46 protein-coding genes are annotated in these 53,966 nt (G+C 53.2%); 22 read left to right on the top strand and 24 right to left on the bottom strand.

Translation table 11 applies throughout. From position 1 onward, the window contains the following. Positions 1-826: 826 nt before the first annotated feature. From VMF88_10155 to VMF88_10130, 6 genes are all read left to right on the top strand, one after another. Positions 827-1,588: a DUF1080 domain-containing protein gene (locus VMF88_10155; protein HTY11421.1), complete on the top strand. Its 762-nt coding sequence runs from the start codon at positions 827-829 to the stop codon at positions 1,586-1,588. Positions 1,589-1,617: 29 nt separating this feature from the next. Continuing rightward, positions 1,618-2,466, top strand: a complete 849-nt coding sequence (locus VMF88_10150; GenBank protein ID HTY11420.1) for a TIM barrel protein — start codon at positions 1,618-1,620, stop codon at positions 2,464-2,466. Positions 2,467-2,491: 25 nt separating this feature from the next. Continuing rightward, entirely contained in the window at positions 2,492-3,808 is a 1,317-nt protein-coding gene (locus VMF88_10145) for a Gfo/Idh/MocA family oxidoreductase (GenBank protein ID HTY11419.1), read from the top strand. A 186-nt stretch (positions 3,809-3,994) separates the two neighbouring features. Then, the gene (locus VMF88_10140) at positions 3,995-4,258 is read left to right on the top strand and encodes a GIY-YIG nuclease family protein (GenBank protein HTY11418.1); all 264 of its coding nucleotides are present in this window, start codon (positions 3,995-3,997) and stop codon (positions 4,256-4,258) included. A 227-nt stretch (positions 4,259-4,485) separates the two neighbouring features. Further along, positions 4,486-5,385, top strand: coding sequence for an alpha/beta hydrolase fold domain-containing protein (locus VMF88_10135; GenBank protein ID HTY11417.1), 900 nt, complete (start codon positions 4,486-4,488; stop codon positions 5,383-5,385). A gap of 75 nt (positions 5,386-5,460) precedes the next feature. After that, on the top strand, positions 5,461-6,519 hold the full coding sequence (locus VMF88_10130) for a Gfo/Idh/MocA family oxidoreductase (protein HTY11416.1): 1,059 nt from the start codon (positions 5,461-5,463) through the stop codon (positions 6,517-6,519). Positions 6,520-6,768: 249 nt separating this feature from the next. Here the strand turns inward: VMF88_10130 and amrS are convergent, their stop codons facing one another. The 9 genes from amrS to nikR form a co-directional block, all read right to left on the bottom strand. After that, a complete protein-coding gene (amrS, locus tag VMF88_10125) occupies positions 6,769-7,947 on the bottom strand; it encodes an AmmeMemoRadiSam system radical SAM enzyme (GenBank protein ID HTY11415.1) in 1,179 nt (392 codons plus the stop codon). Positions 7,948-8,017: 70 nt separating this feature from the next. Next, positions 8,018-10,156, bottom strand: coding sequence for a hypothetical protein (locus VMF88_10120; protein HTY11414.1), 2,139 nt, complete (start codon positions 10,154-10,156; stop codon positions 8,018-8,020). Between the two features lie 69 nt (positions 10,157-10,225). Next, positions 10,226-11,725, bottom strand: a complete 1,500-nt coding sequence (gene amrB, locus VMF88_10115; GenBank protein ID HTY11413.1) for an AmmeMemoRadiSam system protein B — start codon at positions 11,723-11,725, stop codon at positions 10,226-10,228. Positions 11,726-11,918: 193 nt separating this feature from the next. Then, the gene (locus VMF88_10110) at positions 11,919-12,671 is read right to left on the bottom strand and encodes an ABC transporter ATP-binding protein (GenBank protein ID HTY11412.1); all 753 of its coding nucleotides are present in this window, start codon (positions 12,669-12,671) and stop codon (positions 11,919-11,921) included. Next, entirely contained in the window at positions 12,668-13,279 is a 612-nt protein-coding gene (locus tag VMF88_10105) for a CbiQ family ECF transporter T component (protein ID HTY11411.1), read from the bottom strand. The genes VMF88_10110 and VMF88_10105 overlap by 4 nt, the downstream gene beginning before the upstream one ends. After that, complete coding sequence (locus tag VMF88_10100; GenBank protein ID HTY11410.1) at positions 13,276-14,244, bottom strand: energy-coupling factor ABC transporter permease; 969 nt, start codon at positions 14,242-14,244, stop codon at positions 13,276-13,278. Before VMF88_10100 ends, VMF88_10105 begins: the two co-directional genes overlap by 4 nt. A 19-nt stretch (positions 14,245-14,263) precedes the next feature. Further along, positions 14,264-14,677: a cupin domain-containing protein gene (locus VMF88_10095; protein ID HTY11409.1), complete on the bottom strand. Its 414-nt coding sequence runs from the start codon at positions 14,675-14,677 to the stop codon at positions 14,264-14,266. A 23-nt stretch (positions 14,678-14,700) separates the two neighbouring features. After that, complete coding sequence (locus tag VMF88_10090; GenBank protein ID HTY11408.1) at positions 14,701-16,530, bottom strand: TonB-dependent receptor; 1,830 nt, start codon at positions 16,528-16,530, stop codon at positions 14,701-14,703. A gap of 19 nt (positions 16,531-16,549) precedes the next feature. Further along, positions 16,550-16,972 (bottom strand): nickel-responsive transcriptional regulator NikR, encoded by a 423-nt coding sequence (nikR, locus tag VMF88_10085; GenBank protein HTY11407.1) that lies wholly within the window; start codon positions 16,970-16,972, stop codon positions 16,550-16,552. 400 nt (positions 16,973-17,372) lie between these two features. Between nikR and VMF88_10080 the strand changes: the two genes are divergently transcribed. The 10 genes from VMF88_10080 (at position 17,373) to VMF88_10035 (ending at position 29,896) form a co-directional block, all read left to right on the top strand. After that, on the top strand, positions 17,373-18,608 hold the full coding sequence (locus VMF88_10080) for a PAS domain-containing sensor histidine kinase (GenBank protein HTY11406.1): 1,236 nt from the start codon (positions 17,373-17,375) through the stop codon (positions 18,606-18,608). A gap of 6 nt (positions 18,609-18,614) precedes the next feature. After that, a complete protein-coding gene (locus VMF88_10075; GenBank protein HTY11405.1) occupies positions 18,615-19,259 on the top strand; it encodes a response regulator transcription factor in 645 nt (214 codons plus the stop codon). A 162-nt stretch (positions 19,260-19,421) separates the two neighbouring features. Next, complete coding sequence (locus VMF88_10070) at positions 19,422-19,658, top strand: hypothetical protein (GenBank protein HTY11404.1); 237 nt, start codon at positions 19,422-19,424, stop codon at positions 19,656-19,658. 102 nt (positions 19,659-19,760) lie between these two features. Further along, a complete protein-coding gene (locus VMF88_10065; GenBank protein HTY11403.1) occupies positions 19,761-20,201 on the top strand; it encodes a hypothetical protein in 441 nt (146 codons plus the stop codon). A 75-nt stretch (positions 20,202-20,276) separates the two neighbouring features. Beyond that, complete coding sequence (locus VMF88_10060) at positions 20,277-22,025, top strand: methyl-accepting chemotaxis protein (GenBank protein ID HTY11402.1); 1,749 nt, start codon at positions 20,277-20,279, stop codon at positions 22,023-22,025. Between the two features lie 45 nt (positions 22,026-22,070). Further along, positions 22,071-22,541, top strand: a complete 471-nt coding sequence (locus VMF88_10055) for a chemotaxis protein CheW (GenBank protein ID HTY11401.1) — start codon at positions 22,071-22,073, stop codon at positions 22,539-22,541. Between the two features lie 204 nt (positions 22,542-22,745). After that, a complete protein-coding gene (locus tag VMF88_10050; protein HTY11400.1) occupies positions 22,746-25,670 on the top strand; it encodes a PAS domain S-box protein in 2,925 nt (974 codons plus the stop codon). Next, on the top strand, positions 25,645-26,037 hold the full coding sequence (locus VMF88_10045) for a response regulator (protein ID HTY11399.1): 393 nt from the start codon (positions 25,645-25,647) through the stop codon (positions 26,035-26,037). Before VMF88_10050 ends, VMF88_10045 begins: the two co-directional genes overlap by 26 nt. Positions 26,038-26,530: 493 nt before the next feature. After that, complete coding sequence (locus VMF88_10040; protein HTY11398.1) at positions 26,531-27,511, top strand: T9SS type A sorting domain-containing protein; 981 nt, start codon at positions 26,531-26,533, stop codon at positions 27,509-27,511. 279 nt (positions 27,512-27,790) lie between these two features. After that, entirely contained in the window at positions 27,791-29,896 is a 2,106-nt protein-coding gene (locus tag VMF88_10035; GenBank protein ID HTY11397.1) for a T9SS type A sorting domain-containing protein, read from the top strand. A 126-nt stretch (positions 29,897-30,022) separates the two neighbouring features. Here VMF88_10035 and sulP read toward each other — a convergent pair whose 3' ends face one another. Continuing rightward, positions 30,023-31,726 (bottom strand): sulfate permease, encoded by a 1,704-nt coding sequence (gene sulP, locus VMF88_10030; GenBank protein ID HTY11396.1) that lies wholly within the window; start codon positions 31,724-31,726, stop codon positions 30,023-30,025. A gap of 197 nt (positions 31,727-31,923) precedes the next feature. Here sulP and mgrA point away from each other — a divergent pair, with 197 nt between their 5' ends. Both mgrA and VMF88_10020 read left to right on the top strand, forming a co-directional pair. After that, a complete protein-coding gene (mgrA, locus tag VMF88_10025; protein ID HTY11395.1) occupies positions 31,924-32,925 on the top strand; it encodes an L-glyceraldehyde 3-phosphate reductase in 1,002 nt (333 codons plus the stop codon). 13 nt (positions 32,926-32,938) lie between these two features. Then, on the top strand, positions 32,939-34,012 hold the full coding sequence (locus tag VMF88_10020; protein ID HTY11394.1) for a hybrid sensor histidine kinase/response regulator: 1,074 nt from the start codon (positions 32,939-32,941) through the stop codon (positions 34,010-34,012). Positions 34,013-34,032: 20 nt separating this feature from the next. Here the strand turns inward: VMF88_10020 and VMF88_10015 are convergent, their stop codons facing one another. The 7 genes from VMF88_10015 to VMF88_09985 all read right to left on the bottom strand — a co-directional run bounded on the left by VMF88_10015 (position 34,033) and on the right by VMF88_09985 (position 42,987). Continuing rightward, complete coding sequence (locus tag VMF88_10015; GenBank protein HTY11393.1) at positions 34,033-34,398, bottom strand: response regulator; 366 nt, start codon at positions 34,396-34,398, stop codon at positions 34,033-34,035. After that, complete coding sequence (locus VMF88_10010) at positions 34,391-37,978, bottom strand: PAS domain S-box protein (GenBank protein HTY11392.1); 3,588 nt, start codon at positions 37,976-37,978, stop codon at positions 34,391-34,393. The genes VMF88_10015 and VMF88_10010 overlap by 8 nt, the downstream gene beginning before the upstream one ends. Before the next feature lie 36 nt (positions 37,979-38,014). Continuing rightward, the gene (locus VMF88_10005) at positions 38,015-39,709 is read right to left on the bottom strand and encodes a GspE/PulE family protein (protein HTY11391.1); all 1,695 of its coding nucleotides are present in this window, start codon (positions 39,707-39,709) and stop codon (positions 38,015-38,017) included. A gap of 9 nt (positions 39,710-39,718) precedes the next feature. Beyond that, on the bottom strand, positions 39,719-40,036 hold the full coding sequence (locus VMF88_10000) for a zinc ribbon domain-containing protein (protein HTY11390.1): 318 nt from the start codon (positions 40,034-40,036) through the stop codon (positions 39,719-39,721). Between the two features lie 3 nt (positions 40,037-40,039). After that, on the bottom strand, positions 40,040-40,444 hold the full coding sequence (locus VMF88_09995; GenBank protein ID HTY11389.1) for a response regulator: 405 nt from the start codon (positions 40,442-40,444) through the stop codon (positions 40,040-40,042). Between the two features lie 491 nt (positions 40,445-40,935). Further along, the gene (gene uxuA, locus VMF88_09990) at positions 40,936-42,123 is read right to left on the bottom strand and encodes a mannonate dehydratase (protein ID HTY11388.1); all 1,188 of its coding nucleotides are present in this window, start codon (positions 42,121-42,123) and stop codon (positions 40,936-40,938) included. 39 nt (positions 42,124-42,162) lie between these two features. Continuing rightward, positions 42,163-42,987, bottom strand: a complete 825-nt coding sequence (locus VMF88_09985) for an SDR family oxidoreductase (protein ID HTY11387.1) — start codon at positions 42,985-42,987, stop codon at positions 42,163-42,165. Positions 42,988-43,377: 390 nt separating this feature from the next. On the opposite strand from VMF88_09985, the gene VMF88_09980 reads away from it, so the two are divergent. Genes VMF88_09980 through VMF88_09970 form a run of 3 tightly spaced genes read left to right on the top strand, consistent with a single transcriptional unit; the run spans position 43,378 to position 46,671 of the window. Next, positions 43,378-45,042: an ASKHA domain-containing protein gene (locus VMF88_09980; GenBank protein ID HTY11386.1), complete on the top strand. Its 1,665-nt coding sequence runs from the start codon at positions 43,378-43,380 to the stop codon at positions 45,040-45,042. 3 nt (positions 45,043-45,045) lie between these two features. After that, entirely contained in the window at positions 45,046-46,308 is a 1,263-nt protein-coding gene (locus tag VMF88_09975; GenBank protein ID HTY11385.1) for a hypothetical protein, read from the top strand. Between the two features lie 36 nt (positions 46,309-46,344). Next, the gene (locus VMF88_09970) at positions 46,345-46,671 is read left to right on the top strand and encodes a hypothetical protein (GenBank protein ID HTY11384.1); all 327 of its coding nucleotides are present in this window, start codon (positions 46,345-46,347) and stop codon (positions 46,669-46,671) included. Positions 46,672-46,688: 17 nt separating this feature from the next. Here VMF88_09970 and VMF88_09965 read toward each other — a convergent pair whose 3' ends face one another. Genes VMF88_09965 through VMF88_09935 form a run of 7 tightly spaced genes read right to left on the bottom strand, consistent with a single transcriptional unit; the run spans position 46,689 to position 53,527 of the window. Further along, positions 46,689-47,999: an amidohydrolase family protein gene (locus VMF88_09965; protein HTY11383.1), complete on the bottom strand. Its 1,311-nt coding sequence runs from the start codon at positions 47,997-47,999 to the stop codon at positions 46,689-46,691. Next, the gene (locus VMF88_09960; protein ID HTY11382.1) at positions 47,974-48,909 is read right to left on the bottom strand and encodes a dihydropteroate synthase; all 936 of its coding nucleotides are present in this window, start codon (positions 48,907-48,909) and stop codon (positions 47,974-47,976) included. The genes VMF88_09965 and VMF88_09960 overlap by 26 nt, the downstream gene beginning before the upstream one ends. Before the next feature lie 22 nt (positions 48,910-48,931). Beyond that, the gene (locus VMF88_09955; GenBank protein ID HTY11381.1) at positions 48,932-50,485 is read right to left on the bottom strand and encodes a methylenetetrahydrofolate reductase C-terminal domain-containing protein; all 1,554 of its coding nucleotides are present in this window, start codon (positions 50,483-50,485) and stop codon (positions 48,932-48,934) included. Positions 50,486-50,528: 43 nt separating this feature from the next. Further along, a complete protein-coding gene (locus VMF88_09950) occupies positions 50,529-51,452 on the bottom strand; it encodes a homocysteine S-methyltransferase family protein (protein HTY11380.1) in 924 nt (307 codons plus the stop codon). Positions 51,453-51,510: 58 nt separating this feature from the next. Then, entirely contained in the window at positions 51,511-51,765 is a 255-nt protein-coding gene (locus VMF88_09945) for a virulence factor (GenBank protein ID HTY11379.1), read from the bottom strand. A gap of 35 nt (positions 51,766-51,800) precedes the next feature. Beyond that, positions 51,801-52,457 carry a corrinoid protein gene (locus VMF88_09940; protein HTY11378.1) on the bottom strand — a complete coding sequence of 219 codons (657 nt, stop codon included), beginning with the start codon at positions 52,455-52,457 and terminating at the stop codon, positions 51,801-51,803. 23 nt (positions 52,458-52,480) lie between these two features. Beyond that, positions 52,481-53,527 (bottom strand): uroporphyrinogen decarboxylase family protein, encoded by a 1,047-nt coding sequence (locus VMF88_09935; protein HTY11377.1) that lies wholly within the window; start codon positions 53,525-53,527, stop codon positions 52,481-52,483. A gap of 214 nt (positions 53,528-53,741) precedes the next feature. On the opposite strand from VMF88_09935, the gene VMF88_09930 reads away from it, so the two are divergent. Then, on the top strand, positions 53,742-53,966 hold a 225-nt coding region (locus VMF88_09930; GenBank protein HTY11376.1), incomplete at its 3' end, for a galactose-1-epimerase.

Raw genomic sequence — 53,966 nt, 5'->3', positions numbered from 1 at the left:
AATCTCACCTTCGGCACCAGAACGCAGGAACATCTGACGGAGTCGCAGGCGAGCTGGAGCTGGCGTGAGGTCGCAACCTCGGTCTTCGTCGTTGCCGTCATCCTCGGAGGATACCTGTATTTTACGGGATAAGAACGATGCCTCGGCGAGTGCAAAGGAAGAATGGTGTCTCGTCCTAAAAAAACTTTACAGATCTTAAATTAAGGGCAAAGGGGCTGCGGCTGTAACATGCAGCCCTTTTTTTGTTTTCCATCATCTGTGACGAGAGTATTTTCAGAAGCGCGCGTTTCCGCGGTTTCGGGGAGCACGTGGGCCGATCATTCTCAAGGATTTGAAGCTTCAGGACTCTTATCTAAAAGTCAGAGACTTAAAAAGAGCAACAGAATCAAGCAACGAACGCTTGGATCGTTTTTTGCCTCATTAAATTTTCGAGGTAAAAACCGGTCGGAGTCATCATCGTCGAGCGGCTTCTTTCAACGTGTTGCAGCCATTTCCGTCTCACCCGCCTTTTCATCAATGCTGCCGTTTGGCAACCTGCTCTCTCTCCAAATTATTCAACTGCGGTCAACCTAATCCGGCTCACGGCCTTCTTCCTTTTTTGATAACTTCCATTGACCCATACTAGATTTTTTTGAGACAAGTCAGTCCCCGGTGAATTGCAGATAAGAGGGAGAACGATCAGTTGCTCTAGTCGTCGCTGAATTGTATATTCACAGGAAGATGAGAATCGGAAAAGCAATTTGCGATTCGCCGGGTCTGTCCGTTGGCAGGCTGCCGGTCTCAATTCGTCCCACTAATCCGCCTACCCGTCCGAGGAGATACACTTATGCGCGTCATCAGGTCGTTCGTTAATGCGTCTGCCCCTTTCCTTTTTCTCACATTCCTCTCTTTCGGTCAACAAGCAACGCACGAGGTCAATGCCGCGAACACGCTCACCGAAAAGGAATTGAAAGAAGGCTGGAAGCTTTTGTTTGACGGAAAAAGCACCAGTGGCTGGCGCGGTGCATACCGCGATTCGTATCCTGAGAAGGGGTGGGAGGTGCGCGACGGCATGCTCATCGTCGAGGCTTCAGAAGGCCGCGAGGCGGCGAACGGCGGAGATATTGTGACCGTCGATGAATACAGCAGTTTTGATTTGAAGGTGGATTTCAAACTCACCGAAGGCGCCAACAGCGGAATCAAGTATTTTGTCACCGAAAAACAGAAAAAGAACCCTGGTTCAGCTATCGGCCTCGAATATCAGCTGCTCGATGATGCCAGGCATCCGGACGCAAAACTCGGCATTAACGGTAATCGGACACTCGCGTCGTTATACGACCTCTTTCCGGCCAGCAATAAGCATCCGAAGCCCATAGGTGACTGGAACACCGCCCGAATTCTCGTCAAGGGAATGCATGTGGAGCATTGGCTCAACGGGGTAAAGGTCCTCGAATACGAGCGCGGCGGAAAGGAATTCATGGCTCATAAAGCAGAAAGCAAATTCAAGGATATGCCGGATTTCGGCATCGCCGAGAAGGGACACATCCTGCTTCAGGATCACGGGAATCAGGTCTTCTTCCGCAACGTGAAGATCCGGGTTCTCCAATAAACAAGTGCTACATAATCTGAGGTTCTGACATGGCAAAAAAATCACGACGCGATTTCTTAGCGCTCGCCGGCGTCGGCGCACTGGCCGGATTCCTTTATGATGGAGCAATGCCCCGTGAGAAAATCACCAGAGAAAGCCATTCCTCTCCGGTCGCATTCACCCTCGGGATTGCTTCGTACTCCTTCCGCGCATTTCCGCTCGACCAGGCTATCGCAATGACAAAAAGGCTCGGGATCAAAAAGCTCGCCCTTAAGGATGTGCACATGCCTTTGACGAGCAGCGAAGACGAGATTCGACGAACAGTCGATATGATGAAAGCGGAAGGTATCGAGCTCTCATCGTGCGGAGTGGTCTACATGACCAACGAGGGGGAAGTCAATAATGCCTTCCGGTATGCAAAGGCTGCGGGGCTCTCGGTGATGGTGGGATGCCCGAGTGAATCCTTGCTGAAACTCGTCGAGCGCATGGTGAAGCAGACTGGCATCGCCCTCGCTATCCATAACCACGGTCCGACGGACAACCGGTATCCAAGTCCGGAGAGCGCATACCGCCTTATCGAGGGAATGGACAACAGAATGGGCCTCTGCATCGATGTCGGGCATACGCGGCGATTGGGACTGGATCCGGCCCATGAAGTTGAGAGATTCGCCGATCGTCTCCTCGATGTCCATATGAAAGATGTCAGTTCCGCAGATGCAGGCGGGAAAGAAGTAGAAATTGGCCGGGGGGTGATTGACATTCCAGAATTATTGTCCACCCTTGCCAGAGTCAAGTATTCGAACACGATTCACTTTGAGTATGAGAAAGATGAAAAAGACCCTCTTCCGGGTCTTGCGGAGTCCGTCGGCTATGTGCGTGGGATCATTGCAACGATGTAATCAAGGTTCACAAAGGAGAAAATAAATGAGAACGCGGCGCGAGTTTCTTCGGGACACTGCCATTGTCGCAGTCGGATTGGCGTCCGGCCTGAATGCGAAAAGTTATTCAAGGATCATTGGCGCAAATGATCGGGTGAATTTTGCCATCACCGGTTTACACGGCCGTGGGTACGCGCATCTTGAGTCGGTCGCAGCGAGCCGCAATGCAGCCATCAGCCACATCTGCGATGTCGATAGCAGGGAGCTCGACAAATTCTCTCTTGTTGTACAGAAGAAAATCGGCCATGTCCCGGACCAGGTCAAAGATTTCAGAAAGCTCCTTGACTCCAACGATGTCGATGCAGTCTCAATTGCGACGCCGGACCACTGGCATACACCAATGGCGATCATGGCCCTGCAGGCGGGGAAACACGTGTACGTCGAAAAGCCGTGCAGTCACAATCCGCGCGAAGGAGAGTTGCTGGTCCAGGCGCAGAAGAAGTATGGGCGGCTTGTGCAGATGGGAACTCAACAACGTTCATCGCCGCACACTATCGAAATCATTAACCGCATCAAGAATGGTCTTATCGGACGGCCATATTTTGGAAAGGCATGGTACGCGAACACGCGAACCTCCATCGGTGTCGGAAAACTCGTTCCCATACCGGATGAGTTGGACTGGCAGCTATGGCAGGGCCCGGCGCCCCGAAGGCCCTACAAAGACAACATCCATCCGTACAACTGGCATTGGTTCTGGAATTGGGGGACGGGTGAAGCGCTCAACAATGGTACGCACGAAGTCGACGTTTGCCGATGGGCGCTTGGCGTTGACTTTCCGAAGACGGTGACATCATCGGGAGGGCGGTATCACTTCAACGATGACTGGGAATTCTACGACACGCTGGTCACCAGCTTTGAATATGACGGAAAGATGATTTCGTGGGAAAGTCTCAGTTGTCAGGGGAAACGGTCCTACGGCAGGGATCGCGGAGCAGCCATCGAAGGAACGGAAGGTACGGCGATCATTGACAGGGAGGGATACGAAGTCTTCGGCCTGGATGACAAGAAGATCGACGAATTCAAGGTCGGGAACAAGAGCACGACCCAGGATCTCACGAGCGCGGACGCTATGACCGATGCTCATTTTCAGAATTTCATCAACGGTATTCGAACCGGCGAGAAATTGCATTCGCCCATTGAAGAGGCGTACATCAGCGTCACGACATTGCTCCTCTCGAACATCGCCTGGAAACTGAACCGGGCGCTAACCCTGGACGCGCAGACGGGGCATATTCTCAACGACACCAAAGCGATGGAAATGTGGGGACGCGAGTATGAAAAAGGATGGGAGCCGCGCATTTGAGAAGAGCAAATGGAACAGACCCTTCGAAAACTCCCCAAGTAATGTCATTCTGAGGAGCGCACCGACGAAGAATCCATGACACTGCAGTCTGGTGACCCGCAGAGGTGTTTATGATCGTTCATCCTACCATTACGGGCGCGCAGTGTCATTGATCCCTCGTCCCGGCAAAGTACGTCGGGGCTCATCATGACCATGAAAAGGGCGCTTGAAGGAAAACAATATGGGGGGAATGCGATAAGAAAATATTTTTTCTATTCGCTCGCCAGTCAAAATCGGGGAACGTTATGCGCGGGCGTGACGAATAATCTTCGAAAGAGAATCATTCAGCATAAAGATAAGAATATTCCCGGATTCACCAATCAATACCGGATATCGAGACTTGTGCACTTCGAAGAAGACGGCGATGCGTGCGATCCGATAGCGCGGAAAAGCAAATTAAGAGCTGGGTAAGGGAAATGAAAATCGCGTTGATCGAATCGGTCAATCCGGAATGGAACGAGATTCGGCTGCAGGTTGCTTCGATGCGGCCGTGCTCATCACAGGAGTTCCGAGTCATGGATTCTTCTCCCGCCACAAACCGGCGGGATCAGAATGACAATAGTGCCGCTGTGCTTCTTCAGAAGGGCATACTAAAGAGCTTTTGAAATAGCTTCCAGCACAACTAACACCCAATCCCCATGAAAAATTTGTTCGTTATCATTTTTCTGAGTTTTTCATTTTTAACGCATGCTGTCAGCAAAGAAGGGCGGAGCGTGACCGGCCAAGTTGAAGACACCGACCAAGTGGTCCACCGGCAGGAGGTATACAAGTCAGTCGACACCATCAAACTCACGATCGATATTTTCTATACGCATCGATCGTTTGAACGTGAGAATAATACTGCTATTGTCTTCTTTCATGGCGGCGGTTGGGCCTTTGGCGCCCCGAGCGAATTCTTTACAACGTGCGAACGATACGCGAGAATGGGGATCGTGACGTTCTCCGTAGACTACCGCCTGTCGATTGACCACGGTCAAACGCCGAATAAATTGATCAGTCCGATCGAATGTGTCATGGATGCCAGATCGGCCATGAGGTGGGTTCGGGAAAATGCAGGTAAATTCCATATTGGCAAAAATAAAATAGTTGCCGCCGGTCAGTCTGCGGGAGGCCACCTGGCATTATGCACAGCGATGATCGATGAGTACAATGAAAAATCAGATAACGTCAGCATCAGCTGCCGCCCGGATGCAATCCTGCTGTTTTCAGCATGCGTCAATACAGTAGAAGGCTGGTGCGATCGTTTGCTGGCTGACCGTCGGAATAAAATATGGAGCATTTCTCCAACCCATAACATAAAAGGAGGAATGCCTCCGATGATAGAGTTTCATGGCGAGTATGATGATCAGGTCCCTATCTGGACGGTCCAATTTTTTGACAGCGCAATGACCAAGGAAGGGAATTATTTTGAACAGCATACTTACAAGGGCATGAGGCACTATCTCGGAGAGGGAAACCAAAAATATGCACGCTACTTTGATGATGGGATCCTGAAGCTTGCAGATGATTTTCTCCGGAAATTTAATCTTCTGGATTGATGCGCCCTCGACTTTTTATTCAGCGATGCGAATGGACCTTGTAGCGATGGACCATCGCCTGTTCAAGGATCGTACGTGACAAAGGAACGAACAGTCAAATTCGGAATCGTCGGCTGTGGAATGATCAGTGAATTGCAGGCCGATGCCCTGACAAAAGTGCCCGGAGCGGAGATCACTGCCTTCTGCGACCGCACGCTCGCCGCGGCGGAAAGGCGGGTTTCTCAGTTTGGGGGGACAGCATACTCGGATCTCGACGAATTCCTGAAGAATCCCGAAATCGATGCAGTTTCAGTCTGCACCGCTTCCGGGGTTCATATGGAAGCGGCGATTGCCGCCGCCAAGGCGAAGAAACATCTCATCATCGAGAAACCCCTCGAGATCACCACAGACCGGGTCGACCGGATCATTGCCGCCTGCCGGGAGCATGGAGTCAAACTCGGCGCGATTTTCCCCCGAAGATTTTCGGAATCAAGCCTGGCGCTGAAGAACGCGATCGGCGCAGGGCGCTTCGGAACCATCGTCCTGGCAGACGTTTACATCAAATGGTATCGCACGCAGGAATATTATGCGTCGAGCGGGTGGCGAGGTACGTACCGTTACGATGGCGGGGGCGCTTTGATGAATCAGGGAATTCACGGCATCGACCTTCTTCAATGGCTTATGGGGGGAGTAGAGAAAGTGACGGCGTTTTCGGCTACAAGGGCTCACACCGGTATTGAAGTTGAAGATGTGGCTGTCGCCTCGCTTGTTTTTAAATCGGGCGCCTTGGGTGTTGTTGAAGGCACCACCGGATCCTGGCCGGGAACAACGCTGCGCATCGAAATCTCCGGCACCGACGGATTTGTGGTGATGGAAGACGAAAGCTTTCCGTCGTGGCAATTCCGCCATGATTTGCCCGATGACGAAGACATTCGTCATCGTTTTGCAAAACGTAGCGATGCGGCAGACGGCGGCGCTTCATCCCCGCGTGCGATCAAGAGCGAAGGACACCGACGCCAGTTTGTGGATTTTGTTTCCGCCATCCGCGAGAACCGTCCGCCGAGTATCGACGGCGCCGAAGGCCGGGCCGCAGTCGCGATCATATCAGCGATCTATCGATCTGCAAAAGAACAACAGGCCGTTCTTGTTGAGTAGTTTCCTTCCTCACCTCCAACGCCGGAAAAACTGACGGTGTAGAAAAGGACCAGGGATGGTTCGGAAGCTCACCGAAGACCGCCGGTGTTTTTGAAAGTGTAACTGCTTGTCGTTGGTCCGTCGTTTTTGCAGCCGCTGCAGGAGATGTCTTCGATTGATGGCCCTCGGACTTTGTCATGCCGGGCACGGACCGCAACCAAATAATCGCTGATGCGACTCTGCGCTAGCAACGAAGACATGCAGAAGAATTTATCCACTTGCTCTCCCCCACACCCCGGGGATCCCTTCTCCGCAGAATTTGCATTTCCCGTTCACGATGTCGTTTGAATGGATCACGAACCCTCTCCGCTCGACGATGATCTTCCCGCAGTTGTGACAGTATGTATTCTCCGCGGCGTGACCCGGAACGTTTCCGATATAGACGTAGTGCATTCCGGCCGCAAGCGCGTCGTTTCGCGCCTGCTCGAGCACTGAGACCGGCGTGGTGGGGAGCTGGGTGAGTTTGTAAAGCGGCGTGAAGCGGCTGAAATGGAGCGGAGTATCAGCGAAACCGTTGGCGACAAGCCAGCTGCTCATCTTTCGTATCGTGGGAAGGTCGTCGGTCCATTGCGGAACAACGAGGTTCGTGATCTCCAGCCATACTTTCTCCTCCTTCAACACTTTGAGCGCCTTCAGCACCGGTTTCAGAGTAGCCTGGTTCAGCCGCCAGTAAACGTCCTCGTCGAATCCTTTCAGGTCGATGTTCGCTGCGTCGATCCGCTTGCAGAGCAGGCGGAGCGGCTCCTCGTTGATATACCCGCTCGACTTCCAGACGTTCCTGATACCCTTCTGCCGGGCGAGAAGCGCTGTGTCGTACCCGTACTCATAGAAGGTGTTCGGCTCTGCGTATGTATAAGCGATCGATTCGCATCCGTTCCTGATGCACTCGTCAACGACCGCGGAGGGCATCAGGTCCACGTTGTCCGTCTCTTTCGGACTGAATTGTGATATCTGCCAGTTCTGGCAGTTCAGGCAGCGGAGATTGCAGCCGGCCGCGGCAATGGAGTATGCGTGCGTTGAAGGTAGGAAGTGAAAGAAAGGTTTCTTTTCGATCGGGTCGATGTGAACAGCGCATGGGTTCCCGTAGGCGATGGAATACATCGTGCCGGAATAGTTGACCCGGTTCCTGCATTTACCGGCGTCTCCATCCGCCAGTACACATCCATGCGGGCACTTGTGACAGAGAAGCCCCCCAGGAGTCTTTTCATAAAACATCGCCTCCTTGCTCCACTTCCATGGGCCCTCAACCGGAATCGACGATGCGATCCCGGAACCCAGCGCGCCGACGTAACCGTTCAATCTCTCAAACCCCAGCGCACATCCTCCGGCGGCGAGGAGCCCGCATTTGAGAAATTCCCGTTTGGTCATCATATGCAACGATCGATTCATATCTCTCACCTCTTCTTTCGAATTCACGGAATGCCGCCCTGACGGCTCCCGGGAAAATCTCTGAAAATTCTTAGCTTACAACGCCAGCCCCTAATTTTTGTATTCGAAGGATTGTCGCCAATGAACTCAGCAAGCTCACCGCGGCAACAACCGAACAGACTCTCGTGACGCCGACGAGAGGAACCAAAAAAGAGCTGACCGCAAGGGCTCCCAGCGCGGACCCGACGAGGTCAATACTGTAAAGATGCGATGCGATCGCGGCAGGAGAACTCTTCAGAAGCCGGGAGCCTACCGCGAATTCGGCGCCAACGCAAAATCCAAAGCAAAGGACGAAAACTCCGATCACCGCATGAACGGCATACGGGTCATCCGCAGCGTCCATCAGGGCTGTCAGTATTAGAGGCAATGAAATTGCCAGTGCGGCGATCCACACCTGGAGCAGGGCGAACCGGCGTAGGTCGGTTCCTCGCCCCATCTTCCCGGCTGCGAGCGCTCCCAGCGCCAACCCGCCCAGAAAGAGCGTGATGATCAACCCAGCAAGAAAATAAACGTATCCATACAGGATCTGGAACGCGATGAGCACGACAATTTCGACCGAGGCGGCGGCGAATCCGCCGGAAAAAATACCGAACGAGACCGTATTCATCCGCAGGGCAAAGAAGCCAAAGATGAGAATGGAGGCGATCATCGGCCACCAGAAATTCTCGCGAAATTGGCTCACCCAATACCCAAGCTCGCGGTAATAGGCGACCGGCGTGAAATCCTCGTTCATCGAAGCATGTTTGTCGATGGCGTCGAGGATCGTTGCGCTTCGTTGCCGCTGGAGTTCATCGTCCAGATAATCGCCGTTCACATAGGTGGTCGGAATTCCCCTCGAGCGGACCAACTGCGTGATCCGATAATCCAAGGAGTCGTCCGACGCCAGGAAGAAATCGCGCGAGCCGGGGATGATGAGGATGTTCTTGAACTCAGCAGCCAGGGTGCTGTAGAGCACGGAACGAATTTGCCTCGCTTCAGGGCTGAGGTAGTCTTCGGATGAGATGAGGCTCAGCGACAACACCGAGCCCTTGTTCATAGCCCGTCTCAGCTCACGGAAGAAACCGAGCGTATAGAATCGGTTCAACTGAGCCGTCGTAGGGTCGGGCTCCTGGATCAGGACCACGTCGTATTTCCCGCGCGCATGCTTCACATAAAGCCGGCCATCTTCAGGTATCACGTGCACTCTCGGGTCGTTCATCAGCATTCCGAATCTCTCTCCTGCGCGTACGATCCAGGGATTGATCTCCGCATCGTCCACCTGCTCGACGGGATATTTCAGGATCTCGGCGACCATTCCCGACATCCCTCCGGAGACCAACAGCACCCTCCTCGGGTGCGGATGCTGAAGCATCGCGTAATGGACCGCTTCCTCATTCGCGATCACCTCATTCGTCGAATACAAATGGATGTTGTTCTCGAAGAAATTCAGCTGATCTCCCTGGCGAGTCACGACAAGATTGCCGTACGGCGTATCCTTCTGAAGCAGGAGAACCTGACCGGGGAATTGAATTCGTCTGGTGAAATCGTCCAGGTTCAGCGCAGAGAGGAGGAGGGAGATGAGTACAATTCCAGCGGCCGCAAAAAAACGAGTGCTGCGTGTTCGGACGATCAGGAGCGTTGCGGCAACGGCATTGATCGCCGCAAGAAAAAACAGGCTCTGGAACGTTGAACAAATGAAGATAAGGATTCCGTTGAACAGCAGGCCCCCCGCGACACTGCCGGCGGACTCGAGAATATAGATCCTCCTGACGGCGTCGTCCCCCATCCTTTTCGATGCGGCCCCCACGAGGAGGGTAAAAAGAAATCCGGACACAAGACAATAGGGGAGTAGGGTCACAAACGCCGAAGCGGCGACTCCGTTCAGGCCCACGGCGCTTCCCGGAAGGAAGACAACATTTCTCAGAAGCCGGATCGCAAGGAGTGTCAGCGGCGGAAGGAGTCCGAGCAGGATGAGCAGCGTTGGGATCCGCGTTTCGCTCATCCCGGTTTTTCCTGCGTGCTTCCCCAAAGATGAGCCGATGCCGGTGATGACCATCCAGCTGGCAAGAAGCATCCCCATTACCAGCTCGTTTCCGTAAAAAGCAGAGAGAAATTCCCGGAGGAGAATGATCTGGGTTGCGATAGTGGTGGAACCGAGCGCCGCCGCCGCTCCCGCCAAGGGGGCATCCATAGCCGAAAACCGCCGGGCGAAATCAGTTACATGCAAGCCAACCCTGGCCATAGTTTTCCCGCCTCTCACTCAGTTCACGGGCACGTCCTGCTCGCTGAAGACGATCGCCTGATAGACATAGAGCTCGGCGTCCTTCCATCCGTCCCATCCTAGGCCGGCCTTGTCCTGCGAGCAATGCCCGAGGAATTCTTCCTTCGACCATCCGGTCTCCGCGGCGACTTGCGGCAGGAACGTTCCGGAGCGCATCCCCTTTTTGATGTAGATGCCGTCACGTCCCAATTGGAATTCGTCGATCGAGCTGATCCGCCGCATCGGCGTCAGCGCCGAGATCTCGATCTCCAGCCCTCCGACTTCGGAGAGCTGCACGGGAGGGAATCGATAATCCTGTGTCGCGGATGCGACCGCCATCTGTTCGACGGTCTGGTAAAGAGGGAGGGAACTGTCGAACCGTCCCACGCATCCCCTGAGCTCCCCCTTTTTGCGCAGCGTGACGAACGTCCCTCCTTCCGCTTTAACGGATGCGGAGAGCCGCGATGAATCGATCTCGGGAAGGGTTCCGTCTTTGAGATACGTCAAAATCGTGTTGCGCGCAATCGCAAGGAGTGTTCTCTTGTCTGCGTCGTTGAATCTCTCCCCCTCATCATGCGGCCTCAGTGTGACGGCGATCGCGTTGTAACCGACCACCCGGCTCTTGTCGCCGGCCTCGGAGTCCCCCGAGTTCTTGTAGGCGATGCGCGCGTATCTGACATCTCCCATCTTTTCCGTCATGTCCAAAAGAGTGACGATGCACGACCATCCGCACATTGTGGTGAGCAGGTTCGGGATCCCCTTAGCCTCGTATTCTTCGGTCACCCGCATCAGGTAGGATGGGGAATTAGAGACAACCGCCTCGGCCGAGATGCTGTCCACTCTCACCGCATCTTCATAGGACGGGTAGTGGGAGAAATCGCTGCTGATGATGAAAAGATTTCTGGCGTTAAAGAAGGGGCGGAGTGCCCCGGCGATCTTCTTCAGCGTTTCAGGACGCCGCGCCGCAACCACGATCGGCACGATCCTGAAATCTTTCTTCAGCCAGTACTGAAGGAAGGGAATCTGGACCTCAACGCTGTGCTCGCGGTTGTGCGCCTCGATGTCGGTGGTGAAGACCGGGTTGTCGTGCGCAAGCCGGATCCCGAGTTCCTTATTCACCTTCACCGTCCCGAGAGGCGTAATAAAATCCCCCGCGGTATACACCGAGGCCCGCTCGATGTCCAGATAATGACTCGGTCCGAGCACGAAGACATTGTCGTACTGTTTCGAAGGGTCAACCAGCGAATAGCCGCAAGCAGCGACTCCGCCGCTAAAGACGTATCCCGCATGCGGAACGATGATCGCCGTGACATCCCCATTCGCCTTCGATGATGCCGCGGTGCTGAACAGCCGGGCGAGCATCGTTTGAAGTTCGTCCCGTTGGGCGGGATAGAACTGTCCCGCGACTGCGGGGAGCCTGTCACCGGGATTGGATTGGGACGAGCAATCGGTGCAGAGAAACGAAAGGAAGATGAGAAGAAGCGATCCCGTCTTTGTCATGGTTCGTTCTCCTGAAGTGGTGCATCGTGCAGTTTCGGCAGAAACGTAACGAAAATTGAGCCGAATTGCAACGCCACAGAATAGTAAAAAGCCAATAGGCAAAGGGAAAAATACAGATCAACCGAGATCTTTGGTTGGATTCTGGATGGAAATCTGCGGAAGAAGTCTCTGTGATATTGCAGCAGCGGCGGAGTTAATGCGGATGCTTATGCTTTAAGATGTGCGGTTTTTCCAGGCCGTGCGAGAACATCAGCTGTTCGTCGGAGAGTATGTTGTCCGTGTTCCCGTCGGCAACGATAGATCCTTCATCCATAACGATAGTTCTGTCGCACATCTCGGCGACAAATTCAAGGTCGTGGGTTGCAATGATCTTCGTCGCTTCGATCGAACTGACCAGCGCGGCGAATTGCCGCTTCCCACGTGGATCCAGCCCCCGGGTCGGCTCGTCGAGTGCAAGGACCTTCGGTTGGCAGGCAAGCACGCCTGCAAGACAAACCCGCTGCTTCTCTCCGCTGCTCAAATGATGCGGTGATCGCCCTTCATATCCGATCAATCCGACCTTTTGCAATGCATCCGCGACGATCCCCTTGACCTTGTCGCGATCCATATTGAACTGAACCGGTCCGAACGCAACGTCTTCATAGACCGTTGGGCAGAACAACTGATCATCCGGATCCTGAAACAGCAATCCTACAGCCCGCCTGATCTGCAAGATATTCGCATCGTTTACGGCCAATCCCTCGATGAACACACTCGGAATCCCTCCGAAAACATTGGGCAGGATGCCGTTGAGATGCATGAGGAGTGTTGATTTTCCCGCACCGTTGGGTCCGATCAATCCGACGGTTTCCCCTTCATGGATCTGAAAAGAAATGTCTCCCAATGCCGGCCGGTTCTCCGCATAATCAAAATGAAGATTCCGAACTTCGACGGATGTTTTCATCATTTCCATCCTCTCGCCGACATCGCGCCGAAGACTTTTTCCGCCCGTTCTGTGGAGCGGACAAAGAGCTGGCCGATCGTGAGTGAAAGAGAATACCATGTGAACTTTTTGCTCTTCGCGAACGTGCGGCTTAACCGGGCACGGTTCAACCGATCAGTCTCATCGATAAGGACAAAGATGTAGCGATACATGAGCGCCAGTATCGTGACGATGATCCCGGGGAGATGAAGACGGCGGAGAATTCCCAGGATCTCATTGAACGGAATCGTGTTCGACAGAATGATCATGGTCAGGAGGCTCACCGTGCTCCTGATGACGATCGACATGAACTTCAATCCACCGTCTGCCTGGAAAAGCATGAGCGATGCGATGACCGCGACAAACGGCTCGAACATGACGATCCTTCGGAGAACAAACAGAGCCGGAATGCGCGTGAACGGCACGATGAGTACGACGAAGAGCCCGGCGGCTGCGGGGATGTAGAGCATCCGGGCAGGGGGGATGATGCTGACAAGCACGATGCAAAGTGCGATGATGAGTTTGAGGAGCCCCGGCAAGCGATGGACAGGGCTTTCGATCCGGCTGTAGCGGTCAAGATATTCGTGTTTCATCTGCTTTGCGGCTTCTCCTGGGATGATCTCGGAGAAACCATCCTGGCAAGAATGAATGACAACACAAAGACACACGTCGCCCCGACGACTGCGGCGATCGGCAAGGCAATGCCCAATGATCCGACTCCGGGGATGCTATAGCCATGGGCGGGAGAAGGGACGACTGGTTTCGCAAACGCCTTCGCTTCAAAGCCAAACTGCGAAGCGATCCTTTCCAACCCGTCCGGCCACTTTGATGCAAACGGAGTGACGAACAATGCCAGTCCCAAAATTGTAACGACACCGTAGAGCAAAGTTCCGGAGAGCGATTGGGCGCGCACATCGAAAGAAGATCTTCCGTTCTCCGGCAGCAGGTCGGGTCTTGCTTTATAGATCGCCGCAAGAACAAGCGTAGTGATCAGGGCTTCCCCGATGCCGATCAGTATGTGAATTCCAGCCATCGCGGGAAGGCCGTACGACCATTGGACCGTCCCCGACCATGCCAATTCCCCGGTACAACATACCGCGGCAAGAACAGTTGACGACCATGCCGCAAGACCGGCGGCAATGAACTTTCCGTAGCGTGAGGGAATCAGCCAAAGGAGCGCCCGATAGGTCCAGTAGCCGCCGAACACTGCGACAATTCCCATGTTGAAAATATTCGCCCCAAGAGCAAAGACGCCGCCGTCGGCAAAGAGAAGACACTGCACGATGAGCACGACGGACATTATTACGATGCCGGCGCTTGGGCCGAGAAGGACGGACACCAGAACGGCGCCGATGAGGTGACCCGAAGTTCCGCCGATGACGGGAAAATTCAACATCTGCGCCACGAAGATAAATGCAGCGGAGAGTCCCATCAGAGGCACATTGCGCGGAGAAATATTTCTCCTGAGTTCCCGCAGTGAATTTGAGATCCCCGCCGCAGAGAAGAGCGAAGTTGCAATAATGGTCTTTGTGTCCAAAAACCCATCGGGAATGTGCATGATCTCGCCTAACTCCTCTTCAGTTCTTTGCTTTGGCAACTAGATAGACATACCGCAACGTGTCGTTTCCCGTGTTGAACACATCATGCTCCGTTGCCGGGGGACAATAGGCGACGGAATATGGCTTTAATTGCATCGTCCGGCTGTTGATGATCCTCATCTCTCCCGAGCCCGCAAGAACGATGAGGGCTTCTTCGTATCCGCGCGTGCTGTGCCTGCCGACGGACTTTCCCGGTGCGAGGACCATGTAGCCCGAGTGCATTGTGACGGTGCCCGGCGGGCCGGTGAGAATATCCATCGAATCGGTTGCGGAGAGATCCAGTTGGACAACCCGGGGTTCGGGTTTCCTGTTTGCTGATTGCGCTGAGATCGAAGGGGCGATCGTAACCATCGCGGACAGGAAAAGAAATGATAAAAGACGACGCGGGCTCATTGTTCGGCATCCTTCCTTGTGGTCTATTTGAGTGAGCAGTTTATTCCTGCAAAAAGCGTCCTGCCGGGCATCGGGTAGTCATAGATGGTCTGGTAACTGATATTGAACAGGTTCTCTCCGGATATGTAGAGGCTCACAAAATCAGCGGCCTGGTATGCGACGCGCGCGTCAAGACGCGAATAGTCGGGAAGCCGTTCTTGCGACCCATCCGCACCATAGAGAACTGCAACACGCTGCATTGATAGCTTCAGCGTGGCGCGGTTATAGATATAATTGATTCCGACGAATGCTTTGTGCTTTGGAGTCGTATACGTCTGCTCGCCGGGGTCGATATAACTGTAGCTCGCGTCAATTCTCAACGAATTGAGCGGCCTGTAATGCCCTGCAAATTCGACCCCTTTGTGGCTGAAGCTTCCGGAATTCATGAATTGTATGCTGGGGTACACTCCCTCGACAAGGATAAGATTTGTCCCCTTTGCTATGAATCCCGTAAGATCGAACGTAAACTGGTTGGCCACATTCTGGATAAGACCAATCTCGTAATTCCACATACTTTCGGGCTTAAGATCGGCGTTCTCAACGGGGAGAAACATATAGAGTTCACCGATGCTCGGGTTCCGGTAGCCCTTGGCAACCGACGCCTTCAGCGTCGTCTGGCTGCTCGCGGCCCAAGAAATGCCTGCCGATGGGACAACCTGATTGCCGAAGGCTGAATTGAGGACGAGGCGCGCTCCCGCATCGGCCATGAATTGGTCGAAGAAGAAGTGTTCAACCATCGCATAGACTCCCGTCTCATCAATGTAATGCCTCCCGTAGTCGGTGGTTGTATCCACCGCGCTCCCGCCGTAATGCTGCAGATCGGCCCCAACCGTAAAGACATCGTTTTCCGATGTCCGGAAGTTCTGATAAATGACTCCGCCCAGGTTCCTGTCGTCGGAATGAAAGCCGCCGGCGATCGAGTGATGGCCGTAATTGTAGAACATCTTCAGCGAACCATCCACATCGGCGAATTTGTCGTCGATGGAAATGCTGCTCGTGCTTCGCAAAACGTCATACCACGTATCGACTAGGGGAGCTGACGCCGGTCCCGGGTCGTAGGTTTTGTACTTGTTGATGCTGCTCGTAAGATGAAGGTCGAGGTTCTCGTTAAGATCGTATTCCGTGTTCAGATAGCCGTCGTTCGTGTTGAAGCTCGAGTAGGGACGATGTCCGTCTGTTTGATCGTGGTCGCCCGAGACAAGGATGTTGAATTTGTCGTCTTTGTAGCCGGTTCCAAGATCGTATTCCTGAGTATTGTACGATCCATTGGCCGCCCCGCCGGAGAAATCCAATCCCTCTTTCTCAGCCTTTTTCGTGATGACATTAATAACACCCCCCATCGCGTTGGTTCCGTAGAGCATGCTTGCGGGGCCGCGGATGATCTCTACCCGTTCTGCGTCTTGGCTGAGATAGGTGTCGGGGAGGGGATGGCCGTAGAGCCCCATGAACTGAGGGACGCCGTCGATCATCACGAGGACCTTTGTGTCGGGACTTCCCCCTAACCCCCGAATGCTGATCGTGCCTGCTGGATTATCTATTCCATAACCGATAACCCCTCGTTGTGAAACGAACAGATCCGGAACTTGTTCACTCACCGCATCCAGGAGCGAGAGTTGTCCGCTCCCTTGCAGCTCACTCGAACTCACGACGGTGACGGATGCCGGAACATATTTCCTGCTTAGCCCTTCCCGGGTTCCGGTGACAACCACAGGCTCTTCATAGTAGACTTTCGTGGAATCTGTCTTCAGCGCCTGGGAAAATGCCGGTGACAGACAGATCAAAAACAGGGGTAAATAATATCTTCGACGGATCATTGTTTCTTCCAATGGAGTGTTAGAATTCTTTGCCGGTGAGTGTAAGGCTGAGGCTTCCGTGTTTTACCCCTTTGAAGCTGAGGATCTTGTCCGACAGCTCGCTGATCTTAACGGCGTTGTCTTTCAATATGATCACTTCAAGGCAGTTATCATGGTCGATGTGGACATGCGAGGTCGAGACGATAGTTTTGAAGTGCTCGTGCTGGAAGTCCGTAAGCTTTCCCTCCAGCTCTCTGACGTGGTGGTCATACACAAATGAAAGAACGCCGAAAGCCCGGGAATTCGGGGCGTGGACGCGCTCCTGCACGATCTTCTCCCGCACAAAATCCCGGAGAGCCTCGGAGCGGTTCGTATATCCTTTCTTGTCGATCATCGTATCGAGCTTGGCGAGCAGCTCGCTTTCCATGGAGACGCCGAACCGGATCAGTTCTGTTCCTTTCATGTAGCACCTTTTTTATAAATGTAACACTATCCTTCGCGATAATCAAGGAAGGAATCGTTCCGGCGATCCACAGTGCCATGCGAAGGTATACTGTGGAGAAGCGACAGATCTGCGGAGCGACAAGAGCCGAAACCAACCACTCGAGTACTCCTTGTCGCCGTCATCCTGTCATCGACTCCATTTCTTGCCGTCGGGGAGAGGAGCGTTGCATTTTACAGTTTAATTATTCCTCTCTTTTGTTGGCTTATGCAATGAACCCGTTCCTCCGTTTCGATCTTCGGCTAATAAGGTTGACGTTGGTTGCATTTGTATATGATTAGGCTTAGTTTTGCAGCAATGCTGTCGCTGGGGGTGTTTCAGAGAACGGCTTGCGGGGGAACTGCGGAATTCCGCCACAATCATGAGAAATCAAAAACAGGGTCGACGTTCGATACGTGGCGTGTCGGCAGTCGCTGACAAGTCGAAATCTGAAAATCAATCCAAAATGATGAACGTGCCTAGACAAGCCAAGCGGAGTGAGAGAAGAAAGGGTACCAGTGATCTCACCTTGGCCACAGCGAAGATCAAAAAGCGAGTTGGCGTGCAGAATAATCTTTGGAATGATCTTTCATTTACGAGGAATTTCCTTGCTGCAATCAAGGTGGGAGTAGCCCTTCTGGCCAACCGGACTATAATCGGGACGAACGATCATTTCTGTAAGATGACCGGATACAAGGAAAGAGAATTGATCGGCAAACCGGCGCGTTTGCTCTACCCGGAGGAAGAACAGTACCTCACAAAAGGAAGAATATTATACGATTTTGTAGACGCAACAAAAAAAGGGACAGAAGGGATGATGAGAAGGAAGGACGGTTCCCTTATGGATGTTCGCGTGTATGTCTGTCCATTCGACCGGAAGAGGGCATCAAGGGGATTCGTTGTAACCATTGTGGATATTTCGGCGCGAAAAAAAGCGGAACGAACGTTGGAATCCTCAATGGAGCAACTTCATGCACTTACCGCAAGACTTGAAGACATCCGCGAAGATGAACGACGATCGCTTTCTCGAGAACTTCACGACCAGCTTGGACAGATCCTTTCGGCGATCTCCCTGGATTTAGAGGCAGCCAAGAAACTCGACGCCGCCAAAGAGAAGTTGATCACACGCAAACTCGATTCTGCGCTCGAATTAACTGACAATGCCATTGGTATCGTCAAAAATGTTTCGGCCAGGTTGCGCCCTAGCTTGCTCGACCACCTTGGACTCCTCGCCGCAATTGAATGGCTGACAAACGAGTTCGAACGGATAACGGAGGTTCCTTGTGAGCGCGACCTTCCCGCCGAGGAACTTGAGATCGATGAGAGTCGGGCAACCGCTCTTTTTAGGATTCTGCAGGAAGCACTCACCAATGTCGCTCGCCATGCACGCGCAAAAAAAGTGAAAGTGAGCCTCAAGGATTCTACCAATGAGATTGTTCTTTCGGTCGTCGATAACGGCATTGGTATCTCTGACCGTGACCTTCATAACCCGAAATCGATCGGCCTGTTGGGCATTCAGGAGCGCTTGCGACCATTAAAAGGAATCAGTACTTTCCGCCGTGGGCCCCATGGCGGGACGGAAGTGTTGATTCGGGTTCCCAAAAGTATTAAGGAATAGAAAATCTTGGCGATTCGAATACTCATAGTAGATGACCATCCTATCGTCCGGGAGGGATTGATCGGACTTCTGAAGGGGGCGCCGGACTGTAAAGTCATCGCTGAGGCTTCTGAAGCAGATGAAGCGCTTGCGAAAGCGCGGAAGGAAAAACCAGATATGATCTTGCTGGACATCGCTTTGCCCGGCAAGAGTGGATTCGAACTTCTGAAGCAACTCCATATAGAAATGCCCAAGATAAAAGTTGTTGTCCTGAGCATGTACTCCGAGACGCAATATGCCATCCGGTGCCTCAAGGCAGGGGCCAAAGCTTATCTCACAAAGCGAAGCGCGCCAAAAGAGTTGTTGAATGCCATTACAAAAGTAATCGCCGGGGGCAAGTATATCAGCGCGGCCTTGTCAGAGCTTTTAGCAAGGGAAATCGGCTTTGATGCAACATCTGAGCCGCACGAACGCTTGTCCGATCGCGAGTTTCAGGTGCTCTGTTTCTTGGGTCAGGGAATGACAGTAACCCAGATTTCCAAAGCCCTCTCCATTAGTGCTTCCACAGTCAACAAATACAGATCCCAAATTCTGTATAAAATGAATCTGCACACAACTGCTCAGCTTATCCGCTACGCTCTCGATAACAATCTTACTTACCCTTCCGAGTAGTATTCCCTCCTGGTCTCCGAGAAACCTCCATTACTGGCTCACTCTCTACGTAGTATCGCTTAGAACTTTTAACGGTAGCACTATTCTGATTTGTGCAATATCCAAACCCATTGGGAGTGACGATATTTAGCACAAACGGAATCAAGCACGCGAGAGAATGCTATGACGGTATACATCTTCTTCGCATCGGGACAGGTTGACGTTTCTGTTATCGATCGCTGTTGTACTCCGGGGCCGATAGATCTGATCGGCTACTCAAGAAACGCGAAGGATGCCGTGTTACAGGTGATTGAAAATAAACCGCAGGTGGTCGTGATTGATTCCCGAAATGCAACGGATGCTGCAATCAGAGTAATGCGAGAGCTCTGGAACCTTGATCTCGTTGTCATCATCATTTAAGACCTAATGTCATGATCGGGCATTCAACAGTTTTGTCCAGCGTATCCGGCAGTGCTTCAATTACAGATCGGGCCTGTCATTCGCCAATGATACGGAGAACACATGTACTCAATTGAAAGAACACTATGGGGTTTCAAGCTAACCTTTGACCAGACCATCTCAAACGAGGGGATGCAGAAATGGCTCAAAGAGTCTCAACAGGCTCTTGTAGGGGTGAAAGGAAATTTTGGGATATTGGTCGACATGCGGACATTAAGGCCTCTAACGACCGCTGCGCAAAATACGATGATCGATGGACAGCAGTTGTACAGGAAAGCAGGTATGGTCCGTTCGGTTCTGATTCTGAATGGCATGGGGCTGACGCTTCAGTTCAGACGCCTTGCAATTGTCAGCGGCGTTTATCAGTGGGAAAGATACATCGACGGGTCATCAATAACGAATTGGGAACAGGTTGGGATAGACTGGCTAACGAAGGAAATTGACCCCGATATGAGCAGCGGATGGTTAAAATCGCCTTTGCGTCAAGATCGTCGTTTGGAATAACCTAAGTTCATTGATTGACAGGGGGAAGATGTTTCTACGGTATTGGTTTTCACAATATATAGAAGGAGTAATGCTATGAAATGGTTCTCTGATCTAAAATTGAAGACAAAGCTTCTCTCATCATTTCTTTGTGTAGCGTTTGGCTTACCAATCATTGGGATGGTCGGGATTATTGAGATGCACAATTTGAGTACCGCGAACACATTAATGTATGAGAACGTGACGATTCCAACGGCAGAATTAGGAGATATCCAGTCAAACATCCAGGCGACAGCTGCGCAATTTTATTCCCTTCTTCTCTCGACAAATGGTGATGATGATCGCAGATCTGCGGAAAGGATTAACCAGTTGATCGCAAAGGTCGACACCGACTTAGTGAGTTTTGATAAAACCATCATCTCCCAGTCAATTAGGGATGCGTTCAAAGAATTTGTCGAAACTCGCGGCGAATATACCTCCAAGGTGAAAGAAGCCCTCGACCTCGCTACCTCGAATAGAAAAAGAGAAGCCTATTCTTTCGCAAAAACTGAATTGGCGCCCATAAGGCTAAAGATGGCGGGATCGTTGGACAGGCTTGTAGAATTAAAGAAGGCGGCAGCAAAGGAGACCGCCAATGAGAACGCACAACTAGCAAGTCAAGCGACGTGGATTACCTTAGGTATCGTGGCTTTTGGAACGGCGTTGGCCATCGCGTTAGGATTGTACATTGCTCGGATCATCGGTAATCCAGTGAAGAAGCTAGCGGAGCAAGCTGATACTATCGCGAACGGCGACTTAACAGTAGAAGTAAAGCAGCATTCGAAAGACGAGGTGGGACAGTTAGCGGCATCCTTTAAAGTGATGGTGGAAAACCTGCGGCAAACGATCGGCCAGGTTGGTGAAGCATCGTCGGCCGTGGCGAGCGCAAGCAGTGAGATTAGCAGCAGTACGGAAGAGATGGCAGCCGGTGCACAGGAGCAAACAAGCCAGGCGGGCGAAGTGGCGAGCGCTGTGGAGGAGATGACCAAAACGATTGTCGAGAATTCCAAGAACGCTTCAATAACTGCCGAAACTGCCAAAGAGGCAAAACAAGCCGCAGGATTAGGGGGAAGCGTTGTCGAAGAAACAATTGTTGGCATGAAGCGAATCGCCGATGTCGTTAATAAGTCTGCAGAGACGGTAAGAGCGCTGGGAAAATCAAGCGACCAGATTGGAGAGATCATCGGCGTTATCGATGACATTGCCGACCAAACAAACCTTCTCGCGCTCAACGCGGCAATTGAAGCGGCCCGAGCTGGAGAACAGGGACGCGGATTTGCAGTTGTTGCAGATGAGGTCAGAAAGCTCGCCGAGCGGACCACGAAAGCGACAAAGGAAATTGCCGGAATGATTAAGCAGATCCAATCGGATACGAAGGGGGCAGTGAGTTCGATGGAAGAGGGAACTCAGAAGGTTGCCGAGGGAATCGCGTTAGCTGATAAAGCAGGCGCATCGTTGCGCGAAATTGTTGAAATTTCCCAGAAGGTGACAGACATGATTGCACAGATCGCCGCAGCAAGCGAAGAGCAATCAAGCGCTAGTGAGCAGATATCCAAGAATGTCGAAGCAATCAGCAGTGTGACAAACGAAACAGCAAGCGGAACACAACAAATTGCACGGGCGGCAGAGGATCTCAATAGGCTGACGGAGAACCTGCAACGAGTAGTTGAAAAGTTCAAGCTCAGTGCCGGCGAGGGTTCAAACAAAGTGAGTTTAAAGCATTCAACGCATCTTCGCCAGACGGAAGGGAAATCAAAGGTCGCCGTTCAAGAAAACGGTACCTTAGTATCTCATAAAGAGGGGTAATTTTTTCGATGGACCTGAACCCAATCGTGACAGGAAGGCAATGTTATGACTGAGAAAACAACAGATCTTAAGGGATCTTCATTGGGAAAACCCGAGGAGCTTCTCCAACTGGTGAGCTTTAAAATCGGGGAAGAGGAATTCGGGGTTGACATCCTCAAAGTGCAGGAAATCAACCGAATGATGGTTGTTACGCGCGTCCCGGATGCGCCTGAATTCGTTGTAGGTGTGGTCAACCTCCGGGGTAAAGTCATCCCTGTCGTTGACTTACGAAAAAGGTTCGGGATGGAGAAGAAAGAACCCGACAAACATACACGCATTATCGTAATGGAGCTTGAAGAGAAATTGGTCGGGTTCATTGTTGATGCAGTCAGCGAAGTTCTGAGAATTCCCAGGAGTGTGACAGAACCGCCGCCGAGCATCACGACAGACATTAATGTTGACTATATCACGGCAATTGGCAAGTTGAACGACCGCCTGATCACCCTGCTCGATATCGAGAGGATCCTCTCAAACTAGTCGGTGAAGCTACAGAGCATTCGCTCCCACAGCATCGCGTGCATTTCATCCTGCTAATGGGTGAGGTGTCTCTGCGATTCATAAGCGCGCACAAAGCCAAGAAGGACGGTGATCTGTCAAGTCGTGGGGGCCTTCTTGACTTGCGCCTGAAGAGGAGGTTGATCGATTGAAGGATGCAGCTGATAATTTTCGTGGGAGATAGAAATGTCTATACAGACTTTTGTTCGACAGTATCTCATGCCCCCGCATTTTGAGGATGAGGAAAAAAATCTCGTTGCTGGAATATTTATTACAACAGCGATTGCTACGTTTGCCAGCTTGTGTTTCTGGTTGATGTATCACATGCCCGCCGGGCAACCCTCTCTCTTGCCACCAATCATTCTTCTTGCAATCATTGCGCTGCTGTCAATTGCCTTTTTCCGGAAAGGATTCCTGAGCTTATCAGTGATCATGCTGCTATGGGCTCTGCTCGGTTTTTTGGACTACATGGCGGTGAAAAACGATGGAGTCCACGATACAGTTGTTTTTGCTCTTCCCGCAGTTCTTGTCGTCGCAGCACTCATGCTGAAAAGAAGGCATTTCGTCCTTTTTGGCTTCGTTTCTCTTTCTTCTATTATCGCGGTTGGATATTTGGAGATCATCGGGGTAATCAAGAATGGTTACAGCCAAAGCACTAACCCTCTCGATATCATCGATTTGGCCCTCATCTTTACTATCACGGCCGTTGCGCTCCGTTGGCTTTCAGAAAACTTTATTAGAACTCTTGCACGGGAAAGAAATGCAGAGCGAGAGATCAAAAAACACGCTAGTCAGCTCATTGAATCCGAGCAACGTTATCGCACACTCTTTGAAGGAGCTGATGATGCTATCTTCATTGCGAGCACCGACGTGTTTATCGATTGCAATAAGACCGCTCTCAGTATTTTCGGATGTGAAGATCGGTCAGAAATTATTGGTCATAGTTCGTGGGAGCTTTCCCCTCCTCGGCAGCCCGACGGGAGAGACTCAAAAGAAAAGGCCGTTGAATTGATCCGTGCCGCGATTGAAGGATCTCCTCAACATTTCTACTGGAAGAATTGCCGGAAAAATGGCACAGCTTTCGACGCCGAGATCTCACTGAGCCGGTTTGAAATGGGGGGCCAGATCTTGGTTCAAACAATAGTAAGGGATATCACTGAGCGAAAACTGGCCGAAGATGCACTTCGGATCAGCGAAGAAAGATACAGGATGCTCTATGAAGACAACCCGTGCATGTACTTGACCGTGGATTCCCATGGCACCTTGATCTCCGTCAATCGCCACGGAGCGAATAAACTTGGCTACAGCACGGACGAATTAGTAGGACAATCAGGCTTAAACGTTATCCACCCGGATGACAGAGAAGTGGTCAGGCAGCACATCTCGAGCAGTATGCAGAATCCGCTGCAGGTCGTCCACTCGGAATATCGAAAGGTTTGTAAAGATGGCGCTATCATGTGTGTACGAGAGTCTGCACGGGCAGTTACAAACGTTACGGGAAAGCAGGAGATCTTGATCGTTTGTGAGGATATTACAGAGTTGAAGCGGATGGAGATGATCATCAAGAGAAGTGAAGAGCTATACCGGACAATTTTTGAGAACACCGGAACGGCCATGATTGTGATCGAGGAGGACATGCTCATTAGTCTCGCGAATACGGAAGCTGTACATCTATCAGGATACACACGGGAAGAGATTGTGGGGAAGAAATACTCGACCGAGTTCGTTGTAAAAGAGGATCAGGAGCAACTGGTTCTTCAGCATCGTTTAAGGATCAGGAACCAGGATGCAGCGCTCCGGCAGCGGGAATTCCACATAACCACAAAATCAGGAGATATCCGCAATGTATTTCTTACTGCTAGCATCATCCCCGGTACAAAAAAGACGGTTGTTTCGTTGCAGGATATCACGGAACAAAAACGTGCCGAAGAGGCTTTGCGCCAGGCGCAAAAGCTGGAAAGCATCGGAACGCTCGCAGGAGGCATCGCCCACGATTTCAACAATGTTCTTTTGGGAATTATAGGATATACTGAGATGTCACTTCGATTTGCGGAAAGGAATTCCAGGCTTGAAAAGAACTTGCTGAAAATCCTCAAAGCCACAGACAGAGCAACGCATCTCATCGAACAGATTCTCACATTTAGCAGGAAAACCAACCCCCAGACGTCAATCATTTCTCTTCGGCCGATCATTAAGGAGGTTCTGGATCTGCTCAAAGCTTCGATCCCCAGCTCGGTTGTGATAGATTTCGATTTGGAGAAAACTTCGAAATCTGTTCTTGCGGACCCTACGGACATACACGAGGTGCTGCTCAATCTTGCAACCAATGCGGTTCATGCAATGAATCGGAAGGGGACGTTGACGATCCGGCTTTATGAAAAAGATCTCGACCAGATCATTTACGGGCTATCGGGAAATATCGGACCTGGTGAATACCTGGTTATAGAGGTTGCTGACACTGGCCGTGGTATGGACGCGACGACGCTTTCAAAAGCCTTTGAACCATTTTTTACAACAAAACCTTTGGGTGAAGGTACCGGGTTGGGGCTTAGCGTTGTTCTTGGAGTAGTCCAGTCAGTAGGGGGAAACATCCAAGTAGAAAGCGAAGTCGGACACGGCACCACCTTCAAGTTGTTCTTTCCCGTAACCAGACAGTCTTCTTCCGTGGCTACAAACGATGATGCTGTACTCCAATTCCCTGGCACTGAGCGCATCCTTTTTGTTGATGATGAACAAATGCTTACAGAAATGGTTGAAGAACTGCTTACTCCTCTGGGGTACAGAGTAGTCGGAATTTCAGACAGCGCCTTTGCCTTGGAATTCCTGAAGGAAAACATAATGAACATCGATGTCCTTATAACCGATCAGACAATGCCAAACCTGTCCGGAATTGAATTGGCGGAAGAGGCCCTGAAAATAAGAAGAGATCTCCCCGTTATCCTCTGCACAGGATTCAGCGATGAAGCAAATCCAAAGATGGTTGGGGATGTCGGCGTCAGGCAATTCCTTACAAAACCCTTTAGGACTTATGAATTAAGTAAGGCAATACGAGAGGTGATTGACCATAGAAACCAGGAGCTATTAGATGCCAAAAATACTGGTAATCGATGATGATGAATTCGTGAACGGAATGATTGTGCAGCTTCTTTCAGAAGCTGGCTATGAGGCCGAGGGCGCCCGTGATGGAAATTCCGGATTGAAGATTCTCGAATCAAAGCAATTTGACCTGATTGTCACCGACATTGTCATGCCCGAAAAAGAAGGAATCGAAACGATAATTGCAATACGGAATATCAACAAAACTCTCCCGATTATTGCTATTTCGGGCGGCGGAAAAATAGATCCGCAACAATACCTGAGGATGGCACAACATTTCGGCGCCGACCAGACATTTCAAAAACCTTTTGACAGAGGACATTTTTTAGCAGCTATTCAAAAATGCCTTTCAAGAATACAAGATACGCAAGTCAAACCATAATCTGAGTCGTGGATAGCGCGGTGCTGCACTTTGGCTATTTGTGACCACGAGGCAAAAGTCCCTGTATTTAAAGGGGATTTTTGTTGCTCCGGCGAACAATCCCCCCAAAAAAATCCGCTCCACAGAACATAGTGAAATTTTTTTATCGAGGAACATAGAAGCAGGGAATAAACTGATTCCAAAGTATGGCAGAAGACACCGCCATCATCACTTTTCTAAAGTGCCCTGCTCTAACTGGATAAATTACACCTCCATGACGCAACTGACACTGTATATCCCTCAGAGGCGATGCTTGGAGAATTTTAATCAAATAATTAGAAAATAAATATCGGGGACTTAAGTGTTACGTTTCATTCTGATCTGATTTGCAATTAAGCGAATGAAGCAGTAGATTTTCGCTGGCAACACACACCGAACAGACTTTTCGAAGGGGGCTTCCATGGTTCTGTTCCCCCATTCCCCGCGCCAATCGTTCTATTATTAGGAGGGGCATATGAAACGAACAATCTCCCTTTTCTTCGTCGCATTCATCGCTTCCCGTTTTGAACTCTATTCGCAGCAGCTTACCTGGCAGGAGCATGCCATTGACCTGTGGAATAAAACCGGACAAGGCATGCAGGATTTCAGGGTGGAAATCGGTCCGACGACCGTGACAACCGCCGATACCCAGATGCAGGTAAGCTTACCGGCCCCCGCTGATGTGTTTTCTCCTCCAAATGCAGTTTGGTTCTCAAACATGTGGCAGGCCCTGCAATCGGACACGATCACCCTGCCGGGAGGACCTACACAAATAAGTTTCCCGTGGCTATTTAGCTCCTACCACCTGGACTTTTATGTTCGAGCCGATTCGGTGCTGCATATCGAGGATGACGTCTATGACGTTGTTCAACAGAAGGTCATCGATACTGCATTCCAGGCTTTTATCAATACAAATTCCTTCATCTATGATACGATGAGCAATCAATGGATCCCGGGATTCATCGTGAGAGGTTTGCGTACTTTCTCTTTCATGGCGGACAAAGGGGAGAAAATTATCACCCGGACGAGAGTCAATACCGGCGCTTTGGTTGACACGTCAGTCTTAAGCTTCTCATTAGTTGACGTTTTTGTCAGTTATACCGACAGTGCCGCATTCAGGAAACTATACCCAGACTTGCCGGCTGAGATTCAGAACTTCACGACGTCGGTTCCCGAACCGACCGGAACTCCCCGAAGTTTTGCTCTTCAGCAGAATTATCCGAACCCTTTCAATCCGGCGACGGTGATCAGTTATCAGTTGGCAGTGAGCAGTCGCGTAACGCTGAAGGTCTACGATATTCTCGGCAAAGAGGTTGCAACGTTGGTCGACGAACAGAAACAGCCCGGTTCGTACCGGGTGATGTTTGATGGTTCGAGGCTGGCGAGCGGAATCTACTTCTACAGATTACAAACCGGCTCGTTTACCGCAACGAAGAAATTGATGCTGGTCAAATGATCCGGCGTGCTGTTGCCTCTTGACCGTTTAACGCGGATGTTCGGAAAAAAATCCCTTCGGGGGTGCCGGCGGTGTTATAGTCTCACATTCGAGGCCCTTGGGATAAATGTTTTCTCTCTTTGTCAATCTCCGATTGGGAACGGAGTGAACTGAGTTTGGTAGTAGGAGGGGAAATTCACAGACAGTAACATTCCCGGAGTGCGCTCTCAGTTGGTTTTATAATGAATAGTCATTAATTTATTCATATCTAAAAATCATATTTATGCTTTGGAGGCTAAAGTGAAAAAATTGGCTCTTCTTTTCACTGTGCTGTTGAATGCTATACTGCGTATCGATTCCGTCGCTCAACAAATGCCTCTCGTCTACGATGTTGAGAACACCGGCGCAAATGACCCTCTCCCGTTTTTGCCATCGTTCAGTGAGCTTCCAACAGTGCAACCGTTGCCCGATCCGTTTGAGTGGGCCGACGGCAGAGGGCGCATTTCCCACTACTCCGACTGGGAATACCGGCGCGCTGAGATTGGCGCACAGATCCAAAACTATGAGATCGGCGTAAAGCCGATCCGTCCGGACACGATCACCGCCAGGTATTCCGACGGCGTACTCACGGTGAACGTTACCGTGAACGGCAAGACGCTTGTGCTCACTTCGGCGGTTGTCCTTCCGTCCGGAAGCGGGCCATTCCCCGCAGTGATCGGAATGAACAGCCCGAGCGGCAGTATCCCGTCTGATGTTTTCAGCAGCCGCAACATCGCGCAGATCACCTTCAGTCACGACCAGGTAACGACGTACGGCAACCCGCAGATTTCGAACCCCTACTACCAGCTTTACCCTTCTCTTAATCCGTCGAACACTGGACAATACAGCGCATGGGCGTGGGGAGTGAGCCGGATTATCGACGGCCTTGAACTGGTGCAGAATGTCCTTCCGATCGACCTCAAGCACATAGCCGTTACCGGCTGCTCCTATGCCGGCAAACTGGCTCTCTTCGCCGGCGCGTTGGATGAACGGGTTGCGCTGACCATCGCACAGGAATCCGGCGGCGGCGGCGCTACGTCGTGGCGGTACTCGCATACGCTTCCGGCCACGACCGTGGAAGATATCGATAACACGGACTATAACTGGTTCAGAGATTCGCTCAAACTTTTTGCCGCCAACAATGTTTACCGTCTCCCGGAGGACCATCACGAGCTGATCGCTCTCTGCGCCCCACGCGCGCTGTACGTTTCGGGGAACCCTGATTATACGTGGCTATCTAATCCGTCGTGCGACGTCTGCAGCAGAGGGGGACAGCAGGTCTACAATGCGCTAGGTATTCCGGACAGGTTTGGCTTCTCCATTATCGGCGGACATTCCCACTGCGCCGTTCCGGATACCCAGATCACGGAAATTGGTGCTTTCGTCGATAAATTCCTCCTTGGGATCGACACCGTCAACACGACCATATCGGACAGCCCGTACAGCATCGACCTCACCTCGTGGATCCCATGGACCATTCCGCCCCTTTCGGCCGGCAATTCATATTTTGGAAAAACCACGTTGGTCTCTCCGCCGAATCTTCAAAAGGGGATGGACACCGCGATCACCTTTACGTGGAACAAGTCCGGCGACGCTCAAGAATACTATATCCAGCTGTCCACCGACCTCACGTTCACAAAAAATGCCATCAACGATTCAACGACCGATACGGCAAGAACGCTCAACGGCTTATTAAAAAGCGAACGCTACTATTGGCGCGTGCAAATAAAGAGCGCCGCCGGTACCGGTCTCTGGAGCGATGTCTGGCAGATCACCACGGCGGGTCCTCTGCCGGCTAAACCGGAGTTATTGACCGCGGCGCAGGATTCGGTTCAATCGACGTATCTCGGATTTAAGTTCAGCTGGGGAAAGGCCGCCTACGCCGATCAATATTTGATCCAGATATCCAACGATTCGACCTTCATCCACATTAACGTGTCGGCGTCGACGCCGGATACGCTCGCGGCATACTTCGGTTTCTTGGAAGGGGAGCAGTACTACTGGCGGATCCAGGCGAGCAATGTTCTGGGCTCCGGACCCTGGAGCGATGTCTCCGTGTTCCCGCAATCCCCGGCAGGGGTTAAAGCGGAGCAAGGAATTCCGGCAACGTACTCATTGAGTCAGAACTATCCCAACCCATTCAACCCGGCGACGACCATAAAATTTGCTTTGACGAAGCCGGCGCTGACGACGCTGGTTCTCTACGATATTCTCGGCAGAGAAATCCAGACTTTATTAGACAGAGAGTTGGAGGCGGGATATCACGAGATCAATCTCAATGCAGGCCCCCTCCCGAGCGGAGTTTATTTTTATAGGATTGAATCGGGAAGCTTCGTTCAAACCCGGAAAATGGTCTTGATGAAGTAAGCCAAAGGGCTGTTCAGCGGTTCAGATAGGGCCGGGACGGGGTTTGCAAGGTCTTAGGAGTTGATGTAAGCCCTCTGCGGAGCAGTTTTTCCTTTTACGGGGAGATGATGTCTTTTTTAGGCAAAGCTATTCCTCTCGCTTTACCTCGGCGACGAATTTTTCCGGCCTCCCTTTTGCCTGCAACCCGAGCAGGCCTCTTGCCCGATCGAGCGCGTCGTCGACATTGCCGAAGACATTTTCCTCCCCGATTTCATCGAGCAGGCCGTACTGAGTAAAGGCGTATAGCGGCTGGGCATGGACGCCCGAAAAGATCAGGTGGGTTTTTTCCTTCCTGCTTTCGGTCATCACCTCCCGGAGCAAATTCAATCCGCTGGCGTCGATAGCAGGAACATTTCTCATCCTGATAATTCGTATCTTCGGCGGCCGTTCAACCATCCTCATCGCTTCCTTAAATTTTGTGACCGCTCCGAAGAAGAATGGCCCGTTTATTTCGTACACCTCTACTCCTTCCGGTATAACACGCGCCGAAATGCTGTTAGGATCCTGCACCTCTTCCTGGTCCCTCAATTCCCGCGTGACGACGCCGACGTTCGTCACCGTAGCCATTCTTCTCATGAAGAGGAGCACAGAGAGGATCATCCCGATTTCAATGGCGATCGTCAGGTCGAAGACTACGGTCAGGAAGAAGGTCGTCAGCAATACGACAACATCGCTTCGCGGACTTTTAAGGAGCTGTTTGAAGACGTGGTACTCGCTCATGTTGTAAGCGACCATGATGAGGATGGCGGCCAGGGTCGGCATCGGAATGAGCTTGGCCCACTTCCCAAGCACGATCATGATCGCAAACAGGGTCACGGCATGGACGATGCCGGCGATCGGCGTCCGCCCGCCGTTCTTGATATTCGTTGCCGTCCGTGCGATAGCCCCGGTCACCGGTATCCCTCCGAAGATCGGAGAGACGATATTTGCGACCCCCTGGGCAACCAATTCCATATTCGATTTATGCCTTCCCCCTATCATACCGTCGGCAACCACCGCCGAGAGGAGCGCCTCGATAGAGGCGAGAATGGCGATCACCGTCGCAGGCATGATGAGGTTTCGTATCTCTGCAAGAGTAAAGGTCGGGACTGACGGGGAAGGAAATGAGGATGGGATGCTGCCAAATCTGGTCTCGATCGTTGCAACCGGCAAATGATAGTACTGGACGACGATTGTCGTGACGATGATGGCGACGATCGAGCCGGGGATCTTTTTCGTCAGCTTCGGCCATAACCCCATGATGAGGAGTGAAAGAAGCCCGACGAGAAACGTCGGCACATTCAAAGATCCGGCCGCGCTAAAAAATGCAGACCATTTTTGTATGAAGTCGGCCGGGACAGTGCCGATGGAGAGGCCGAAGAAATCTTTTATCTGACTCGAGAAGATAATGACGGCGATCCCGCTCGTAAACCCGACGATGACAGGATAGGGGATGAACTTGATGAGGGATCCGAATTGAGCGAACCCCATAACGACAAGGATGACTCCGGCCATAATCGTTGCGATCGCCAGTCCGTTCTCGCCGTATTGTTGAACGATGCCGTACACGATGACGATGAATGCACCCGTCGGTCCGCCTATCTGAACTCTGCTCCCTCCCAGGAAGGAAACGATAAATCCCCCGATGACGGCCGTGATAAGCCCTTTTTCCGGCGAAACTCCCGAGGCAATAGCGAACGCGAGGGCCAGAGGCAAGGCAACGATCCCGACAAGCGCCCCGGCAATAAGATCGCTGACGACCTGGTCTCTGCTGATCCGGGGCAGCATCACAAAAAGTTTTGGCTTAAACATGCTTTCGGGTTGTTTTACTGAACAATGGTATGATGATAAAATTTACGGAAATTATTGGTAAGACGGAACCCGCCATATTTAAACTTACGCAAAAATTTTGTATGTTGGTCCGGAGAAGAAAAAGCCCCTGCTGTTGGTGGCACGTTGTTTCTTCTCTGCACGATCTCGTCGATAATTTCTCTGAAGGAGCAGAATCTATGTCTTCGTATCAGCCTGCCGTCAAAAGATATGACGCGATGAAGTATAACCGATGCGGCCGTTCCGGCGTTCAGCTCCCGGTCGTTTCTCTCGGCATGTGGCATAATTTCGGCGGAGTGGATACGCTGGAAAATGCGCGCGCCATCATGAGAGCAGCTTTCGATGCCGGCATCACCCACTTCGACCTTGCCAATAATTATGGACCGCCCCCCGGTTCCGCCGAAGAGAATGTCGGGAAGATCTTGAAGGAAGATTTTTCTTCCCTCCGCGATGAGCTTATTATTTCGTCGAAGGCGGGGTACGATATGTGGCCCGGACCATACGGCGATTGGGGCTCGCGGAAATATCTTGTCGCCAGCGTGGACCAGAGTCTCCGGCGGATGAACCTTGACTACGTCGATATTTTTTACCATCACCGCCCCGACCCGAACACGCCGCTGGAAGAGACCATGGGTGCACTCGACTTCATCGTACGGAGCGGGCGGGCATTGTATGCCGGCATTTCCTCGTACCCCGCGGACCTGACCCGGCAGGCATCAAAAATTCTCCGCTCTCTCGGCACGCCGTGTCTCATCCATCAGCCCAAATACAGCATGTTCGAACGCTGGGTGGAGCAGGGATTGCTCGGCGCCCTTCGGGAAGAGGGAATCGGATGCATCGCTTTCTCTCCCCTGGCTCAAGGATTACTGACAGACAAATATCTTCGCGGCATTCCCCCCGACTCGCGCGCGTCGAAACCTCACGGGTTTCTCCGTCCCGAACAACTTACTCCCGAAAAGCTGGACAAGGTCCGCCGCTTGAACGAACTTGCCGTCCGGCGCGGTCAGACGCTGGCGCAAATGTCCCTCGCATGGGTGCTCCGAAATCCCGAGGTGACCTCCGTCCTGATCGGCGCGAGCAAAGTTTCACAGATTGAAGACGCCGTCGGCATCGCGACCCAGCCGCCGCTGGATAGTGACGAGCTGCGTACGATCGAACAGATCCTGAAACCCAACACATAAAATCCGATTCCTCTTGTCCGACAAACAGAAAATATTGGTCGCCGACGACGAACCGGGAATCACCGAAACCCTGGCGTCCGTCCTTGAGAAGAACGGTTTCGAGGTTGCGAAAGCGTTTGACGGAGAAGAGTGCCTTCAGAAAGCCCGGATCTCGAATTTTGACCTCGTCCTCCTCGACGTGCACATGCCGAAGCTTGACGGCTATGAGGTGATCAAACAGCTGAAGCACATGCCACAGTTTCGCTATACGCCGGTCGTGTTCCTCTCCGGCTTCAGCACGGCCCCCGATAATATCGAGTCCGGCTATAAATTCGGCGGCACGGAGTATTGGAAAAAGCCGATGCCGACCGAAGAGTTCGAGGTCCGTGTGCGGGCCATTTTGAGGATCGCGGAGGCGGAGAAACGGCTGAGGGAGATGCAGGAAGGCTTTACGTCGATGATCGTGCATGATTTGCGCGGGCCGCTCGGGGGCATCGTCGGCTTTGCCGAGATGCTCTCGGAGGACCGGTCGTCTTTTTCCCCGGAGATCGGCGAGCTCGTCGACGAGATCGCTAAAGCCGCGAAGATCATGCTCAATTTAGTGATGGACTTTTTGGAGATCACGCAGCTCGACACGGGTGAAGTGAAAATGTACCGGGCCGAAGAGAACCTCCTCGACGTCGTCGAACGGAGCGTCTCCGGACTCTCGAAAGTTCAGAAGGAAAAATCGGTCCGCGTAACGGTCGATTTTCCCAAACTTCCCCCCCTGATGATTGATCCGGACCGGATAGAAAAAGTGTTCACCCAGCTTCTCGAAAATGCGCTACGATTCACCCCGGAGCGGGGATCGATCGTCGTTGCTGCCGAAGCAGCCCCTTCTTCCGTCGTTGTGACCGTCCGCGATAACGGCGCCGGCATTCCGGCAAAAGAGATCCCAATGCTGTTCGATAAAATGAGGATCACAAGACCGGGAGCGAAAAGAGCGGGGACCAAAACGGGGCTCGGCCTTCCGATCTGCCGAGGCATCATGGAAGCGCACGGAGGGGGGATCGCTGCAGAATCCGTCGAAGGAAAGGGAACGACCATAACCCTGACGTTCCCACTGTAGCCCGCTCAGGATTCCCCCCGTCAAACCTGAATGAGCCGGTTGATCAGTTCGATGAGCTTTTCGAACTCCACGGGCTTCGTTGCATAATCGTCGCATCCCGCCTGCAGGGCCTGATCCCTGTCGCCGACCATCGCATGAGCGGTCAGCCCGACAACGGGGATATGCTTAAGACTCTCGTCCTTTTTGATCTGCCGCGTCGCTTCCCAGCCGTCCAGTACAGGAAGGCTCATATCCATAAGGATAAGGTCCGGCTTTTCGGAGCGGGCCATATCGATGCCTTGTTGTCCATCCACTGCGGTCACCAGCGTGTACCCGCGCCGCTGAAGTCGCCTGACCATCATGTCGCGGTTGATCTCGTTGTCTTCTACGACAAGCAGCTTAGCCATTCGCCGATCCTGGTTGTGAGACATTCATGAGTTGAGGGATAAGGGATGAGATCTGTTTCAGGATTTTTTCCGATGTCAAGTCCCCCTTCTGCAGGATTTTTTTCACGGCCCCGTTCAACTGCCGCCGTTCTTCGGCCGTCAGGTCCTTCGACGTGATGACCACGATCGGGATGTGTTTCCACTCCTCGTGGCTTTGGAACACGGCAACGAACTCAAACCCGTCCATCACCGGCATCATGATGTCGAGGAAGATGACGCTCGGCTGCTGCTGCTCCAAAAGTGCGAGGGCGGATCTTCCGTTCTCTGCGGTCTTCACTTCCCAGCCGGCTTTTTCGATCGCGCGGGATGCCATGATGCGGAGGTCTGGGTTGTCGTCCACGACAAGGATGTACTCGCTGGGGGCTTTCTGTTTGTACTTATCGATGACCTGCAGGATTTTTTCTTTGCTTACCGGTTTGATCAGATACTCCGATGCCCCGATGGCCAGGCCGAAGTTTTTCTCGTCCAGCATCGTATACATGACGACGGGGGTCGATTTGAGCACGGGGTCGTTCTTGATCTCCTGAAGAACGGCCCAGCCGTCTTTGCGCGGCATCATGACGTCGAGGATGATCGCCATCGGGAGAATTTCTTTGGCCCGCTTGATCCCTTCGTCGCCACTCGACACGCATTCGACCGCGTAGCCTTCTTTTGAAAGGTACCGGGCAAGAAGGTCCCTCACGCCCGGATCGTCGTCGATCACCAGCACAGCCGTGTTTGTCGGCACCGGGGAGGCCGTCGTCTCGACGGCCGGTTCTGCCTGAACCTTTTTCTTCTCAGGGTTCTCGATCCATTGGGGAAGCGTGACGGTGAATGTCGTCCCTTTGGACGGAACGCTCTCTACGCCGATGGAACCGTGCATCATGTCAATGAACCTCTTCGTGATCGCGAGGCCGAGTCCCGTGCCGCCGTACTTTCTCGTGGTTGAACTGTCCGCCTGGGAGAACTCTTTGAACAATTTTGCTATCTGTTCCTGGGTGAGGCCGATGCCGGTATCCGAGACCTTAATGACGATGTCGGCTCCCGAGCCGTTCGACGGCGGCAGCGCGCAGGCGGTGAGAGTGATCGTCCCGTTCTGTGTGAACTTCGAAGCGTTGCTGATGAGGTTGAAGAGGATCTGGCGCACCTTCGTATGGTCGAGGCGCACCGCAGGAATGTTGGGCGCGGCGTTCACCACGAGCGCATTCCCGTTCTTATCCATGAGCGGCTGCACGGTCGCGACGACCTCCTCGACGAGGGTGTTCAGCTGGAATTCCTCCACGTAAAGCTCCATTTTTCCCGCCTCGATCTTCGAGAGGTCGAGGACCTCGTTGATCAGCTCGAGAAGGTTTTTCCCCGCCATGCGGATTCTGTCGAGGTCGGGGCGGTAGCCGGTCTCGCCGGCGTCGCTCATTTCTTCGATGATCATTTCGCTGTATCCGATGATGGCGTTCAACGGTGTGCGCAGCTCGTGCGACATGCTTGCGAGGAACGCGCTTTTCGTCTTGTTCGCTTCCATGGCCGCATCGCGGGCTTTCTCAAGTTCGGCATTCTGGCGTTTGATAATTTCCATCTGCTCCTGGATCATTCGCTCCGCCCGCCTGCGCTCCGTGACGTCGTGGTCGATGCCGATCGTGTGAACCTTTCCCTGCATTTTGATCGGTACGGCCGTGTATTCGATGATGTTCTCTTTTTCGTCCGGCCGATTCCACGAGTACGCCCCTTTGAACACAGCGCCCTGCGAAATGGACTTCGTATTATCCTCGCTGAGCGAATTTGCGAGATCTCGCAATCTTCCGATGCGCAATAAATCTTCTCGTGTTCGTCCGGCCATCTCTGCATAACGGCCGTTGCAGTCGACCAGCCTGCGCTGCTCGGGGTCGGGATGCTCTTCAAAGATGCTGATCCCGACGAAAGCGTTGTCGAAAATCAGCTGCAGTTTCTCCGTGGTCTCCCGAAGGGTTTGCTCGGCGCGCTTGCGTTCGGTGATATCCTCTTTGACCGCGACGAAATTGAGGATAGCGTTGTCTCTGTTTTTTAAGGGGGAGATGGATGCCATTTCCCAGAAAAACTCGCCGTTCTTCTTCTTGTTGTGAAATTCCCCCTGCCATTCGTTCCCGGCGAGGATCGTTCTCCACAGCTTTTCGTAATCTTCCGCCGAGGTTTTCCCCGATTTCAGGATCCGGGGATTTTTCCCGATGGACTCCTGCATCGTGTAACCAGTGACCTCGGTGAACTTTGGATTGACGTATTCAATCGCCCCCTTCGTGTCTGTGATGACGATGGAGACCGGGCTTTGCTCGACGGCCAGAGAAAGCTTGCGCAGCTGCTCTTCCGCGGCTCTGCGCTCTGTGATATCGGCGTACTGGGCGATCACACCGACCTGCTTTCCGTCCATGTATATCGAGGTCGCGTGCAGCTCCACTTCAACGGTCGAGCCGTCTTTGCGTATGCGGGTGAGCTCGCGATGAATGTTTTCCTGATGCAGCGATTTTGCGGTCAAGCCCGTCCCCTCGGTCTTCTTCTCCGGAGGGACGATGAGATCGTCGAGGTTTTTGCCGACCGTTTCTGCAGGAGAATAGTTGAAAATTGATTCAAACGCTTTATTGCATTTTTGAATCCGCTGTTCTTGATCGAGCGTAACAATAGCGATGGGAGAACTTTCGACGAGAGACTCGAGGTAGTGTTTCTGGTACTCAAGCTCGTTGCGGGCTTTCATGAAGTCGTTGATCTCCCGCGTGATGCCGACAAGGCCTACGATCTCTCCGTCGTCCTTTCGCAGGGGGACTTTCGTCGTTGACGTCCAATACAGGCGTCCATCCTCCAAACGGCGGCTCTCTGCCATCCCGATGATCGGCTCCCCGGTTTCCATCATGCGCCGGTCCCTTTCGATCGTCCTTCTGCCGAATTCTTCGCCGAACAGTTCCACGTCGGTTTTGCCGACCGCATCGCGGATCCCGGTTGCTCTCAGATCGTTCGCCATTTTGCGGCTGATGCGAAGGATCCGGCACTCCCTGTCCTTGAAATAGATGCTGTCGGGAACGCTATCCATGAGCGCATCCATGAGCCATTTTTCGTGCTGCAGGGCATCCTCTGCCTCTTTCCTTTTTGTGATGTCCCGGCCGATGCCCACGATGCCGACGATATTTCCTTTTTCATCTTTGAGGGGGAGCTTGGTGGTCGCGAGCCAGCGTTTCTTCCCTTCCTGGTCAATGAAGTATTCTTCCCGGTTCGCGACGGGGATGCCGCTTCGGATGATCGATTGGTCATCCGCGAAGAATTTCTCCGCGATCTCTTTCGGGAAGAGGTCGAAATCGTCTTTGCCGAGAACGTCGGCTTCCGAGTGCAAGCCAATATTGTGTACGTCGACGATGTTGGCGATGGTTTTCCGGCATTCCAGATCCTTGGCATAAATTGCATCGGGAAGATTGTCTATGACGGTTCTGAGCAGGATGCGTTCTTGAAGATGTTTTTTCTCAAGGTTCTCGAGCTTCTTGACTTTCCGCCGGAGTGTTTCGACTTCGTTCAAAAGCTCCGGTTTGCTCTTATTCTTGTCTGACATTGGGTATCTCCATGGTTGCGTCCGAGCGGCGGCACCCTAACTTAAGCGCCGGGTAACGCGTTGAATTTCTTCCACCGTTGTAATGCCGGCGATCGCCTTTTGCAGTCCGTCGAAATGCATGTCCCGGAATTTATTGTCGATGGCGAGCTGCCGGAGTTTGCTCGTTGTGACCTCCCCGTAAATGACGTCGCGCATTTCTTCCGTCACGATGAACACCTCATGGATGGCAATGCGCCCCTTGTAGCCCGTGCCGGTGCAGAACGAGCATCCTTTTCCCTTGAAGAGCGTTGTCCCTGCCGGCAGGCCGAGGAGCCCGGCCGATTCAAGTTCCTTCGCGTCCGGTACGTATTCTTCTTTGCAACGCGCACAGATGCGACGAACGAGGCGCTGCGAGATCACGCCGATGACCGATGCGCTGACCCAGAACGATGCGATGCCCAGATTGACCATGCGGGAGATTGCGCCGATCGCGTCGTTCGTATGAAGCGTGCTGACGACGCGATGCCCTGTCAGCGCGGCCTCCGTCGCTATCAAACCGGTCTCTGCGTCCCGTATTTCGCCGACCAGGATGATATTCGGGTCCTGCCGGAGGATCGCCCGGAGCACCGAGGCGAAGGTCAATCCCCGTTCCGGCGTCACCTGTACCTGGTTGATGAGCGGAAGCTTGTATTCGACAGGATTCTCGACGGTCGTTACGTTGATGGAGATATCTTTCAGCTCGTTCAGCGCGGAGTAGAGCGTCGTCGTTTTTCCGCTGCCGGTCGGCCCCGTGACGAGGATGATGCCGTTCGGCAGGGCGAGCAGCGAACGGAACAAGCGGAGGTTGTTTTCTGTGAAACCGAGATTGTCGAGATCGATCATCATCGACGATTTGCCGAGGAGGCGCATGACGATCTTTTCGCCGTTGAGCAGGGGGAGGCTGTTGACGCGCACGTCGAATACACGGTCGGCGAATTTCAGCGTGAACCGCCCGTCCTGCGCGATCGTATGCTCGAACATATCCATGCCCGACTTCGACTTGAGCACCGACGCCATTCCCTGGTGAAAAGAAAGAGGAAGCGAGATCTCGCGGTGCAGGACCCCGTCCACGCGAAACCGGATCATCAATTCTTCGTCCATCGGCTCGACGTGAATGTCGCTCGCCCCCGCTTTGGCGGCGCGCAATAGGAGCTCATCGGTCAGCTGCGCGATCGTCGGATCGGCCGTTCCGTCGAGCCTCTGGTGGACTCCCTTGCCGGAATGAATGTCGTAGTGTTCCAGCGGAAGCGTTGATTTGACCGATTGGAGCCGGTCGATGGCGCCGTGGTACTTTTTCATCGCGGCGTCGAAATCGGCATACGTTGTAAAGACCGGCAGGACTCTGTGTCCCGTCAGCTGCTGGAGGTGTTTGACGATCTCCTTGCTCGGCGGATCGATGAAGGCCATCGTCAGCTCAAGGCCGATCAGGAAAACGGGAAGCACGCGGAATTGCTGCATCTCCTCGTCGGTGAGAATCTGCTCCGGTGCGGTCTCGATCTCGTTTGCGATAGGCATACGTGCAAAGCCGAAGGTCTCGCTGAGTGCATCGGCGATCGTATTTTCAGGAATGCCGAAAACGGCCGTCAGCGCCCGTCCGACTCCCCGCTCCCGGGCAACGGTTTCAAATGTCCCCTTCTTGACATTCAGCGTCTCACGGCTTACGGTGCCGCGTGCGGCTAACGCTTTAAGAAATTGTTGATCTTCTGCTGTCATGGAAAAAGGTCAATTGAAAATTGAATCGATATCGTTCTGGGTCACACGCTCGGAGGCAGATTGTTCGTCCACGACCTGCTTGCGCATCTGCAGCAGCTCTTCGATTTCGTCGGGCATGTATTGCTTGGTCGCCCCCGTTTGAGGCGCACGTTTGAAGAGATGTTCGTTGGGGGATGCGGAAAGGGTCATGCCGCATTCGCCGCAGTATTTATCCTCCAGCTTCCCTATTTTGCCGCACCGCCGGCAAAGCGTACCCAACGGACTTCCGCAGGTCGTGCAGAATCTCTTTGCCTCGCTGTTGTCGGCCTTACAGTTGGGGCATTCCATGGCTTATCCCTTCATTGCGCGCTGAGCGAGAATCGCAAGAATCTTCACCAGTGTCTCGTCAAACTTTTCGCTGACGAACGGCTTCAGCAAATAATAGCTGGCCCCCGCTTCTTTGAATTGAATGACTTTTTCCTTTTCCGAAAGCGACGTGGTCATCACAACGAGGGCGGAGGGCTCGATCTTTTTGATCTCCTGAAGCGCGGTCAATCCGTCCATCTCCGGCATGATCGCGTCGAGGAACACCATATCCGGTTTCGAGGCCTTGTACCGCAGCAGGCCCTCGGCCCCGTTTACCGCAAGTTCGACCTGGGTTATTCCGCTGCGCTGAAGTAGTCTCAACAAAAGAATACGGCTGTGCGGCGAATCGTCAACCACAAGGGCTGTGTAGTTAAGAGGGGATGGTTTCATGCGAACTCCTGGGAATCATCACCGTATTCGTGCATCGATGTCAGTGATTCTTTGAAATAATAATGCGCTTGGTCAATATTCCGCAGATGGCTTTTTGTCGCCACGGCGGTGGTTAACCATGTTCACCTCTCCATAGAAGTGCACCAGTTCGACTGCACTTCTGCCGCAATAATCCTCACAAGACTCTTATAACTCATTTACCATGCCAGGAAAATTCGATTTTTCATCGTATGGCGCGGAGTTTGTTGATGGATGCTGACGCCGATCTAACTTCCGTCAGAGATGAATCTCACGGTCTTCGTCTCACGAAATGTCAGAAGCAATGGACAGGACAGGCGGGGCATTTGTGAAGTTACGACGGACCTGCGAAGGATTGGATGAAGTCTATTTTCTGTTAATAGGGGGGAAGAAGAAATTTGAAGTGATACAAACAGGGAAGTATTGGGAATTAATTCGCCGCTCTCGGTGAAGTAGATTCGATTCTGCCGTCGTCAGCCCAGCGAGCGGAGTATTCCGAGCTCAAGCCCGCGCAATTCACCGAGCGCTCTCATTCTTCCGAAGAGGGAATACCCGGGATAAATTCCTTTTCTGTTCCGGTCGGGGATCATGAGGTGGCCATGGTCGGGGCGCATCGGCATCCGTGCGTTCGGCAAACGCAGCTCGGCGCGGCGCTTTTGTTCCAGGAGAAGGGTTTTCATGACGCCGTAAATATCGATGTCCCCTTCAAGATGGTTCTCTTCAAGGAAATCTCCGTCCGAGTTCCGGGCGACGTTGCGCAAATGAACAAAATTGATCCGTTGCGCAAAGGTATTTGCCATTGCCACAAGGTCGTTCTGGTATCCTGCGCCGAATGATCCGGTGCAGAAGGTCAGCCCGTTGGCCGGGGAGTCGGCGGCGTTGAGGATCGCCCGGACATCTGATTCGTTTCGCACAACCCTGGGGAGGCCGAGCAGTGACCAGGGCGGATCGTCGGGATGGATCGCCATGAACACCCCGGCTTCTTCGGCCGCCGGAATGATCTCTTTGATGAATGAAAGAAGGTTGCCGCGGAGGCCTTCTTCGCTGATCTGCTCGTACTCCCCGACCGCAGTGCGGAATTCGTCCAGCGTGTACTCCTGCAGCGACCCCGGCAGGCCGAGGAGCACCGTTCGCTGCAATTCCTCCTTTTGAGGATGGCTGAGCTTGTCGAAAAAGTTCTTCGCGTCGGCGAGCTGCTTTGCTGTGTAGCTCTTCTCTGCATCGCGTCTTTTCAGAATGAACAGATCGAACGCCGCGAACGCCCGCATATCAAATTTCGTCGTGATGGAGCCATCCCGAAAGACCACTCTCAGATCGGTGCGGGACCAGTCGAGCACTGGCATGAAGTTATAGCACACCGTCGTGATGCCGCACCGGCCGAGATTTCTGATCGATTCTTTATAGTGTTCGATCAAGAGCCGGTAGTTGCCCGTCCATTTTTTGATATTCTCATGCACCGGAACGCTCTCGGCAACCGACCAGACAAGCCCCTCGGCTTCAATGATCTTTTTTCTTTTCAGGATGGCGCCGGTCGTCCAGGCATCCCCTGCGGGAATATCGTGCAGCGCTGTGACGATGCCGGTCGCGCCCGCCTGCCTTGCATCCTTAAGAGAAATCGGATCGTTCGGTCCGAACCATCTCCATGTCTGTTCAAAAGGCATTTGAATTTTGCTCTTCTATCACAGGTTTATATGTCTGCTTTATACCCCGCTGAACGCGCTGAACCCGCCATCAACGGCGATAATGGTGCCGGTGATAAACTTCGACGCGTCGCTTGCGAGCCATAACACCGTGCCGATCAATTCGTCGGGCTCACCGAGTCTCTTAAACGGAGTCATGTTGATGATCGTTTTGCCCCGTTCGGTGAACGACCCGTCATTCTTGGTGAGGAGCGTCCGGTTTTGTTCTGTCAGAAGGAATCCGGGAGCGATCGCGTTCACCCGAATTCCGTCTCCGAACTTCAGCGCCATCTCGACCGCCATCCACCGCGTGAAATTATCGATCGCAGCCTTTGCAGCCGAATAGCCGACGACGCGCGTGATCGCCCGGTACGACGCCATCGAGGAGAGGTTGATGATCGACCCCTTTTTCTGTTCCGCGATCGACTTGCCAAAGACAAGGGTCGAGAGGACAGTGCCGTTCAGGTTGATGTCGGTGACTTTGTTGAATTGAGAGATCTCGATGTCGAAAACGCTTTGGTCCAGCCCGATCGTCGCACCGGCAACATTCCCTCCCGCGGCATTGATCAGCACGTCGATGCGGCCGAATTGACCCAGGATCTTTTCGTTGGCGGACCGGAGATTCTCCTCCAGTGTCACGTCGCATTGAACGCTTGTTACCCCCGTGCTGATTTTTTTCAGCAGTGCTGCTTTCTTCTCCAGGTTTTCCTTGTTGCGCGCGAGAAGAGCGACCTTGGCGCCGGCGCGAAGCAACCCTTTTGCCATTTCGGTGCCGAGTATCCCGCTCCCGCCGGTAATGACGACAACTTTGTTTTCGACGTTGAAAAGCGATCGAAGATAATCCATTTCATCCTCTGTGTGAAGAAAACAGTGAATCGATTCAAAATATCAATAATCGGGACGGATTTCAAATGAAAAACGCCGGGGAAGAAGGGTCCCTTGGAGGGACGGAGCGAGCGAAGAAAACGGGGCGCGCTGCAGTCCTTCGACTACCGCCGCGATGCGTACTCGAAATTAGGACGCTACCGGAATCTGAGTGTTGTCACCGTTCCACACTTGGAGCGTTTGGCTGATGGTTCTCTTGTTCCCAAGCTCCGATCAGGACCGGTGGGAGCGAGGGGGGATATTCACAAGCGGTAACACTTCCGGAGGCTGTCAAATATTGCATTGAAGCATTCTTCGGTGTAACTTTCTTTATTGTGCTGAAATTCTCACCGAAATAGCTGCCATGCATCAATGAGCGTTGAACTACATTTCAACAATCAACACGCGCACGTTGCGCCGGGGCCTTCGTTGTTCGAATGCGCCGACTCGCTCGGTGTCTATGTTCCTACCTCCTGCATAAAACAGGGGAAGTGCAAAGAATGCCTTGTCGAGGTTGTTGAAGGGATGGAATTGCTTTCGCCGAAAGCTCCGCAGGAAAAGCATCTCAAAGAGAATTTCCGCCTATCATGCCGCGCCCGTATCGTCAAGGAATCGGGAGTCCTCCGCTGCCACACGATGCGCCGGGGAGAAATGAAAATAGAGGGGCAGGCGTTTCACCTCCCAGCTGAATTGCGAAGCCTAAAAATTGACCCGTGCGTCACACGCTCGGACGGCAAAGTCTTTCTCGATGGCAAGGAGATCGAGAGCGCCGCCGGCCCGGTCCACGGCCTGGCCCTCGATCTGGGCACCACGACCATTGTTCTCCGTCTCCTCAACTTGGAGACGGGGGAGATCGTTGCCGATACGTCGTTCGAAAATCCGCAGCGCTTCGGCGGCTCCGATGTCATGTCGCGGATCCACTACGACACTGAACACCCGGATAAGATCCTCCAGCGGACGCTCGCCGGATATCTTACCCACGCCATCGAAGATTTTCCCGTGGACCCCCATTCCATTTACGAAATGGTCGTCGCCGGCAACTCGACGATGCGGGATATTTTTTTCAGGCTGAACGTGTACTCGATCGGGCAGAATCCTTACCAGTCGATCACCGAGCTTGAACTAAAAAAGGGGGAGCGAACGACGACAAGCGTCACCGGCAGGCCGAAGCGACTTCTTCTTCCGATCAACCCGAGAGCGCGCATCTATGGAATGCCGGTCATCAGCGGGCACGTCGGAGCAGATGCGGCGGCCTGCATGCTCGCCATCGACCTGGCGAACGAATCGCGTCTCGTCGCGGTTATGGATATCGGCACGAACACGGAACTGATCGTGGGGAACAAGGAAAAGATCTTTGCCGCCTCGTGTCCGGCCGGACCGGCGTTTGAAGGGGGGAAGATCACGAGCGGGATGCCCGGCCTCCCCGGCGCCATTGAGAAAGTTGTCGCGCAGCCTGACGGCTCTTTCGCGCTGGATGTCATCGGGAATGTTCAGCCGGAGGGAATCTGCGGTTCGGGATTGATCGATCTTCTGAGCGAGCTGATCAGGACAGAGCGATTAAATAGACTCGGAAGGTTTGAGCTCGGGGAAAGGGAGATCGTGCTCAGCGAGACGGGCGAAGATAAAATATTGTTCACGGAAAGCGACATCAACGAGCTTGCCCAGGCAAAAGGGGCGAACGTTGCCGGGCTTCATGTCGTCTTTAATAGATACGGAGTTCGGTTCGACGAGCTCGATGTCTTTTACCTTGCCGGCGGTTTCGGACGGCATCTCGACGTCGAATCTTCAAGGAGGATCGGCCTGATACCGAACATCGATGCATCGAAAATCGTGCAGGTGGGGAACGCTTCGATCGAAGGGGCTACGATCGCGCTGCTGTCGCGCACGAAACGAATGGAGCTTGAAGGTCTTGTAAAGCGGGTCGTTCACTGCCGGCTGGAAACTGACCCGAATTTTTTCGATTATTTTGTCGAGGGATGTCAGTTCAAGCCGATCGACACTTTAAATGCGCTTTCTGAGGAACGGAATAATAAATAGAGTATGCCATCGGTAATGCTCGAGAAGATCATAGACATATCGCCCGAGGTCGACGTTCCGGATTCCGAATTCAAACGTCTTCTTGGATATCCCCCCGGACATGAGGCAGGGGAGCGGGTGGAGGAGCTGATGGAATCGACCAAGAGATGGTATGCGGAAAACGGGAAACCGTGGGTTTATGCGCGGCAGGCCGAATCACTGGAATTAATAAGCGATGGAGTACGTATTGAGGATGGCGAATTTCATTCTTCCCGGCTTTGTGCTCAACTCGACGATGCACGGTCGGATGGGGTTTTCCTTGTTGCCGTAAGCGCCGGCAGGAATTGTGAAGAACGGGCGCGGCAATTTTGGGATCAGGAAAAGCCGGACGAATATTTTTTCACGGAAGTGTACGGTTCCGCGGTCGTCGAGAACTTGGTCACCAACATCGGTGCCCGCTTTTGCGAATGGGCCGACGGATGCGGCAAAGCGATCCTCCCGCATTACAGTCCCGGCTATCCCGGCTGGGAAATTTCCGACCAGCGTCATTTGCTGGAGCTCCTCCGTCAGAGGAACGGCAGGGATTTCCCCGGAGAGATCAACGTGCTCGAATCGGGAATGCTTCAACCCAAGAAATCGTTGCTCGCGGTCTTCGGAATCACTTCCCATACTGAGGCCGTGCAGCGGCTCACGTCGTTGAACCCGTGCGGCAATTGCTCGTTCCACCCGTGCCGGTACCGGCGCACACCGTACCGGAATTCAATTCCGCAACTTGAAGATGTTCGAAACCTTCAGGGACAGCCTCAGAATAATGGGAGTTCCGCGGCGCGGCCGGCGGTAAATTATCTCACAAATCCGCGTGCGCTCCGCAAATGGTCGGAGGAACGGCTGCACCTCAGCGTTCTCGATGACCGCTCGGTGGAAGCCCGCTTCCGGTACGAAGGGACGACATGTTCCAATATGGGGCGAACATTGGAGTTTGATTATCATATCAAACTCGTTCCGACGGTTGAAAGCTATACGATCGTCGACGTGCGCTGCGAGCCGGCTCCGGGAGACGCCGGGCATACGCTCATGTGCCAGTATCTCGAAAATCCGCGGCGGCTTATGAGCGAGATCGCCGCTGAGCGCCCTCTCGTTGGAAAGAGGCTCGACGATGTCCTGACGTGGAAGCGCGAATACAATCCGTCGGGCTGCTATTGCAGTTCCGAAGGCCGGGAGTATAAATGGGGACTCGTCTTTGAAGTTCTCCATTACGCATTGACACGGCAAAATAAACTGGCTTGACAGATTCTCTACGTAATAATGAAGGAAGGATAGATTATGGTAAAGCTTTGCGACTTGAATCAGACGGCAAAAGAAAAACTTCCGCCCGCAACGCCGGACAAATCGGGTATCGGGGTTCATTATATCGATGCGTACATCAAACCGATGAACACCAAGCTTGAAAACGACATCCGGGTTTCGTGCAAGCGTAAAGGGCTTAAACTGACGCTGACCGTCGGCACAAAAAAAGGGGAGGGGTTGATGAGGAGGCTTGATGTCAGCCGCGACCCTGTGGTCATGCTGCAGGCGGCTCTTCAGGAGGCGGCAAAAGGAGCGGGTGTTGAGTTGAAGATCACCGAGAACGAGATCTTCGTGACTCCCTGAGCGGTCAGTAAAAGAATTCAGAGACCGTGAGGATCGGCGGACCCATTATTGTGAAAAACCGCACCGTCAAAAATCACGTACTTCTCCTTTTTGAGGTTTCCGATGCGGTCGAGCGGCGAATGCCGTGTCAGGATGAACCGGGGCCGGTATCCCGGTTTGATCAGTCCGAACTTTTCCTTGAAGCGAAGGCGATAGCTGCTGTTCCCTGTAGCACAGCGGAGAACCGTTAGGGGCGAAAGGCCTGCCCTTTCCATCAGGGACAATTCCTCGAACAATCCGAGGCCATGAGGCACGCCGGCCGCTCCGGCATCGCTCCCCGCAACGATCTGCACGCCGAGCGAATCCCCCCTTACCAGACTCGTGGAGTGTTGGTCCATAATTTTCTTCAGAGTCGAGACTATTTTTTCATCCCATCCAAAACGGCCGGCATGGTCAATTTGTTTTTGCACGGGGGCGAAGGTCGGCGCCCAGGCAATTCCCATGTCCCGCATCCGTTTCAGCTGGTCGTTGCGGATGAAAAACCCGTGCTCGATCGAGTCGATTCCTCCTTCGATTGCGTTCTCGATTCCGAGGTCGCCGGTGGCATGGGCCATCGTTTGTTTCGAGAATTCCTTCGCTAATGTGGTGAACTGCTTAACCTCATCCGCCGTCAATTGCGGTTTCTTGCTGACCGAGCCGCTTTTGAAATCGATCACATCCGAAACGATCAGCTTTATTCTCTCCGCCCCGCTCCGGATGTTTGAAAGGACACATTCCTTGAGCGATGGAAAATCCTCTATCGCTTCCGCCATGAAGCTTCCGTATTCACCCCGGTGATGGATCGCAGCGCCGGGGCTGTCGATGTATGGCATCGGAGAGTTTTCTTTGCTCGAAGTGAGCTTGTTCAGAGCAAGCCCGACGCCGAATTTGTCGCCGGCATCGCGCACGCCGCAGATTCCGAGAGAAACCAGCTGTCGCAACCGTTTCTCGGCTGCTTCAAACATCTCCCCGTCAGATCGTTTGAGGAGCAACGCTCTCTGCGCAGGATCGAGCTCTCCTCCTTCTAGAAAAAGATGTGCGTGCGCTTCGATAAGTCCGGGGATGAGTGTAAAACGGGGAAGCTCGAGGTCGGGACGCGTTTGCCCGGGCTTGAGAAGATCGGAGGGGGGAAGGTTTTTCCCCCCGGCTGCATAGAGAATGCTCTCGGCGTCGTAGACGATATGCGCATCGTGAATCGGTTCCTGCTCGCCGTCGAAGAGCGTGCCGACGCGAAGCCAGATTTTTCGCCCGCTTGTCGCGCGTGGTATTGAAACCTGTGATTCGCTATTCCCGTTCGCCTGATTCTGCATTGCTCCAGATTTCCATCACTGCTTCTGCCTGCCGAAAGCCCGCTGTCTCTCTGCTTTCCCCTTCCGCGGCTCTTCCCTGGTCTAGCGCATGCTGAAGCAGGGAAACCATTTTGTGGTCCGCCGGAAGCGGCTTGGGAAGGCTCTCGGGGTTCGCAATGGCGAAGTCGAGGCCCGCAGCGGTGGCGATCGTAAGGTATGCTTTTTCCAGATCGTGCCTGATGTGTTTCGGAGTCCCCCACGCAAAATTAGACAGCCCGACAGTGATATGAACTCCCTTAAGATCGTCATCCTTCCTGATGAGCCGCATGGCATCGAGTCCGATATTGACGAGCCCGTACGTATCTGCGCCGACCGGCGCCAGGCCGGGGTCGACGATAATCCTGTCGTTGCTCCGCCGGGCCTTGGCGGCGAGAAGTTCCACAAAGTATTTTACGGACTCGTAAACGTCCTGCGCGTTCAAACATTGTACCGAAGTACCGTTCAGAAAACGTTCGGACGCCATGACGACGACATAGGTGTCGTACTCAGCCACCAGTTCGATCATCTCATCCAGATGTTCGCGCGAAGCGGCGACTGAATTCAAGATCGGTGCGCCCGACCGCGAGCGGTCATAGTGTTTCAGCGCGACTTTGTGGTACTCGATAGACGGATTGTCGATGCAGATCGGCACAGAGCTGACTTGCTGAATGGCCGGGACAAGGTCCGGTAGGAAGCTGAGCATTTCCTCCGGACGTACCTGGATCTGCTGCGTTCCGTCGATGTTGAGGTCGAGAAAGTCGACGCCAAGCTCGGATTGGGACCGGGCGAGGCGCTGGTATCCTTCCAAACTCCGGGCACTGAACGCCGTTCGTGCCCGTCCGTAGGCGTTGTTGATGAGGTCTCCGATAATGTGCAATCTGTTCATATCCATGATTTCGTCCGTTTGTCCAATGTTAGGTTGGGTGGCCGCCGCGGGAGTGGTCTCTTCCAAGCCAAAAATTTGCCCAGGAAGATGTCCCGCGAAGCTCTTGATTCTGAATCACCGGTGCATGGCTCAGCATCGTTTCGACGTTGACTCCGTCATTCTTCAATCGCTCGTAGGCACGCAGCCAGATGCACTCCCCGTAACCGGCTACTTCGCAGCGTCCGTCCAATGTTCCGCCGCACGGGCCGTTGCGCTGGTTCTTCGCACACTGCGATTCGGGACAGAGGAATGCGATCTCCGGCAGCGAACAATCGCCGCAATCTTTGCATTGAAACAAGGCCGTTTTGCTCCAACGTTCGACCGTTCGCAGCGGCATCGGTCCTTGCTGAGGATTTTTTGAGCTTGCGGAGATCTTCGCGCCGAGATCTGTCAGCCATTTCCCCCGAGTGAACATCATAGCATGAGTCCACTGAGAGATACGGTACATCAAATTCATGGGCCGCCGGCTCGCAGAAACCGGGCGGTGAGAAGACGATCCGTCGGTTCGCATGTCCGAAGATAATTCTTCTGGGTAATAAAAGAACTCCTGCGGTCTGGAGAAGCCGATTTCCTTAAAGAATTGCACCCAATCGTTCTCTCCGAACGACCTCTCGATCTTAACGATCTTCTCGATCGCCGGATACTCGTACGCGCCGCCGAGGTATGCACCGCGGAAGCCCAGGTGACGGAAGATCGAAATCTGTTTCGCGGCCAATTCGTAGAAGAATGCTTTCCCGCTGTCGGCCGATCGTCCGGCGCGGAGACAGAGGTCGAGCAGCTGCGGCGTGACGACGATACCCGGAATTTTATGATCGTGGAAGAGCTGGGCGACTTTTGGGTTGAGGATATACACGTTCCCGATCAACGGGACGGACTTCATGCCGTTGCGGTCCATGTAAAGGCGGAGTTCCCGGTTTTTTTTTGAATCGTATCCGACCTGATTGATGATGAATTGCGCGCCGCACTCGACCTTCTTCCGAAGCTTCAAGTACTGCGGCATCACTTCCCCCTCGCGCAATTTGAAATTGGTCGCCACCGCGCCGACGAAGAACTCGGTCTTCCCGAACAGATGAGTCTCATTGCGTGTCTTGTTGCGGGGATCGTCGAGGCCGTTGTTCATTTTGTTCAACATGGAAATCAATCCGACAGAGTCGAGGTCGAACACCGGCTTCGGAGCGCCTTCGTTTCCCGCGACGGGATAGTCGCCGGTCATGGCGAGGATATTGCGGAATCCCTCGCTCTGGAGCTGCCATGCGGCGCTTTCCAGTCCGTTGCGGTTCAGGTCTTTGCAGGTAAGATGGATGACAACTTCTTTTCCGGCGTACAGAATCGGTTTGCCGAGCGCCTGCGGCGCAAGCTGCGGGTTGCCGCCGGCGTTGTCTGTCACGGAGATCCAGTCAACAAGTGGGGATTCGGAGAGTTGATTCGCGAACGACCGTGCCCGCAGCGCGCTCTTCTCGGCCATCGAACCGCGGATCGATACCAGCTCGATGCCGAGGAGAAAATCGTTCGTGTGATGCAATTTTTCCCGAAGAGTTTTCATGCATCGATCAGTCGATGGGGTACGCTTGAGCCGGCGGCCGGAGTTACACCGGGATTTTTGCCGCGCTCCGGTTGAATTCGCTGACGATCCGGCGGATTGCCAGCGTGTGTTCGGGAGTGCTGCCGCAGCACGAACCGACGATGTTCGCCCCCGCCTGAAGTACGGGGGGAACCCCGCGCGCCATGTCCTCCGGAAGTTGTTTGTAGACGGCTTTTCCTTTTTCGAGGACCGGAAGCCCGGCATTCGGCTGCACCATTGTCGGAAGAGAACAGGATCGGCGGTAGCGCTCGACAACAGCTGCGGCGCCGGTCATCTCCATCCCTGTTCCGCAATTCAACGCAATAATGTGTGCGCCTTTCAATTCAAGCTGACGTGCGGCTTCATCGGGAAGCACTCCCATCATCGTGACAAAAAAAGATTTGTCCGCGGAGAGATCGTACGCCAGCGATGCGATGATGCATTTCGAGCCGGCCGCTCGTGCGGCTTCCACGGCGAGGCCGAGTTCATCGAGCGAGGTCTGCGTTTCGATGATAACGGCGTCGGCCCCTCCTTCCACCAAGGCCCGCGCCTGTTCTTCGTACACGTTGTACGCAGTTTCCTGCGGGAGGTCCCCGTACGGTTCGAGGATCGCGCCGAGCGGTCCGATGTCTCCCAGCACGTAGCCGTCGATCTCGCCGAACGCTTCCCGCGCAATTGCGACCCCCGCCTTATTGATCGGGGAGACCTTGTCTCCATGGCCGTGCCGCCCGAGCATCGTCCTGCTGCCGCCGAATGTGTTGGTAATAAGACAATCGGCTCCTGCCTTCACATAACGCCGTTGGATCTCGAGGACCCGGTCCGGGTGCGTTAAATTCCACAATTCACCGCAGCCCCCCGGTTCGAGGCCGGCAAGCATTAATTGAGTCCCCATCGCGCCGTCCGAGACAAGTCGTCGCTCGAGCGCAGCCTCCTGGAGAAGTTTTTTCATCGTAGGATTCTCTGGAATATTTTCTGGTCGAAGGAACAGTTCAAGAAAGGAAAAACGATCAGCTCTGCCCGGCTTCCAATTCTTTTTTTACGGCTTCAGCAACCTCTTGAACCTCACCGTCGCGCTCCAGCTCGTCCCCCCATTTCCACTGCGCAAGATAATCGTCGGCGCCGGTGAGTCCCTGCGTTTGGGCCGCCTGGTCGATGAGAGCGACAAATTTTGAGTTCATCGCGAGCGTGACCTCATCGAAGTCGTCCCAGGCTTTCACCTGCGACGGAATATCCTGCCAATAAAGAATTTTATAGAATGCCATAGGCGCGGCTCCGCATCCATCAATGAGCGAGAAGCTTATTTTTGCGGATCGGCTTTTTTCCCCGCAAGCCGCAGGAAAAGGTCGACGGCGCTTGAAGCGTCCGCACCGTAGCCGTCGGCTCCTATCTCATCCGCGTACATCTGGCTGATCGGCGCTCCGCCGATCGCCATTTTAATATGTCCCAGTCCCTTTTCCTGAAATCCGTCGATGACAACTTTCATGTACGCCATCGTCGTCGTGAGCAGAGCGCTCATCCCGATGATGTCCGGTTTGTATTGATCCGCCGCCGCGAGGAATTTCTCTATGCTCTGGTCGACGCCGATGTCATAGACTGTGAAGCCGGCCCCTTCGGCCATCATGCAGACGAGATTTTTTCCGATGTCGTGCAGATCGCCGCGCACCGTTCCCATCAGCAGAATGCCGGCGGGCTTCACCGCCGAATCCTTCGCGCTGAGGAGCGGCTTCAGTACCGCCATCCCCGCTTTCATCGCGCGGGCGGCGATCAAGACTTCCGGGACGTACAAAATGTTGTGCTTGAAATCTTCGCCGACGACGCTCATTCCTGCGATGAGCCCTTCGGTCAGCACTTCCTGCACCAGCCGGCCTTCGGCGAGCGCGTCTTTCGTCATCTGCTCGACTTCCTTCGCCTTCCCCTCGTACAGGTATTGATTCATCAGCGCATAATCTGGCATCGTCCGTTCCTTTTCTGAAATGGTCAGCGCTTGGCGTTGTATTCGTCGAGCGCTTTCAGCATGGCCTGGATGTTCTCGCGCGGCATGCCGGGGCTCGTCCCGCCGCCGACCGAGAGGATGATCCCTTCGCCGCCGCTTTTTTCGAGGACCTCGAGCGTTGCGTCGCGCACTTCTTCGGGCGTGCCGCGGACGCCGATCTCCAGCGGGTTGACGTTCCCCATCAAACACATTCTGCCGCCCACGCGCGACTTCACTTCGGCGATGTCGGTCTGTTTACCCCAGTTCAAGACATTGAACCCGCAGTCGGGGAGATGGTCAAGGCACGCGCCGATCTCGGCGTCGTTATGATAGATCTTCACCCAGTCCTTCGGGAATGCATCGCAGATCTTTTTCAAGTAAGGGTGAGCGAACTCTTTGTAGTGTTCTTCGTTGATGAACCCGACAATGTCGTCCAGAATAAAAATTCCTTCGACCGTGTTTCCCATCGCTTTGTGCTGTGCTTTGAGCCAATCGATGATCAGGTTCGTGCAGAGGCCGATCAGCTTGTGAGCCCATTCGGGTTTTTCGACGATGTCGATCATGAAGTCGGTGGTGCTGCGGACGAAGCCTGCGGTGCATAACGGCCCGCGCGAAGTGACGAGCGGAAGTATCTCGCCGGTGTCGAGGATCCGCTGCCGCTGCATCCGGATGCGGTGGAGCGTCATCCCCATAAAAGCGTCGCTCTCGACCTCATAATCGGGAAAGCTCTCCATGTCTTCGATATGGTAGAGGGTGTGGTATTCGCTCGGCGTGTTGTCCTGCCAGAATTTTATTTTTGCCCCCAATGCCGACGGCTCGGCAGCCATGCCGTATTCCATCCACCAGGACGGAACGAAGATCACGTCGCGGAATTCATTGTGGATTTTCAGGTTCGACTGAAACCACAATTCCGGGTCGAGAAAGTAATCCATGTGATTCACGCCGAGGTAGCCGGGAATCCACGGGCTGTCGATGATCAGCGCCATCGGCACTTTGTCCAGCTTTTCGAGTCGTGCAGCCTTCTTGAAGGTTTGCCATTGTTCCGGTCTCATCACCGCGCTCCTTCGTCTTGTTTTCTGATGTTTGGCTCTTGCACTTTGAGGGAAAGATTCATAAATAGTCAGGCCGAAAGCTTGTGCCGACAAGTTCTTGAAAGTTCAATTTTGTAACTTTATAATTGTTCAAGATTTATCAATTCAAAAACTATTGAACCGATTCAATATGATAAAAAATACCTATAGATGTCAACCCCCCAAAGGGTATTTAATGGTCTTGTCCCTTTTTGTGTTCGCGGTTGCGGCCGGGACGTCGTTTGGGCAGGGGAAATTTCCGCCGGTAGAAAAGATGCCGTTTGGCAAGCTTGCCGACGGGCGTGAGGTCTTCAAGTATACCCTGATAAATGACACGGGAATGAAGGCAGAGGTCATCAACTACGGTGCGATCCTAACGAACCTGTATGTGAAGGATAAGACAGGCACATTAGCGGACGTC

Source organism: Bacteroidota bacterium (assembly GCA_035506275.1).
GTDB lineage: Bacteria > Bacteroidota > Ignavibacteria > UBA10030 > UBA8401 > JAGVPT01.
This window is presented reverse-complemented; position numbering and strand designations above follow the sequence as displayed.

What these genes read in the sequence shown, in the direction of transcription:
- VMF88_10155 (HTY11421.1), top strand. Translation starts at nt 827, where the DNA reads ATGCGCGTCATCAGGTCGTTCGTTAATGCGTCTGCCCCTTTCCTTTTT.
- VMF88_10150 (HTY11420.1), top strand. Translation starts at nt 1,618, where the DNA reads ATGGCAAAAAAATCACGACGCGATTTCTTAGCGCTCGCCGGCGTCGGC.
- VMF88_10145 (HTY11419.1), top strand. Translation starts at nt 2,492, where the DNA reads ATGAGAACGCGGCGCGAGTTTCTTCGGGACACTGCCATTGTCGCAGTC.
- VMF88_10140 (HTY11418.1), top strand. Translation starts at nt 3,995, where the DNA reads ATGACCATGAAAAGGGCGCTTGAAGGAAAACAATATGGGGGGAATGCG.
- VMF88_10135 (HTY11417.1), top strand. Translation starts at nt 4,486, where the DNA reads ATGAAAAATTTGTTCGTTATCATTTTTCTGAGTTTTTCATTTTTAACG.
- amrS (HTY11415.1), bottom strand. Translation starts at nt 7,947, where the DNA reads ATGAATCGATCGTTGCATATGATGACCAAACGGGAATTTCTCAAATGC.
- VMF88_10120 (HTY11414.1), bottom strand. Translation starts at nt 10,156, where the DNA reads ATGGATGCCCCCTTGGCGGGAGCGGCGGCGGCGCTCGGTTCCACCACT.
- amrB (HTY11413.1), bottom strand. Translation starts at nt 11,725, where the DNA reads ATGACAAAGACGGGATCGCTTCTTCTCATCTTCCTTTCGTTTCTCTGC.
- VMF88_10110 (HTY11412.1), bottom strand. Translation starts at nt 12,671, where the DNA reads ATGATGAAAACATCCGTCGAAGTTCGGAATCTTCATTTTGATTATGCG.
- VMF88_10105 (HTY11411.1), bottom strand. Translation starts at nt 13,279, where the DNA reads ATGAAACACGAATATCTTGACCGCTACAGCCGGATCGAAAGCCCTGTC.
- VMF88_10100 (HTY11410.1), bottom strand. Translation starts at nt 14,244, where the DNA reads ATGCACATTCCCGATGGGTTTTTGGACACAAAGACCATTATTGCAACT.
- VMF88_10095 (HTY11409.1), bottom strand. Translation starts at nt 14,677, where the DNA reads ATGAGCCCGCGTCGTCTTTTATCATTTCTTTTCCTGTCCGCGATGGTT.
- VMF88_10090 (HTY11408.1), bottom strand. Translation starts at nt 16,530, where the DNA reads ATGATCCGTCGAAGATATTATTTACCCCTGTTTTTGATCTGTCTGTCA.
- nikR (HTY11407.1), bottom strand. Translation starts at nt 16,972, where the DNA reads ATGAAAGGAACAGAACTGATCCGGTTCGGCGTCTCCATGGAAAGCGAG.
- VMF88_10080 (HTY11406.1), top strand. Translation starts at nt 17,373, where the DNA reads ATGAGAAATCAAAAACAGGGTCGACGTTCGATACGTGGCGTGTCGGCA.
- VMF88_10070 (HTY11404.1), top strand. Translation starts at nt 19,422, where the DNA reads ATGACGGTATACATCTTCTTCGCATCGGGACAGGTTGACGTTTCTGTT.
- VMF88_10065 (HTY11403.1), top strand. Translation starts at nt 19,761, where the DNA reads ATGTACTCAATTGAAAGAACACTATGGGGTTTCAAGCTAACCTTTGAC.
- VMF88_10060 (HTY11402.1), top strand. Translation starts at nt 20,277, where the DNA reads ATGAAATGGTTCTCTGATCTAAAATTGAAGACAAAGCTTCTCTCATCA.
- VMF88_10055 (HTY11401.1), top strand. Translation starts at nt 22,071, where the DNA reads ATGACTGAGAAAACAACAGATCTTAAGGGATCTTCATTGGGAAAACCC.
- VMF88_10050 (HTY11400.1), top strand. Translation starts at nt 22,746, where the DNA reads ATGTCTATACAGACTTTTGTTCGACAGTATCTCATGCCCCCGCATTTT.
- VMF88_10045 (HTY11399.1), top strand. Translation starts at nt 25,645, where the DNA reads ATGCCAAAAATACTGGTAATCGATGATGATGAATTCGTGAACGGAATG.
- VMF88_10040 (HTY11398.1), top strand. Translation starts at nt 26,531, where the DNA reads ATGAAACGAACAATCTCCCTTTTCTTCGTCGCATTCATCGCTTCCCGT.
- sulP (HTY11396.1), bottom strand. Translation starts at nt 31,726, where the DNA reads ATGTTTAAGCCAAAACTTTTTGTGATGCTGCCCCGGATCAGCAGAGAC.
- mgrA (HTY11395.1), top strand. Translation starts at nt 31,924, where the DNA reads ATGTCTTCGTATCAGCCTGCCGTCAAAAGATATGACGCGATGAAGTAT.
- VMF88_10015 (HTY11393.1), bottom strand. Translation starts at nt 34,398, where the DNA reads ATGGCTAAGCTGCTTGTCGTAGAAGACAACGAGATCAACCGCGACATG.
- VMF88_10010 (HTY11392.1), bottom strand. Translation starts at nt 37,978, where the DNA reads ATGTCAGACAAGAATAAGAGCAAACCGGAGCTTTTGAACGAAGTCGAA.
- VMF88_10005 (HTY11391.1), bottom strand. Translation starts at nt 39,709, where the DNA reads ATGACAGCAGAAGATCAACAATTTCTTAAAGCGTTAGCCGCACGCGGC.
- VMF88_10000 (HTY11390.1), bottom strand. Translation starts at nt 40,036, where the DNA reads ATGGAATGCCCCAACTGTAAGGCCGACAACAGCGAGGCAAAGAGATTC.
- VMF88_09995 (HTY11389.1), bottom strand. Translation starts at nt 40,444, where the DNA reads ATGAAACCATCCCCTCTTAACTACACAGCCCTTGTGGTTGACGATTCG.
- uxuA (HTY11388.1), bottom strand. Translation starts at nt 42,123, where the DNA reads ATGCCTTTTGAACAGACATGGAGATGGTTCGGACCGAACGATCCGATT.
- VMF88_09985 (HTY11387.1), bottom strand. Translation starts at nt 42,987, where the DNA reads ATGGATTATCTTCGATCGCTTTTCAACGTCGAAAACAAAGTTGTCGTC.
- VMF88_09980 (HTY11386.1), top strand. Translation starts at nt 43,378, where the DNA reads ATGAGCGTTGAACTACATTTCAACAATCAACACGCGCACGTTGCGCCG.
- VMF88_09975 (HTY11385.1), top strand. Translation starts at nt 45,046, where the DNA reads ATGCCATCGGTAATGCTCGAGAAGATCATAGACATATCGCCCGAGGTC.
- VMF88_09970 (HTY11384.1), top strand. Translation starts at nt 46,345, where the DNA reads ATGGTAAAGCTTTGCGACTTGAATCAGACGGCAAAAGAAAAACTTCCG.
- VMF88_09965 (HTY11383.1), bottom strand. Translation starts at nt 47,999, where the DNA reads ATGCAGAATCAGGCGAACGGGAATAGCGAATCACAGGTTTCAATACCA.
- VMF88_09960 (HTY11382.1), bottom strand. Translation starts at nt 48,909, where the DNA reads ATGGATATGAACAGATTGCACATTATCGGAGACCTCATCAACAACGCC.
- VMF88_09955 (HTY11381.1), bottom strand. Translation starts at nt 50,485, where the DNA reads ATGAAAACTCTTCGGGAAAAATTGCATCACACGAACGATTTTCTCCTC.
- VMF88_09950 (HTY11380.1), bottom strand. Translation starts at nt 51,452, where the DNA reads ATGAAAAAACTTCTCCAGGAGGCTGCGCTCGAGCGACGACTTGTCTCG.
- VMF88_09945 (HTY11379.1), bottom strand. Translation starts at nt 51,765, where the DNA reads ATGGCATTCTATAAAATTCTTTATTGGCAGGATATTCCGTCGCAGGTG.
- VMF88_09940 (HTY11378.1), bottom strand. Translation starts at nt 52,457, where the DNA reads ATGCCAGATTATGCGCTGATGAATCAATACCTGTACGAGGGGAAGGCG.
- VMF88_09935 (HTY11377.1), bottom strand. Translation starts at nt 53,527, where the DNA reads ATGAGACCGGAACAATGGCAAACCTTCAAGAAGGCTGCACGACTCGAA.